Genomic DNA, 54,212 nt, shown 5'->3' with positions numbered 1-54,212 from the left:
ACCTCGGTCGGACGGGACGAGCCCCCGTAGCCCCGCTGGTTGGGGACGATGACGTGGTAGCCGGCATCGACGAGGGCGGGCACCTGGTGGCGCCAGGAGAACGCGTGCTCCGGCCAGCCGTGACAGAGCACGACGGGTCGTCCGGCGTGCTGTCCGCCTGCTTCGAAGACTTCGAGCTTCACGCCGTTGACGGAGATCATGGTCGGCTCGGGAAATGCGGTGGGACCGGACACGGCGACGTTCCTCTCGGTGGATGACCGATCGGCGGTGCCGCCTGATCGGTTGCGGCCACCGTAGGGAGCATTGCGGACAGGATCGGTCCTCGTTGGAGGGCAGACTGAGAGGATGCGGAAGGATCCCACCGGTCGTGCGCTGCAGCTGCTCTCGCTCCTGCAGACCCATCGGTTCTGGCGTGGAGCCGAGCTCGCCGAACGCCTCGAGATCACCGAGCGATCGGTGCGCCGTGACGTGGACCGGTTGCGCGACCTCGGCTATCCGGTCGATGCGACGTCGGGACGGTACGGGGGCTACCGACTTGCCACGGGGGCGCACGTACCGCCCCTGGTCCTCGACGACGAGGAGGCCGTCGCGGTAGCCGTCGGACTGCGCTACGCCGCGGAGGCCGCCATCAGCGGCATGGAGGAGACGTCGCTGCGCGCCCTGACGAAGATCGAACAGCTCCTGCCCGACCGGCTACGCCGACGGGTGTCGGCGCTGCACTCGAGCGTCACGTCGATGCGGTTCCCAGCCGACGGCGACGTCGTCGACCCCGAAGCGCTCAGTGTGCTCGCAGCGGCGTGCCGGGACCGCGAGGGCGTGCGTTTCGACTACCGACGACGCGATGGCACGGACAGCCGACGGCTCGTCGAGCCGCACCAGCTCGTCACCGCCGGCCGTCGCTGGTATCTCGTGGCATGGGACCACGGTCGCAGCGACTGGCGCACGTTCCGGCTGGACCGGCTCCGGGACCCCCGGCTGGCGGGCAGTCACTTCGCGCTCCGGCAGATCCCCGGTGGCGATGCGGCGAGCTTCGTCGCAGGCTCGATCGGCTCGATACCCCGTGAGCACGAGGCGACGATCGCCGTCGACGCCCCGTTCGCCGAGCTCGAGGGTGTGCTCCGCTGGGTGGACCACACCCTCGTCGAGACGCACGCGGGCTCGTGTCTCGTCCGGATCCGCAGCGAGGATCTCGGCCGGCTCGCCATGACGGTGGCCCGCCTCGCGCTCACCGCCCCGGTGGTCGTCATCGAACCGGCGGAGCTCGCCGACACCGTCGAGAGGCTCGCCGCTCACCTCACTGCACGCTAGCTCTCACGGGAGCACCCACGACGGTTGGCAGACGTAGCCGTCGATGGCAGTCCCCCCGTTCGCGCGGAACGTGAGCGCACCGAAGTACGAGTTGGCCCGGGTCTGGTTCGGGTTCCCGTTCTCCCACCGGTCCGTCCCGTAGACGAACGTCGTCGCGCCCGTCGCGCCCGTCACGGGCCACACCCCCGTGGGCTGTCCGGAGCACGACGTCGGGTTGAGGGTGCGCGGCGCGGACCACGCCCCCGACAACGGGTCGTTCGTGTTCCGCGGTCCGTTCACGACCCCCGTCCCCGTCACCATGTACGGGCGCGCCGGGTCCGAGTACGTCAGGTACCACGCGCTGTTCGGCCCGTAGAAGAGACCGGGCGACTCCACGAGGTCGGTGCCCGAGTAGATGTCGAGCACCTGGTGGCGCGCAGTCCCGACCGTCAGCGTCGGATCGAGCTCCTCGATCACGAGCGCGTGCGCGTTCGTCGCCGGGTCGATGACGGTGTAGGTCAGATACCCCCGACCGTCCGGCGCGATCGTCACGTCGTGGTCGCCCCATCGCAACCCCGAGCCCGGGTCGACGGCGAGCGTCGGCGTGATCCCGGTCGGGACGAACGGCCCCGCAGGCGAGTCCGCGACCATCGTCACGTAGCCGGGTCGCGAGTGGACGTTGAGCCACATCACGAAGCGGCCGTCCGCCGGCCTGCGCACCACGTGCGGCCGGAAGCACCCGAACGCGGGCGGCGCACACAGCGTCTGCCAGTCCGCGGACAGGTGGTCGAACGCGTACATCCCGCCGACGGCGCCCGCGGGCGTGAACGTTCGCAGGTCCCGCGTCGAGTAGATCCGGACGCCGCAGTAGGCGGAGCCGACGGCACCGAGCCGGAACCCGCACCCGTACGAGGTCCCGTAGAGGTACAGCGTCCCGTCCGGGCCCTGGAGTAGATCACCGTCGTGCGCATCGAGCCGTTGTCCGTAGACGTCATAGACGACGGTCGTGTTGTCGACGAAGGCGCCCGCCGCAGCGCTCGTGAGCCCGCCGAGCGTGATCGCGGCCAGCGTGAGGGCGACGGCCGTCCGCGTGAGCCTCGAGCCTCGAGCGGGACGGACGCGTCTCGGACGCCGCGGGGCCAGATGCCTGGCCCTCCCCTCGTGTTCCGCCTGATCAGCCACGGCCCAGTCTCCGATCACGCACGAACTCACGATGGGAGGCCGAGTCTCCCGCATCGCGGCGGTCGTTCGCGGCGGTTTGAGGCGGGATCCACCTGATCGCGGACGCGGTTGCTCCGGGACGCGGCCCGCCGGGGCGGCTAGAGCACCCTGGCCAGGTCCTCCAGCGCGGCCAGCGGGTCCGCTCCGACGGGCATGAGGACGGTCGTGGTGACGCCCGCGTCGTGCAGCTGCGCGATGCGGCGGCGTGTGTCGTCGACGGTGCCGACGACGGCGAGCTGGTCGACCCACGCGTCGGGCATCCTCGCGACGAACTCCGCACGGGTGCTCGACGCGGCCCGCAGCGCGCGGAACTCGTCGGCGAACGGCAGCGGAGCGATGTGCACGTCCCAGTCGGGCTCGCCGATCCACTCCAGCGCGGGCCGGGCGGCGTCGCGGGCCACGGTCGCGGAGTCGTCGACCACCGCGACGCAGTACGCCACGATCCGGTGCTCCCGCGTGGGCGCGATGTGCCGGAGCGCCTCGGCCACGTACTCGGGCGTGACCGGCTCCGCGAGGATCGTGCCGTCGGCGGACCGGCCCGCGAGTGCGAGCGACTTCGGCCCGCGCACCCCGGCCAGCACGCGAGGCACGCTGCTCGGCGGGGTGTTCAGGTCGATCCCGTCGAGGTTCACATAACGACCCTCGGCGTCCACGGACCCGCCGCGGAGCACCGCCCGCACCGCGTCCAGGTGCTCACCCAGCATCGTCAGCGGGCTCGCCGGCCACGCGCCGACCTGCGTCATCCAGCCGCGCATCCCGTGCCCGATGCCGACATCGATCCGCCCCGGGAACAGCTCCGCCAGCGTCGCGGCCTCCATCGCGGTGAACGCCGCGTTCCGCACCGCCGCCGGGAGGATGCCGATGCCGACCCGGATGCGCTCCGTCATCGCGAGCGCCGCGGCGGCCTGCGCGACGCCGCCGCGGAAGAAGCAGTCCTCCACCACCCAGAGCTCGTCGAACCCCAACGCCTCGGCCCGCTGCGCGTAGGCGCGGAACCGGTCGGCGGGCAGGTCCCGCGGGAGCATGACGCCGACGGCACGCTCGGTCATCAGATCTCCTTGATCACGCGCGCGGGGTTGCCTACCGCGACGACGTTGGCGGGCAGGTCCTTGGTGACGACCGCTCCCGCGCCGACCACCGTGTTGTCACCGATGGTCACGCCCGGGCACACGATGGCGCCGCCGCCGAGCCACACGTTGTTGCCGATGGTGATCGGCTTGGCGGCCTCGAGCTTGTTCCGTCGCGGCTCCGGGTCCACCGGATGGATCGGGGTGAGCAGCTGGACGTTCGGGCCGATCTGCACGTCGTCGCCGATGTGGATGGGCGCCACGTCGAGCGCGACCAGGCCGAAGTTGGCGAACGTCCGCGCGCCCACGTGCAGGTGCACGCCGTAGTCGACGTACAGCGGCGGGCGGATCCAGGTGTCGTCCCCGAGCGACCCGAGCAGCTCGCGCAGCCGGTCGACGGCGTCGTCGGCACCGTCCTTCACGGCCTGCGCGAACCGCTCGGCACGGGCCTGCGCAGCGCTGGTCAGCTCGTGGATCTGGGCGTCGGCCTCGTACCAGTCGCCGGCGACCATGCGCTCGTACTGGGTGCGGGTGTCCTCGGTGCTCATGGCTCCGACGCTCTCACAGCGCCAGGTGCTCCGACGATCACCCCTGCGCCGCCCGGAGGAACTGCTCCAGCAGCGGGCCCGCGGTGGTCGACCCGTACTCGCCGACGTCGACGAACACCGCGACCGCGAGGTCGCCCTGGATCGCGATCATCCACACGTGGTTCTGCAGGTTGCCGGCCTCACCGAACTGCGCGGTGCCGGTCTTGGCCGCCACCTCGTCACCGGGGACGTCCTGCAGGAACGTCGCGCCACCCTCGGTCACCACGCCGCGCATCAGCTGCTTCAGGGTGGCGGCCTCGTCGGCGGTCAGCGGGGCGGCGGGCGGGGCGGTCTCGCTCGGCTCCGCCGAGTCCTCCTCGCTCGGCGCCGGGGTCGTGACGCCCTCGGCGGGGACCACGAGCCGGGGCAGGACCGTCGACCCCTTCGCCACGGACGCGGCGACCGTGGCCATGCCGAGCGGCGACGCGAGCACGCGGCCCTGCCCGATCATCGACGCGGCGTGGTCGGTGCCGTCGGAGTCGGCGGGGACGTCCCCGAGGAACGCGGGGAAGCCGAGGGTCGCGTGCGGGTCCAGCCCGAGCGAGCCGGCGGCGTCGATGAGCGCGTCCTGGTTGGCCTGCTCGCGCGCCGAGATGAAGGCGGTGTTGCACGAGTGGGCGAAGGCGGTCCGCAGCGGGATGGTGCCCAGCTTGTCGGTGGGGTACTCGGGGAAGTTGGAGAACGAGCGCCCGTCCACGGAGACGGTGGCGGGGCAGGTCGTGTCGCTGTCCGCCGTGAGCCCCGACCGCAGCAGCGCGAGCGCGCTGACCACCTTGAACGTCGAGCCGGGGGCGAACTGGCCGAGCGTGGCGGTGGACATGCCCTCGCCGCCCACCCCGCTGGCGGCGGCGAGCACGTCGCCGGTCGACGGGCGGAGGGCGACGATCGCGTTCGCGGGCCCGACGGTGGCGACGACGGACTCCGCCGCCTCCTGCAGACGGACGTCGAGGGTGGTCGTCAGCGGGGTGCCCGGCGTCGCCTCGACGGCGTACAGCTGTCGCTTGGCCGCACCGTCGGCCTGCGCGGCGGTGATCGTCAGACCGGGCAGGCCGCGCAGCTGCGCGTCGTACTGGCGCTGCAGCCCGGACAGCCCCGCGAGGTCCCCGGCGGACACGGCACCGTCCGACTTCTCGATGATCTCGGCCGTCGCGGGTCCGACCGTCCCGAGGATCGGCCGGGCGAACTGCCGCGTCGGGGCGAGCGGCAACGTGTCCGGCACCTCGATCACGCCGGGAAGCCCCACGAGCACCGGGATGTCGTAGCCGGTGTCGCCGTCGCGGATGGTGATCGCCTCGACGAAGGCCTTCTCGCCCGCACCGACCACCTTCGCCGCGTAGGCGTCCGCGTCGACGCCCAGCTGCCGCGCCAGCTCGCGCGCCGCGGCGTCCTGCTCGGGGGCGGCGAGGCGCGTCTTGTCGATCCCGACCCGGTGCACGCGTCGCGGCTCGACGATCACGGCGCCGTTGGCGCCCAGCACGTTGGCGCGCTCGGCGCGGGAGCGTTCGACGCCGAGCACCTCTCCGGCGACCAGGTCCGGTGCGAGCAGCGCGGGCGACCACGTGACGTGCCAGACGTCCTCGTCGTCGCGGGCGAGCTTCGCGTGCGTCTCGTACGTCCAGTCGGAGTCGCTGTCGTCGACGTCCCACGTGAACCCCAGGGTCGCCGTCGCGACGTCCTCGTCCTGCTCGTCCACCGTCGTCGAGACGACCGTCACGGTGGGCTCCCACGGAGCGAGGCCCTCGTAGGCGCTGGTGCGGATGTCCGTGGCCGCCGTGACGTCGGCGGTCCCGCCGGCGAACGGTGCCTTCGTGAAGTCGCCGGACGTGAGGGCAGCAGCGAGCGCCTCGGTCGCGCTCGTCGGGTCGGGCGGCTCGGCCGAGCACCCGGTCAGACCGGCCGCCACGATGACGAGGGCGATCCCGCCGCCCACGAGCCGCCGACCGGCCACTGCGCGTTCACCTGCGAACGACATGCTGTCCCCTCGTCGCGCGGCATCGTGCCGCTTCCTGCTGTTGCACGCCAGGCCCACTCGTCCGCACGACGCTCCGAGAGCGTGTCACCACCGGGTCACCCGGCGGGCGGGAACGGTGCAGCCTTCACCACTCCTCCCCAGACGGGGTCACGCGAACACCCCCGCCGGGTCGTACGTCTGCCGCACCTGCACCAGTCGGTCGGCCACCGCCGGCTCCCAGACTGCCGTCCCGGTGCCGGAGAAGTTGGGGTTGACCTCGGCCGATGCCCACGGGCCCAACGCCTCCGTGATCGCGTCGGCGGCGGCCGGCAGCTCGGCGAACCGGCTCGGGTCGCCGCTCGCGACCGCCACGACGAAGGCCGACCCGCGCCCGGACACCGCCGACCCGCCCGGCACGTCGACCCCGGTGGCCCCGGCGACGTGCCGCAGCTCGGCGGCCATGAACGGCGTCGTCGCGTCGGCACCCACCAGCCCGAGCCACGCGTCGGCGAGCTCGTCGTCCGCGCGGTCGAGCAGCATCCCGCGCACCCAGCCAGGTCCCGGCTGGCCCGGGTCGTTGTGGATCTCGGCTGCCCGGGCGGCGGGCAGGACGCCGACCGTGTCCAGGAACGCCGGCGCGAGGGCGCGCAGGGGCGCGGCGGCCGCCGTTCCCGCCGCTTCGTCGCCCGGGCGGGCCACGCGCAGGAGCAGGACCGTGCGGCCACGCAGGAACTCCGGGATGACCTCGAGCGGTGGGAAACGCACGATCGCCGCGCTGGTGGTCGTCGCGGCGTCCGCGGTGGGCGTCCACGCCAGCCAGCCGCGCAGGGCGGCGTCGATGTGCTCGGCGCCGAAGAACAGCGTGCCGGCGTAGAGCTCGGGCATGGCGACCAGGCGCAGGCGGAGCTGCGTCACCACGCCGAGGCCGACCTTGCCGCCCCGGAGCGCCCAGAAGAGGTCCGGGTGCGCGTCGGCCGACGCCTCGACCACCTCACCCGTCCCGGTGACCACGGTGAGGGACTCGAGCAGGTCCGAGCTGTACCCGTGGCTGCGGGCGAACGGACCGAGCCCTCCGCCCAGGAGGTAGCCGGCCACGCCGACGTTGGCCGACGACCCCGCGATCGGCGTCAGCCCGTGGGCGTCGGCGACGGGAACGACGTCGGACCAGCGCACGCCGGCACCGATCGTCGCGACGCGGGTCTCCGGGTCCACCTCGACGCCACCGAGCCGGCGCGTGGTGAGCAGGACGCCCGAGGTCACCGGCGTGGTGGCGCCGTGGCCCGTGGCCAGCACGTGGAGGGGTACTCCCTGCTCGGCGGCCCAGCGCACGGTCTCGGCGACGTCCTGTGTGCTCGCGGCACCGACCGCGACGTCGGGCGCGTGCGCGATCGCACGGTTGTGGGGGGCGATCTCCTCGGCGAACCCCTCGTGGTCCGGGGTCAGCACGGGGCCGGTGACGCGGGAGGTGAGGGGGTGAGACATACCTGACTCCTTGCAGGTCGGTGGCGCGGGGTGTCTCTCGCGGGCAGAGTGCCACCCTTGCACCGACCTCCGACACTCCTTTGCGGGACGATCACGGGGTGACCGACGCGTTCACCTTCGTCACGCACGAGCCCACCGGCGGGCTCGGGCGGTACGTGGCGAGCATCTGGTACGCCCGCGGGCGGCTGCGCGCACCGGCCGAGCGGGTGGCGCCGACGGGCTCGGCCGTGCTGGGCCTCGTGCTCGGTCCCCCGATCGCGCAGGTCGCGCGCAACGGGACCGGCGACGTGCACCTGGCGCGGACCGGGTTCCTGCTGGGTCCCGACGACCAGCCGATGCTCAACCGGCCCCTCGGCGAGACGTGGTGCGTCGGCGTGGTCGCGACGCCGATCGGGTGCGCGACCGCGTTCGGCGTCGACCCGCGGGCGCTGCGGGGCCGGCTGCTCGGGGCGGAGGCGTGGTCGCCGCTGCGTCGGGAGCTGCTCGGGCTCGAGGACCCGGACGCGATGATCTCCGCGGTCGAGGCCGCGCTGGCGGAGTCGGTGGCCGAGCGGGAGCGCGCGCTGCCCCGCTGCACCGACGCGGTCGAGGCGGCGGTCGGCGCCCTCGTCGCGGAGCCGGGCCGGCCGGTGGCCGACGTGGCGCGGTCGGTGCACCTGTCCCACGCCCACCTGGACCGCGGGTTCCGGCGCGTCGTCGGGCTGAGCCCCGGCACGTTCGCGCGCGTGGCCCGGATGCGCGACCTGCTGGCCTCGCTCGACACCGGCCGTCCGGTCGGCTGGGGGCAGGTGGCCGCCGACCGCGGCTGGTACGACCAGGCGCACCTCATCCGCCACTTCCGGCGGCACACGGGCACGACGCCGGCCGCGTACCTCGCCGCGTACCGGGCGGTCTACGGGGACGCGCCCACCGAGCCGGGGTTCGCGCCGGTGGTCAATTCCGTCCAAGACGGCGTCGGCCCGAACGCCTAACGTCGCGCCATGACCATCGCGATCGACACCACGACGAGCATCGCCGCGCCGCCCGACGCGGTCTGGGCCGCGCTCACCGACTGGTCGCTGGCGCCGCGCTGGATGCCCGGCGTCTCCGCCATGACCGGGCCGGTGGCGCCCGGGTCGACGGTGACCTTCACCGTGCGCGGCAAGGAGCGGACCGCCCTCGTCGACGGTCTGGACGCGCCCCGGCGGCTGGCCCTGCTGTCGCGTTCCGGACCCGTGACGGCGGTGTACACCTACACGCTCACCCCGACCTCAGCCGGCACCGACCTCGGCCTGGTCGCGGATGTCGTCGTGCGCGGGCCCCTGACACTCCTCGCGGGGGTGATCCGTCGCTCGATCGCGAAGGAGGACGGGGTCCAGCCCGAGCGACTGCGCGCGGTGGTCGAGGCAGTCAGCCGACCAGCAGGCTGACCGCGCGGTGCAGGTCCGCCCGGGTCTGGTCCAGGTCCGGCCCGGGGGCGAGCGTCACGCCGTGCACCAGCCCGAGCACCTGGCCGAGAAGCCGGTCCGCGGCCCACTCGTCGTCGCCGCGCGCGGCGCGCAGGGCCGCCACCTTCCGCGCGTGCGACTCCACCGACTGCGGCAGCCGGGCGAGCACCGCCGGACGCTCCAGGTTGTGCCAGAGGAGCAGGCGCACCAGCGACGGGTGCTCCAGGTTGAAGTCGAGGATCCGCACCGCGTACCCGGGCAGGTCCGCCGCGTCGAACGGCACGGCGTCCAGCAGCTGCTCGATCCGGTCCTCGATCACCGCGTCGAACAGCTGGTCCTTGCTGCCGAAGTACGCGTAGATCCGCTGCTTGTTGGCGCCGGCCCGCTCGGCGATCCGGTCGACGCGCGCACCGGCCAGCCCGCGCTCGGCGAACTCGTCGGCCGCCGCGTCGAGGATCCGGCGCGGGGTGTCGGCGGCCATCACGCGGGCAGGGCCGTGCCCGTGAGGTCCTGCGCCACCGCCCAGAGCCGCGCGGCGGTGTCGTCGTCGCGCATGCGCCGGTTGAGGCGGGCGGGACCGGTGGGGCCGACGAGCCCGAACCGACCCGACGGGCCGTAGTAGCCGTCCTCCACCGCACTCGGGTCGGCCGCGGCGAACAGCATGGGCTCGGCGCCCTGCTCCGGCTGCTGCGACGGGACGAACGGCAGGTTGCCGATGGGCGAGCGGTGCACCGAGTCACGCCCGAGCGAGGCGCCGGCCGTCTGGAGGTTGGTCTGCGTGAACCCCGGGTGGGCGGCGTTGCTGCGCAGGATCCAGCCGCGCTGCATCGAGACACGCGCCAGCTGCCGGGCGAGCAGCAGGTCGGCCAGCTTCGACTGTGCGTACGACCGTGTGGGGCTGTAGCGGCGACGGGTCCACTGCAGGTCGTCGAACCGGATGCGACCCACGTTCGCCATGCCGCTGCTCATCGTGGTCACGCGGCCCTCGGGGGCGGCGAGCAGGAGCGGCAGGAGGAGGTTGGTCAGCGCGAGCGGGCCGAGGTAGTTGGTGCCCAGCTGCAGCTCGAAGCCGTCCTCGGTCTCGAAGCGGGTGGGCGGGGCCATGACGCCGGCGTTGTTGATCAGGGTGTCGAGGTGCGGGAGGTCGCGCGCGAGCGACTCGGCGAACGCACGCACCGAGGCCAGGGAGGCGAGGTCCAGCAGCCGCACCTCCGCGGAGGCGTCGGGGTGAGCCGCGACGATCTCCGCGAGCGCCTTCTCGCCCTTCTCGGCGTTGCGCACCGCGAGCACCACGTGCGCACCTGCGGCGGCCAGGCGCTCGGCGGCCTCCCGCCCGGTGCCGCTGTTGGCCCCGGTGACGACGACGGTGCGGCCGGACTGGTCGGGGACGACATACATCTGAAGCTCCTCGCAATGTGCAACCAACTGGTTAGTTGGTCACCATAACAGGCGATCGCGGCCCGCGCGGGGTCGAATGGAGACATGACCACCGTCCCGAACATCACCCTGAACACCGGCGTGCAGATCCCCCAGCTGGGCTTCGGCGTCTTCCAGATCGACCCCGCGGAGACCAAGGACGCGGTCCTGCAGGCCTTCGAGGTGGGCTACCGCCACATCGACACCGCGCAGATGTACGGCAACGAGAAGGGCGTCGGGGACGCCGTCGCCGCGTCCGGCCTGGACCGCAAGGACGTCTTCCTCACCAGCAAGCTGAACAACGACATGCACGACCCCGGGGACGCGGCGATCGCGTTCGACCTCACGCTCGAGGCGCTCGGCACGGACTACGTGGACCTCTTCCTCATCCACTGGCCGCTGGCGACGGTGAGCGACTTCGTCGAGACCTGGAAGGCCATGGAGGACTTCTACCGGTCCGGCCGCGCCAAGTCGATCGGCGTCTCCAACTTCCAGCCGCACCACCTGAACCGCCTCAAGGCGGAGGCCACCATCACCCCCGCGGTGAACCAGGTCGAGGTGCACCCGTACCTCACCCAGGCGGCGGTGCGCGCGTACGGCACCGAGCACGGCATCGCCACCGAGGCGTGGAGCCCGATCGCGCAGGGCAAGGTGCTGGACGACCCGACGATCGTGCGGATCGCCGAGGCCCTCGGCAAGACCCCCGCGCAGGTCACGCTGCGGTGGCACATCCAGCGCGGCGACATCGTGTTCCCCAAGTCGGTCACCCGCAGCCGCATCGAGGAGAACTTCGCGCTCTTCGACTTCGAGCTCGCCGACCTGGACGTGGCGGACATCTCGGCGCTCAACCGCGACGAGCGGACCGGCCCCGACCCGGACACGTTCGACTACGTTCCTTCGTAGCTGTCGATCCGGCTGCTCACCGTTCGTACAGGGGGTGAGCAGCCGGCGCAGGGCCGGCGGCCGCACATCGAGGAGGACGCCATGAGCCACTACCTGCTGAGCGTGATGGAGCCGGTCGGACCGCGGCCCGCGCCCGAGGTGCTCGAGCCGATCATGCAGGCGGTCGGCGACGTCGACCAGGCGATGCGGGAGGCCGGCGTCTGGGTCTACGCGGGTGGCCTGCACGACCCGAGCACCGCGACCGTACTGCGCGCCAAGGACGGCGACGTCATCCCCACCGACGGCCCGTTCATCGAGGCGCGGGAGCACCTGGGCGGGTTCACGATCATCGACGCCGACGACCTCGACGCGGCCCTCGACTGGGGCGGCAGGTTGGCCGTCGCCACGGGGCTGCCCATCGAGGTGCGGCCGTTCCGCTACTAGTGGGACCGGAGTCCGTCGCCGACGTCTTCCGCGCGGAGCACGGCCGCGCGGTCGCCGTCCTGACCCGCACCTTCGGCGACCTCGACGTCGCCGAGGAGGCGGTGCAGGAGGCGTTCGCCGCGGCCGTACAGCACTGGCCGGTGGACGGGCTCCCGCCCAGCCCGGCCGGCTGGATCATCACCACGGCCAAGCGCAAGGCGATCGACCGGCTGCGCCGCGAGGCGTCCCGCGACGACCGGCACGCCCAGGCCGCGCTGCTGCACGAGCGCGAGGAACCGGTGGAGGTGGGGCCCGTGCGCGACGATCGGCTCCGGCTGGTGTTCACCTGCTGCCACCCGGCCTTGTCCGTCGAGGCGCAGGTGGCGCTCACGCTCCGGCTGCTCGGCGGGCTGACCACCGAGGAGATCGCCCACGCGTTCCTGGTGCCCGAGCCGACGATGGCGCAGCGGCTGGTGCGCGCCAAGGGCAAGATCCGCGACGCCCGCATCCCGTACCGGGTGCCCCGCGACGCCGACCTGCCCGACCGCCTCCGGGCGGTGCTGGCGGTGGTCTACCTGGTGTTCACCACCGGCTCGGCCGCCCTCACCCGCGACGACCTCTGCGCCGAGGCGATCCGGCTGGGCCGGGTGCTGGTCGAGCTCATGCCCGACGAGCCCGAGGCCCTGGGCCTGCTCGCCCTGATGCTCCTCACCGACGCCCGCCGGGACGCCCGCGTCTCCGCGACCGGCGAGCTGGTGCTCCTGCGCGACCAGGACCGTGCGCTGTGGGACGCCGAGCAGCTCGACGAGGGCCGGGAGCTCGTGCGCCGGTGCCTGCGCCGCGACCACCTCGGTCCGTACCAGCTGCAGGCCGCGATGCAGGCGGTGCACAGCGAGCCGGCGGGGACCGACTGGCGGCAGATCGTGCTCCTGTACGACCAGCTGATGTCGATCGCGCCCAGCCCGGTGGTCGCGCTCAACCGGGCGGTCGCGGTGGCGGAGCTGGAGGGGCCCTCTGCCGGGCTCGCGCTGGTGGACGGGCTGCCGCTGGAGCGCTTCTACCTGTTCCACGCGGTCCGCGCCGACCTCCTGCGCCGCCTCGACCGGCCGACGGACGCGGCAGCCGCCTACGCCGCCGCGCTCGCCCTGACCGCCAACGAGGCGGAGCGTGAGTTCCTCACCCGCAGCCGCGACGCGCTCAGCCCAGCCGGCTGACCAGTCCCGCGCGGACCGCGAACCACTCCGCGGCGACGATCGAGAAGTAGGCCGTGTCCCGCAGGCCGCCGTCCGTGGCCACCGTGTGGACGCGCCGGACCCCCTCGAACGTGCCGCCGATCCGCTCGATGGCCGCGCGCGACGCTGCGTTGCGCGCGTCGGTCTTCAGGGTGACGCGCAGGGACTTCCACGTCTCGAACGCGTGCGTGAGCAGGAGCAGCTTGGTCTCGGTGTTCACCGCCGTGCGCTGCGCCGACTCCGCGTACCAGGTGCTCCCGATCTCGGCGACGGACGGGGGGTTCTCGTCGCTCGGCGCACCGCCGACGCCGATGCCCGGAGGCCACGGCGCCGGGTTCTCGAAGACCTCGAGGTCCAGGAACCGCGTGCTGCCCACGAGCGCCCCGTCCGGCAGCCGGCGCACGGCGAACGGCACCGAGCGGCCCCCGCCGGCGTGCTCGAGGGCGGCCTCGACGTACGTCCGAGTCTCCTCGGCCCCGTCGGGCACCCACGTGAACCCGTAGCTGCCGCGCTCCTCGGCGGCCGCAGCGGCGAGCGCGTCGACGTGCGCGAGGGCCAGCGGCTCGAGCTGGACGTGCCGGCCGGTCAGAGTGAAGGGCGCGATCATGCGGCCATCGTGCCCGACGTCCTCACGCCTCGGCGTGCGCGTTCGCGTCGCGGATCGCCCGCCGTCCGCCCGGGACCACCAGCGCCAGCGCGACCACGAGCAGCAGCGCGATCCCCGCCCAGATCAGCAGCGACTCCACCGAGAACCGGTCCGCGAGCGGCCCGAACACCGCCATCCCGAACGGCATCGACACGGCCATGACGATCCCGACGAACCCGAACACCCGCCCCTGCATCTCCGGCTCCACGGTCTCCTGCAGCACCGTGAACGAGGGCGTGGAGAACGCCGGCACGAACAGCCCGAGCAGGAACATGAAGCCGAGGAACACCCAGAGGTTGGTGGACAGTCCGAGCCCGACGGAGATGCCGCCGAACACCAGCGTGGAGCCCAGGATCATCCGGACCCGGTTCCACTTCCCCGCCCAGGCGGCCACCGCCGCGCCGCCGAGCACCATGCCGATGCTGAACGCCAGCTCGTTGGCGGTCAGCTTCCACACCTCGTCGCCGAACGTCCGCACGATCATCAGCGGCGTGAGGAACGAGGGCGCCACGATGAGCACGAACACCACGGCGTACAGGACCAGCACCCAGCGGACGAACGCGTGCGAGACGACGTACCTGACGCCGCCGACCAGGTCGTCGAAGTAGCCGAGGTGCTCGGTTTCCGCCGACCGCACCAGCCGCGGGACGGTGACCATCAGCAGCAGCCCGATCCCGATCACGGCGGTGACCACGTCGATGTAGAACACCGCGACGATCGACATGCTCGCGTAGACCGCGGCCGCGGCGGCCGGCGCGACGAGCATCATGGCCGACTGGATGGTGCCGTTGATCCCGTTGACGCGCATGAGCTTGTCCGCCGGGACGATCTGCGGGAGCAGCGCGGCGACCGCGGGCATCTGGATCCCGGCGCCCGCCGAGCGGATGGCGATCGCCACGAAGATGAGCCAGAGGTCGGTGGCGCCCGCGGCCATGAACATCGCCAGGGCGAGCGTCACGATCGCGATGGTCGCGTCGGCGCCGATGATCAGCTTCTTGCGGTCCAGCCGGTCCGCCCACACACCGCCGAAGATCGAGATCACGGCCTGCGGCAGGAAACCGAACACCGCGTACATGGCCATGACCCCGCCGGACTTGGTCTCCAGGGTCAGGTGCCACATCACGGCGTACTGGACGAGCATCGAGCCGAACAGGGAGACGGTCTGCCCCGTCAGGAAGATGGTGACGTCCCGGCGCCAACCGGGTCGCTCGGGCGCGGGGACGGCCACGTCCGTCTGCGTCGGTTCCGTCATGTCGCCCATGGTGTCAGCAGGCTCCGACATCGGGCACGGCCGCCGCCGCCCGTGCCATGAGCAGGCTCCGTTCGCGCTGGGTGGGCGCCAGGCCGGCCGCCCGCTCCAGCACCTCGGCCGCCTCGTCGGCCCGCCCGAGCCGGAGCAGCACGTCCCCGCGGACTGCGCCGTACAAGTGGTAGCGCGCCATGCGGGGGTCGCCGTGCACCGCGTCGAGCGCGTCGAGCGCCGCCTGCGGCCCGTCTGCGTGCAGCACCGCGACCGCCCGGTTGAGCTCGACCACCGGCGACGGGGCCAGCTGCGCCAGCGCGTCGTAGAGGGCGACGATCGCCTCCCAGTCGGTCTCGTCGAACGACCGCGCCCGGCTGTGGCACGCCGCGATGGCCGCCTGCACGGTGTACGGACCGAGCGGTCGGCGCAGCGAGATCGACCGGTCGAGCGCCCCGAGGCCGTGCTCGATCAGGGTCCGGTCCCATTGTCTGCGGTCCTGGTCCTGGAGCAGGACGCCGTCGCCGCGGGCGTCGAAGCGGGAGGCCTGGAGCTCCATGAGGGCGACCAGCCCGTGCACCTCCGGCTCGCGCGGGAGGAGCCCGGCGAGCACGCGGCCCAGGCGCATGGCCTCGTCGGCCAGGTCCCGGCGCACCCACCGGTCGCCGCTGGTGGACGCGTGGCCCTCGGTGAAGACCAGGTAGACCACCTCGAGCACCGAGCCCACCCGCGCCGGAAGTGCGTCAGCCTGCGGCACCTCGAACGGCACCTGTGCTTCGGCCAGCGTGCGCTTGGCGCGGGAGATCCGCTGCCCGATCGTCGGCGACGGGACCAGGTAGGCGCGGGCGATCTCGTCGGTGGTCAGGCCGCCGAACAGCCGGAGCGTCAGCGCGATCCGCGACTCCCGCGGCAGCACCGGGTGGCAGGTGAGGAACACCAGCGAGAGCAGGTCGTCGCCGATGGGCTCGTCGACGATCCGGTCCGCCCCCGCCTCGTCGGCCAGCGAGCGCGCGAGCACCGCGTACTTGGCGTCGCGGTTCTGCTCCCGGCGGACCAGGTCGATCGCCCGGTGCCGTGCCGTCACCATCAGCCACGCACCGGGCTTGTCCGGGACGCCCGTGACCGGCCACTGCTCCAGCGCGGTCACGAACGCGTCCTGCGCCAGCTCCTCGGCGAGCCCGACGTCCCGGACCAGCCGGGTGAGCGAGGCGATGAGCCGCGGCGACTCGATCCGCCAGATGACCTCGACGGTCCGCCGCGCGTCGGCCATCAGCCCTGCTGGGCCTTGAGCCGGTCGACGATCGCCTGCTCCCGCTCCAGAACCTCCGGCGAGACCACCTGCGCGAAGTCCTCCATCTCGAAGAACGGCCGGATCTCGAGCACCGACCGCATCTCCGCCGTGGATGGGCACCGCTTGGCCCACTCGACCGCCTCGTCCAGCGAGCTCACCTGCCAGATCCAGTAGCCCGCGATGATCTCCTTGGCCTCCGCGAACGGTCCGTCGACCACCGAGACCTCGCCGCTGGTGTCCCAGACCACCTTGGCGCCGGCCTTGCTCGGCTGCAGCCCCTCGCCGGCGAGCATGATCCCGGCGTTCACCAGCTGCTCGTTGTAGACGTTCATCTCCCGGAACATCTCGTCCGTGGGCGCGATCTTGTCCTCGTCGGCGCCGTCGCCCTTGATCATGACCAGGACCTTCATGGTGAACTCCTCCGCTCGGTGGCCACCTCGACGCTAGTGCCGGGGCCGGGCCTTCACCATGTCGTCGAACGGGACGCGGCTCCTTCGACAGCGGGGGCGGACGAGTTCTGACGGCGCGTGGGACGCTGGACCGGTGAAGCTCTTCGCGCGTCGGGGCGCGGTCCCCGCGGACGTCGGTGACGGGTTCGTCGCCGGGGAGGCGGTCGCGCTGCAGACCGCGTTCGCGGGGGCGCTGATCCCCGCCGAGCGCGCCGCGCAGGCACCCGTGCGCGTGGACCTGACGCTCGAGACGGAGGGCGGCGGACGCGTCGTGGTGGTGTGCCGCAACCACGTCGTGGGTTTCGTGCCGCCGTCGCGCGAGGAGTCCGCGCGTGCGCAGCTGGCCGCCGCGGGCAGGGCGCGGCTCGAGACCTCCGGGCAGGTGTTCCGCGACGCCGAGGGGTGGTGGCGCCTGTGGGTCGGTCCGCCCCGCACGGGTGCCTTCCCCGCCCCTGAGCCCGGGGCCGACACCCTCGGCGAAGCCCGGCGCAAGATCTTCGGGATCGCCCTCCCGGACGACCAGGGTTAAGGTAGGTGTACTAGTTCGTCTACCAAGGAGATCTCGTGGCCGCTCTGTACACCGCCATCGCCACCGCGACCGGGGAGGGGCGTGCCGGAGGGCGTGCCGTCAGTGACGACGGGACCCTCGACCTCACGCTCGCCGTCCCCGCCGCACTCGGCGGTCGCGGCGGTGGCACCAACCCGGAGCAGCTCTTCGCCGCCGGCTGGGCGTCGTGCTTCCACTCGGCCCTCAAGACCGTCGCGGCCGCGGAGAAGACCCCGCTCTCCGACTCCGCGGTCGTCGCGGAGATCGGCCTGGTGACCACCGGCTCGGGCGGCTTCACCATCGAGGCGGCGCTGCACACCGAGATCGCCGGGCTCGACCAGGCCACCGCCGAGCGTCTGGTGGCCCGCGCGCACGAGGTGTGCCCCTACTCCAACGCCACGCGCGGCAACATCGCCGTCCGCCTGACGACGACCACGGCATGAACGTCGGGCGCACGGCACGCGCGCTCGCCACGGTGCTCCGTGGCGACGTCGTCGCGGACCCGCCGAGCCGGCGCAGCGGCGTGCTCCGGACGGTCGGGCGTGTGTGGCTCGGCGCGACCCTCGCGCTCGCGGGGACCTCGCACCTGACGGTGGCGCGCGAGGAGTTCCAGGCGCAGGTGCCGACGTGGTTCCCGGCCGACCCGGACGCCGTCGTGCTCGCGTCCGGCGTGGTGGAGATCGCGCTCGGCTGCGCGCTGCTCGCGGCGCCCGGACGGCGGCGCCCGGCGGTCGGCTGGATCGCCGCCGGCTTCTTCGTGGCGATCTTCCCCGGCAACATCTCGCAGCTGGTCACCCGGACCGACGCGTTCGGGCTCGAGTCCGACACCGCCCGGGCCGTCCGCCTGCTCGGCCAGCCGGTGCTGGTGCTCTGGGCGCTGTGGTCGACGGGCGCCTGGCGGTCCCTGCGTGCCGCGCTGGCAGCGCAGCCCGCGGAGGCACTGCCGCGATGACGACGGCCCTGGCAGACGCCCCGATCGTCGGGCGGCCGACGCGCGACGGCGGGCAGTCCGACGTCGCCCGCCGGATCCTCGACGCGGCGGCGCCGCGGTTCTACCTCGAGGGGATCCGCGCGGTCAGCGCCGACGCGGTCATGGCGGAGGCCGGGGTCACCAAGGTGACCTTCTACCGGCACTTCCCGACGAAGGACCACCTCGTCGAGGCCTACCTCGAGACGGTCGCCGCGGCGGAGCGGCATGCCGTCACCACGTGGCGCGCCGAGCTCGCCGGCGACCCGACGGCGGTCCTGGCGGCCTACGCCGACCAGCTCGCCGCCCAGGTGTGCGGGAGCGCCTTCCGCGGGTGCCCGTTCCTCAACGCCGCCGCGGAGTACCCCGACGTCGCGCACCCGGTCCGCGCCGTGGCCGAGCGCCACCGCCAGTGGCTCCGTGACGTGGCCGAGGAGCTGGTCGCCGAGCTGGGCCACCCCGAGCCCCGCTCCGTCGCGGTGCAGCTCGTCATGCTCCGCGACGGGGCCATGGCCACCGGCGCGGGGGTCGAGCCCGCCGAGGTCGGCAGGGCGCTGCGCCGCGCGGGTCGGGCCGTCCTGCGATCCTGACGACGAAGGGCCCGACCGCGATGGTCGGGCCCTTCGCCGTTCTACCGGTCAGCTCAGGGGACCGGCCACTCCAGCACCGTGCTCGGGCCCGCGAAGGTCGGCGTCACGGGGTCGCCCGTATCGTTGACCACGTGGTCGATGGTGCCCGCCGCGTTCAGCGAGACCGTCAGCACGTTGTGCAGCTTCACGCCCGGCGTGACCGGCACCTCGTACGCCCGGCTGAGGTGCAGGGTCGGGTTCACGTTGGTGTAGATGTACGCGCCCATGCCCCAGCCCTCGTGCACCTTCACCTTGTCGCCCACCTTGTAGGCGGCCCAGCCGTTGACTCCGTCGTGCTGCCAGGACGCCTGGTCGGGCGCGTCGTAGGGCAGCTCGTTCTGGAACATGATCGTCTTGCCGCGCTCGCCGTTCCAGATGACGTTGTACTTCTGGTAGTGCTCGGAGAACAGGCCCGTCGCGGTGACGTCGTTGCCGTTGACCAGCACGCCGGTCTCGGCGGTGTTGATGTCCCAGCCGACGCCGGTGCCGTGGTCCGCCCGCCACGCCCACGTGTGGTCGATGATCGTCTGGTTGGTGTTGACCACCAGGCTCTGCGTGGCCTTGCCGACGTCCTCGCCACCGATCCGGAAGAACACGTCCTGCACCGCGGTCGGGTTGTTCGCACTGCTCAGCAGAGGCTTCTTGTGCTTGCCGTCGAGCGTCGAGAGCTTGGTGCCCAGCTGCAGGAGCGCCGGGGAGTTCTTGGTGCCGGCGTCGAACATGATCCCGGCGATGTCGATGCCGGGGACGTCGAGCGTCTGCATGGCGACCACACCGTTGTCCGGGATGATCGTCGCCAGCCCGAGGCCGAGCACCACCTGGTTGGGCCACAGGACGTTGAGCGTCTTGTTCACGTGGTAGACGCCCGGCGTGAACAGCACGTTCTTGCCCAGCGCCAGCGCGGTGTTGATCCTCGAGGCGCTGTCGCCCGGCTTGGCGACGAAGAACTTGCTCAGCGGCAGCGACTTGCCGGGCGTGCTGCCCGCGGCCCACGTGGCTCCGGCGGAGTTCTTCTGCGCCGCCGGGACGAACACCTGGTACTTGCCCGCGTCGTCCACGTAGAGGTACGGCTTCTCCTTGGAGGCCGGCGTGGTGTCGAGCGTCGTGTACTTGGGCTCGCCGACCACCGGACTGAAGTTCGTGGCGGGAGCACCCTGGACGCCCGCGAACACCTGGTTCCAGACGCTGTTGCTCCATCCGGCGACCGAGCCGTTGCGGACCAGGAACTGCTGCTGGCTGCCGCTGACCACGAAGGGCAGCGTCGAGTCGGCGATGAAGCCGCCCGAGGCGTACTGCGGGCCGGCCGTGCAGTAGTCCATGAGGCTGACGTTGGCGCCCGTGACGTTCACACGCCGCATCGGGGCGGCCTGCGAGACGGCCCAGAAGTTGGCCGAGCTGCGGCAGCCGTCGGCGTCGCCGGCCGCGTACTGGATGGTCAGGTTGGACAGCGAACGCCAGAAGTTCACCAGCGCGATGCAGTTGGGGTCCGCGCCCTCGGGCACGGGGAGGCACTGGTTGTAGACCTCGATGGCACCGTTGATGACCACGTCGCCGGGGTCCTGGCCCAGACCGGCGACCTCGGTGAAGTAGCCGACCTCGAACCGCAGCGGCTGCTCCGGCGTCCCGTACGTGCCCGGCTTGAACAGCAGTGCGTACCGGCCCTGCCCGAAGTGCGCGGGGACCTGCTGGGTCGCGATGGCGTCGACCGTCGCCTGGATCTGCTCGATCGGCTGGCTGGGGTCGAAGACGATCGTGTTCGGGCCGAGGTCGACCGGAGCGGCCGCCTGGGCGGGGGCGGCGATCAGGGGGACCAGGGCGACGGCGAGCGCGGTGGCCAGCACCGTCGCGGTCCGTCGGCGTCGGGGACGCGAGGGGCTCTGCCTACGAAGGAGCATGAGGGACCTTTCTCCGCACAGGGGACGTCGCAAGACGGCTCCCCGCGCGCGAGGAGGCACCGCCGTTGGCGCCGGTGACCGGACATTCGGTGCCGGTCAGGACGAAACGTACTCAGTTAGTGACTCGTGTCAACCCTGACAGGTCGGTAAGTGTTTGCCCGATCGGGTGACATCCCCGCTGGTCAGTGGCGGACGTCGCTCGTCTGGGCCAGCCGCGCGATCCACGACGGCGTGGGCCGCCCACGCCCGCGGTCGGTGACCACGCGCAGCCGCGCGGCCGCGACCTCGGACCGCGACACCCGCACCACCGGCCGGGCCGTGGACGGTCGCACCGGCGTCCGGTCGTCGTCGACGGGCACGAAGTCCGCGTCGTCGCCGGCCCCCCGCTCCTCGGCGGCGTCGAGGACGTCGAGCGACAGGCCCGCCAGGAACGCGTCGTCGTCGGGGCCGGCCAGCGGCGAGGACGCGAGCAGCACGAGGGCGTCCAGACCGATCGCCCGCCTGCTCTCGTCCGCGGAGAACGCCAGGTCCACCGCCCACTGCACGCGCGCCCACCACTGCGACCGCGAGTCGGCGGCCGTGCGCTGCCGCACCGTGAGGATCCCGACGATCAGCGCGCCGATCGCGCCGATGGCCGCCACCAGCGGTCCGAGGGTCGCGACGACCACGTACCAGGGCTCGTCCGACACTGCGCTCACCAGTCCTGCAGCCACCAGCCCGCTCATCCAGCCTCCTGCGTCGATGCCGGTCGCGAGCGTATCGGGCGCTTCGGACACTGCGCAGGACCGCCCGCCGGGTCGATAGTGGACCGACACGCTTCGCGACGTCCGAGGGAGAGACCGATGGCCGGCACGGGAACCCAGGACGACCCCTGGCAGCTCACCACGGCACCCGGCTCGTCGGAGTACACGATGTACCGCGACGAGTCCGCCGACCCGCCCGCGCTCGTCTGCCAGGTGGGCTCGACGACGCTGAGGTACCACCTGAGCGCCGTCGACGACCTGCACGTGTGGCTGCTGGCGCAGGGCGGCGCCGTGCCCCTCGGCGCCGCGGACGAGCAGAAGCCGGCTGCACCCGGGACCGTCGAGGCGTGGGGTCGCGACGAGGCCAACCCGGTGGGCGGCTGGTACGGGCTGCGCAAGGGCTACCGCGGACGGTTCGGCATGTACCTGCCGCCGCTGCTCGAGGCGCTCGGCCTGGCGGAGCTGACCCACGACGCCCGCAACAACACGGTCCGGGCGCTCCCGCGCTGAGAGCCCGCTGAGGGGTCGGGGCGCCCGTACCCGGCTCCCCCTAGCGTGACTGCCATGACGATCGCGACGGCGTGGGGCGTGACCGGGTCCGAGCAGCGGCGCTCGTACCCGTGCGACGACCTCGTCCCCGCACCCGCGCGACGACTGTTCCGCGGGGTGGACGTCGCGGCGCCCCCCGACGTGGTGTTCCGGTGGGTGTGCCAGTTCCGCGTGGCGCCCTACAGCTACGACTGGATCGACAACGGCGGCCGACGCAGCCCGCGCGTGCCTGTGCCGTGGACGTGGGACCTGGAGGTCGGCCAGACGTTCTCGCGGATCTTCACGCTCGCCTCGTTCGCCCCTGGCGAGCACCTGACCGTGCGGATGAACGCGGCCGGCACGCGGGTGTTCGGGGACGTCGCCGTCACCTACGCGGTGCTCCCGGCGGGCCCGGCGCGCACCCGGCTGGTGGCGGTGCTCCGGAGCCCGGAGCCGACCACCCGGCTGGGAGCGGTCGGCGCCTGGCTGCTCGCGTGGGGCGACCTCGTGATGATGCGCAAGCAGCTCCTGACGTTCGCGCGGCTCTCGGCCGCGGAGCACGACGCTCAGCCCAGCGTGTAGTCGAACCTCATCCGGTGCGTGCCGTCCGCGTCCACCACCAGCGCGCCCCCGCCCGCGATCCCGGCGAGCTCGCCGGTGCCGCTCGACGGGACGACCGCGAAGTGCTCGTCGTACCGGTCCGTGCCGTGCGTCGACGCCGCGTGGACGAAGTTGAAGGTGCCGGCGCGTCCGTCGAGGGTGCCCTCGAACGACTCCATCGCCACGTACGTCCCGACGCCGTGCTCCGGGTCGAACGCCGACGTGAACAGGGTGGTGGACCGCCCCTCGACGCCGCCCGCGTACTGCTTGACCATCGTCGCGAACCCGACAGCGAGCGCCGTGCTGACCGGCTCGGCGTCCTGCTCGACCGGCACGCCCGTGAACCCGCTGACCGTGAACGTTCCCTCGGAGATCATGCGCGGCACGCTAGCGAGGACCACCGACATCCTCGTACAGCCCGACCAGCTCCGTGCCCAGGACCGCCAGCTCGGCCCGGACGGAGGCGGGCTCCAGCACCTCGACGGCCGCCCCGAACCCCGCCAGGTGCTCGGCCACCGACCGCGCGGTGTGCGACCCCACCTCGAGCCGCACCCGGCCGTCGGCGTCGGTCCCGAGGACGGTGACGTGCCGCCCGAACTGGCTGCGCAGCACGCGCACGAGGAACGGTGTCGTCAGCACGGTCGCGGTCACCCGCGAGCGGCGCTCCTCGACCTCGTCGACCACCGACTCCCAGATCCCGGCCACGTCCAGGTCGTCGGGCCGCGCCGCCGCGGCGTCGAGCACGGCAAGGCTGATGATCCGGTCCAGCCGGAACGTCCGCCGGCCCGCGGGCGTCCCGGCCACGAGGTACCAGTGCTCGCCCTTGTCGACGAGCGCCCACGGGTCGACCGTCCGCTCGGACTCGCCGGCGCGCCCGCTGTACACGAGCGTCACCTGCCGCCGACGCACGACCGCCCCCTGCAGCTCCTCCACCCAGGGCTGCCGCGCGCGGGCGGAGGATCCCCACCCGACCGGGTCCACCAGCACCGCCCGCCCGGCGGCCTCGGCCTCCGCCCGGAACGTCGCCGGCAGCGCCCGGACGAGCTTGCGCAGGGCGGAGGTCGCGTCGGCGGACCGGTCGGACGACGAGCCGACCAGCAGGAACAGGGCCTGCGCCTCGGACGCGGTCAGCCCGGTGAGGTCCGTGCGCGCACCGCCGACGAGCGACCAGCCGCCTCCGCGCCCCGGTTGCGGGTAGACCGGGATGCCCGCCGTGGACAGCGCCTCGAGGTCGCGCCGGGCGGTGGCCACGGACACCTCGAGCTCGTCCGCGACGTCCGCGGCGGTCACCCGGCCGCGCGCCTGCATCAGCAGGAGGGTGGCCACCAACCGGTCTGCGCGCATGGTCAAGAGTCGCAAGCAAAGTGCTCAGAAGGTGAGCACTTAGCCGAGGATCCTGGACTCATGACAACAACGACGAACACCTTCCGTGGCCTCGCCAACGTCTCCTTCTTCGCCGACGACCTCGACGCCGCCCGCACCTGGTACGCCGAGCTGTTCGGCGTCGAGCCGTACTTCGTCCGCGACGGGTACGTCGAGTTCCGGATCGGCGACCACCTCGACGAGCTCGGCATCATCGACCGCCGCTACGTCCCCGGCGCCGGTGGCCCCAGCGGGGCCGTCGTCTCCTGGCACGTCGACGACCTCGAGGGCACCCTCGCGCGGCTCCTCCAGCTGGGCGCCACGCAGCACGAGGGGATCGTGGAGCGCGGCGCCGGGTTCGTCACCGCCTCGGTGGTCGACCCGTTCGGCAACCTCCTGGGCATCATGACCAACCCGCACTGGCTGGAGATCGTCAGCTGACCCGCTGCTTCGCCTGCATGTAGTGCGTCCGGACCTCGGAGTCCAGCCGCTCCAGCGAGTACCGCAGGGTGGTCCGGGGCATCGTCGCGGCGTGCGCGTCGAGGTAGGCCAGGAGCCGCGCCTCGTCCTTCTTGCCGGCCTCGCGCAGCATCCACCCGATCGCCTTGTGCATGAGGTCGTGCCGGTCCGGTTCCAGCAGCGCGGCCAGCGCGAACGTGTGGTCCAGGGACCCGGCACGGATGAGCGGGAACGTCCCGACGATCGCGATGCGCCGCTCCCACAGGAGGTCCGAGGCGGCCAGGCGGTAGAGCACGTCGGCCGGCAGGCCGGCCAGTACCGCGCGACCGAGCACGTCCGGCGCGCTGGCGTCGACCAGGTCCCAGTTGTTCACGCGGTCGGTGCGCCGCAGGTACAGGTCGAGCAGCTCGCGCCGCCGCTCCGACGAGGTCCGCTTCGCCGCGCACTCGATCGCCATGATCTTCAGCGCCAGCAGCCGCACCTCGTGGCGGTCGTCCTCGAGCAGCTCCTCCACGGCGGCGACCGGCAGGCCGAGGTGCTCCCTGGCGACCGCGGTCACCTGCGGGACGGTCAGCCCGAGGAACTGGTCGCCCTCGCCGTACCCCCCGGGTCCGGTCTTGAAGAACGCCGCCATCCCCGCCGCACGCTCCGGGTCGGCCAGCGCCACGAGACGAGCGACGGCGGTGCTCATCCGAGGGTGACCGTCAGGACGGCGACGTCGTCGCGCCGGAGGGTCGACGGAGCCAGGGCCTCGATCAGCGCCCACGGGTCTCCCGGGACCACGGTCTGCACCGTGGCGACCAGCCGGGCCAGGCCCGCGCGGAGGTTCTCCCGCCGGCGCTCCACCAGGCCGTCCGTGTAGAGCACGAGCACGTCGCCGGGGTACAGGACCACCGTGTGGTCCCGGCGGACAGCCCCCGACCGGAACCCCAGGAGCAGGTCGGGCGTGCCCTCCAGCTCGGCGGCCGCACCGTCGCTGCGGAGCACCACGGGAGGGGGGTGCCCGGCGCTGGACCAGCGCAGCTCGCGCCCGCCGTCGGCGCCCACCGGGTCCAGGTGCGCCAGCACGGCCGAGCCCGTCGCCCGCAGCCCCACGCCCAGGTTCGCGTCGTCCAGCCGCCGCAGGATGGCGCCGGGCGGCTCCTGGAACGTCCAGGTCAGCCCGCGCAGCATCGACCTGAGCTGCCCCATGAGCGCGGCGGCGCCCATGTCGTGCCCGGTCACGTCGCCGATCATCAGCGCCGTCGACCCGTCGGGCAGCGCGATGGCGTCGTACCAGTCCCCGCCGACGTCCTCGCCTGTCGAGGCCGGGGCGTACGCCGCGCTGATCGTGAGGCCGTCGACCGTCGGCAGGTCGGTCAGCATCGCGGCCTGCAGCACGTGCGCGACCTCGCGCCGCTCCTCCAGCAGCTGCGCACGGTCGAGCGCCAGGGCGGCGTACGCGGCCAGCGCGCTCAGGACGGACCGCAGCTCGCCGTCCATCCCGCGCGGCAGCTGCCAGCGCAGCAGGACGGCGCCGAGCACCCCGGTGGCCGCAGTCAGCGGCAGGATCGCGAGCGCCCCGTCACCACCCAGTCCGGCGGTCGACGGGAAGGCGGCCGCCATCGCCGCGCCGTCCTCGAAGATCTGCGGCCCGTCGCCGGTCACCGCCGCCACGGACGGCCACCGCGTGTCGGACAGCGGCACGTCTCCCCAGAGAGCCGCGGGCACGCCGTCGACCTGCTCGTACCGCACCCAGCGGAGGACCTGCTCGTGCACCACGGCCACGGCGGTCCGCCGCGAGCCGGCCGCCGTCACCGCCACGCGCTGGATCGTGTCCAGCACGTCGTCCACCGACACCGCGTCCGCGAACGCCTCCGACATGAGGAGCATCAGGCGGGCGTGCCGGTCGCTCTGCGTGGCCGAGCGCTGCGCCCGGCGCGCCCGATCGCCGAGCGCCCGCAGCTGGACCTCCGACGAGCACGCCTGCGCGAGGTCGGAGAGCACCGCGAGCTCCTCCGGCGTCCACTCCCGCGGCTGGTCGTCGATCGCGCACAGAGAACCGACCGCCCGTCCGTCCAGGTCGTGCAGCGGGAAGCCGGCATAGGCGATCGCGCTCAGGTCCGGGATCGCGAGGTTGTCGCGCAGGAAGTCGACGTCGCGCGCGTCGGCGACCACGAGCGGCGCGTCCGAGCTCACCACGTACTGGCAGAACGAGTGGGACAGCTCGGTCCCGCGCCGCGACATCCAGGGCTCGGGCAGCCCGAGGGCACCGGGGAACACCTGACCGACGTCGTCGACGAACGACACGAGCGACACGGGTGCGCCGACGAAGGCCTGGGCGAGGCGCGCGAACCGCTGGTACGTCGGGTCGGCCTGCCCCTCGGGCCCGGCGTACGCATCGGTCACGGGCTGATCATGCCCCCCACCCGCGAGATGCCCCAGTCCGGCAGCCCTACGGCAGGGTCCCGACGACCACCGTGGCCCCGGCGTCCTCGTCGACCACCACCCGCGGCACCAGCCCCGCGCGCGTGAACGCCTCGACCGCGGCCGGGACCTGCCCCTCGCTGGTCTCCACCAGCAGGTGACCACCCGGCACCAGCCACCGCGGCGCCACCGACGCCACCCGGCGCAGCACCTCGAGCCCGTCGGACCCGCCGTCCAGCGTGACCCGCGGCTCGTGCAGCCGCGCCTCGGGCGGCATCAGCCCGATCGCGTCGGTCGGCACGTACGGCACGTTGGCGACCAGCAGCTGCACCCGACCGCGCAACGACGCCGGCAGCGGCTGGTCCAGGTCCCCCTCGAACACCTGCCCCCCGACCGCGCCCACGTTCCGGCGCGCGCAGCGGACCGCCGCGGGCTCCACGTCGGCCGCGTACAGCTCCACCCCACCCAGCAGGTGCGCGAGCGCCACCCCGAGCGCCCCGGAGCCGCAGCAGAGGTCCAGCACCACGATCGGCTCGGCGGTCCGCGGGGCCAGCCGCGCGGCCTCCCGGACCAGGAGCTCGGTGCGGCGGCGCGGCACGAACACCCCGGGGTCGATCCCGATCCGCAGCCCGCAGAACTCCGCCCACCCGACGATGACCTCGAGCGGCTCCCCGGCGACGCGTCGGGCCACCAGCCCTTCGAGGTCGTCGGACCCCGTCTCGAGCAGGAGCGTCGCCTCGTCCTCGGCGAACACGCAGCCGGCAGCACGCAGGGTCGCGGTGATCTCCGCGTGGCTCAGGGGCACGGCGGGCAGGCTACGCCCGCGCTCAGTCGCGCGTGATGCGCAGGATCACCCGGTTGTCGTCGCCCTTGCGGCCCAGCTTCTCGATCCCCATCATCACGCGGTACTCGAGGCCGTACTTCTCGACCATCACGTCGTTGCACCGCTCGCGCGCCGCGTCGTCGTCGAGGATCTGGCCGACGCCGGTCACCGTCGGGGCGTCGTCGTCGACGTTCCCGAACCGGCTGCTCGGGGACATCTCCACGCGGGGGTCGCGGCCGAGCCGCTTGACCTTCCCGCTGCCCCGCGGCGTGGTGACGAGCAAGGAGTCGCCGTCGCGCCCCACCCACACGGTCGTCGGGACTCCCACCCCGGACTTGCGGAAGGTGGTCAGGGAGATGAACCCCTCGTCGGCGAGGGCGTCGAAAGTCGTCATGCGCGATGGTCACCCACGCACGAGGCGGCCGCACCCCGTGGGGGTACGGCCGCCTCTCGCAGAGCTGTGTCAGGCGGTGGCGTAGCCGACCGGCTGAGCCGCGTCCGCGCCCCGGTAGGGGTTGGAGTCGTAGCCGAGGACGTACAGGAAGATGATCGGCAGGAACACCAGCCCGACCGTGAAGCCTGCCCCGTGGCCGAACGAGAGCGACAGGGCGTGGTAGACGAGGACCAGGATCACGATGTTCACGATCGGGATGAGGAACAGGACGATCCACCAGAGCGGCTTGCCCGCGACCTTGAGCAGGACGATCGTGTTCCAGATCGGGACGAACGCCTGCCAGGTGGGCTCGCCTGCCTTCTTGAAGATCCCGAACAGCGCGAACGCGCCGATCAGGTAGCCGACGAGCCCGCCGATGACGCCGGGGACGGGGCTCACGCTGGTGGTCGTGGTGGCCACCTCGGTGGCGAGTGTTGTGATGATCATGCGCGGACAGTAGCGACAATCCCGTGCCCGTGTGCCCGAAATCGCGCAGCGTCTCAGCGCGTGTTCTGGGAGTCGGCAGTGTGGTACCTGTACGCGTCCACCAGCCTTGCCGCCGGTCCCTCCTGCTCCTACGGTTGCGGGACACACGGCGACGGCCCGGGCAGGTGGGCCCCCTCAGAGAGGCCCGCCCATGACGGTTCCGCAGGTGTCCCTCAGGTCGCAGATCTGGCGCAAGAAGCCGATCACCACCGCGAGCGCGAAGTCCAGCGAGGGCCTGGAGCGCTCGCTCGGCACGTTCACCCTGATGATGTTCGGCGTCGGTGCCACCGTCGGCACCGGCGTCTTCTTCGTCATGCACGAGGCGGTTCCCGACGCGGGTCCCGCCGTGGTGATCTCGTTCCTCCTGGCCGGCCTGGCGGCCGGGCTGTCCGCGCTGTCCTACGCGGAGATGGCGTCGGCCGTGCCCGTCTCCGGGTCGACCTACTCCTACGCGTACGCGACTCTCGGCGAGGTGGTCGCGATGGGGGTCGCGGCCTGCCTGCTCCTCGAGTACGGCGTCTCCACCGCAGCCGTCGCGGTCGGGTGGAGCGGTTACCTGAACCAGCTCCTGAACAACCTGATCGGCTGGGAGATCCCGACGGCGCTGTCCTCCGCGCCGTGGGACGCCGACCCGGGCCTGATCAACCTGCCGGCGCTGGTCCTCGTCGCCCTGTGCGCGGTCCTGCTGATCCGGGGTGCGTCGGAGTCCGCCAAGGTCAACGCCGCGATGGTCATCATCAAGCTCGCGGTGCTGGTGCTCTTCGTGGCGGTCGCCTTCACGGGGTTCAACGCCGACAACTTCGCGGACTTCGCCCCCATGGGGGTCACCGGGATCACGGCGGCCGCCGGCACGATCTTCTTCACGTTCATCGGGCTCGACGCCATCTCCACGGCGGGCGACGAGGTGCGCGACCCGCAGAAGACCATGCCGCGCGCGATCCTCGGCGCGCTGGCGATCGTCACCACGATCTACGTGCTGGTCGCCGTGTCGGCCCTGGGCACGCAGCCGTGGGAGGCGTTCAGCGACACCGAGCAGGGCGAGGCCGGCCTGGCCAAGATCCTCGAGGACGTGGTCGGCGCCACCTGGCCGGGCACCATCCTGTCCGCCGGTGCGGTCATCTCGATCTTCTCGGTGACCCTGGTGACGATGTACGGGCAGACGCGCATCCTGTTCGCCATCGGTCGCGACGGCCTGCTGCCGAAGTCGTTCGCCCGGGTCAACCCGCGCACGCACACGCCGGTGAACAACACCGTCATCGTGGCGAGCGTGGTCGGGGTGCTGGCCGCGTTCGTCCCGCTCGACTACCTCTGGGACCTGGTGTCCATCGGGACGCTCATCGCGTTCATCGTGGTCTCGGTCGGCGTGGTCATCCTCCGTCGCACCCGTCCGGACCTGCCCCGCGGGTTCAAGGTCCCCGGCTACCCGGTCACCCCGGCGCTCGCCGTGCTGGCCTGCCTCTACATCCTGTCCGGCCTGCACTGGTACACGTACGCCTGGTTCCTGCTCTGGCTCTCCGTGGTGCTCGCGTTCTACTTCCTCTGGGGGCGCAAGCACTCGGTGCTGCAACGCGCGGCGGAGGCCGGGATCCTGCAGGACGAGGACGTGCGATGACGATCGTCGTCGGCGCCAACCCGTTCGGCGACTCCCACGGTGCCATCGACCTCGGCGTCACGCTGGCCCGCACGCTGCCGGAGGCGACCGGCCCGGACGTGCTCGTCATCGCGACCGTCGTCCCGCCCGGCTGGACGGTGCCGTCGATGGCGCGGGTCGACGGGGAGATGCAGGAGTGGGTCCAGGCCCGGGCCGACGAGGCGGAGGCCGCCGTGCTCGACGCCCTCGGCGGGCGCGCCGACGACCTGACCATCGAGTTCGTCCGGCTGCACGACCGCTCGACGCCGCGGGCGCTGGCCGTCCTCGCCGAGGAGCGGGACGCGACCGCCCTGGTGCTGGGCTCGTCGCCCACCGGCACCCCGGGTCGGGTGGTGATCGGGTCCACCGCCGACTACCTGCTGCACTCGTCGCCGGTCCCGCTCGCCATCGCGCCGCACTCCTACCGGTGCCCGCCAGGCCCGGCGGCCGACGTGGTCGCGCACCGTCTCACCTGCTCGTTCAGCGGCACCGACCTCGCGTCCGCCGCCGTCCGGTGGGCCGCACGGCTGACCCGCGAGATCGACGTCGGGCTGCGCATCGCCACGTTCGGCGTGCGGTCGCCCACCATGTACCCCCCCGAGATCGGCACCGACATCGAGGCGGAGGTCAACGAGCAGTGGCGCGCCCAGATGGTCGACGCGCAGCACGCCCTGCAGGCCCGGCTCGGCAGCGACCTCGACGACGACGTGGAGCTCGTCGTCGCGTCCGGCAGCAGCTGGTGGGAGGCGCTCACGTCCGTCGACTGGCTGCCGAACGAGCTGCTCATCCTCGGCTCGTCGAGCGCCGGCGCGCTGCGGCGCGTCTTCCTGGGCACCAACGCGACGCGGATCATCCGGCACTCACCGGTCCCCGTGCTGGTGGTGCCGCACGACGAGCTGTGATCAGTCCTGGGCCGGTGCGCCCTCGGTGAGGTCCTCGGACGTGTCCGGCTGGTAGACGCACACCCACAGGGTGTCCGGGCGGACCGTCACGTCGAGCGTGGTCGACGGGTCGATGACGTCGCCGTCCAGCTGGCGGGGCTGCGGGCGGTCGCTGGTGATGGTGATCCGCGACCCGCGCAGCACCTCCATGTTGGGCACCTTGTTGCGGCCCGGGCGCAGGACGCCGAACGCGGTCTGGATCCAGTGGCCCAGGTTCTTCGGCGCCAGCACCGCGACGTCCATCTGGCCGTTGTCGGGCTCGGCGTCGGGCAGCAGGTTGACCCCGCCCTGCAGGCGTCCGACGTTGCCGACGAGCACCGTGCGCGCGCGGCGGCGCAGCACGGGGTAGTCGTCGACCTGGACCTCGACCTTCATCTCGGCGTCGTTCAGGTGCTTGAGCGCCGAGTAGACGTACGCCACGGAGCCGATGACGGCCTTGAGCTTGGTGGGGGCGTCGTCGACCATCGCCGCGTCGAGACCCATGCCGGCCATGACGGCGAACGTCTGCCCCTCGACCTCGCCGAGGTCGACCAGCCGGCGGCCGCGGTCCAGGGCCAGCTGCACGCCCTCGATCGTGTCGGTGGGGATGCCGAGGTTCGTGGCCAGCAGGTTGCCGGTGCCGCCCGGCAGGATCGCGAGCGCCGCCTCGGTGCCGGCCAGCCCGTCGATGCACGCGCGCACCGTCCCGTCGCCGCCGGCGACGAACACCACGTCGGCGCCGTCGGCAACCGCCTGCTTCGCCTGGCCGGTGCCGGGGTCCTCCGCGGTCGTCTCCAGCCAGGCCGGCTCGGGCCAGCCGGCCTCGGCCAGCTGCTCCCGGATGCCGGCGCGGAGCTCGTCGAGACCTTCGACCCGGTTGGGGTTGACGATGACCGCCGACCGCAGCGGGGCATGGTCGAGGCGTTGCTCGGCGGGCGTCTCGTGGGGGATCGTCACGTCGGCGAGTATGAGCCCGGCTCTGCCGACCGGCCACTCGGAACGGGCACCGTACGCTGCCGCGGTGATCACCGACGTGCTCGACGCCTGGACCCCCCACGACCCCGCCCAGGCCGGTCTGCTGGCGGAGTACCGCGCGTTCGTCGCCGCGTCAGGGCCGGCCGCGACCGACCGGTCGCTAGGCCCCGAGCACCTCACGGCCAGCTGCTTCGTCCTCACACCGGACCTGTCGAGCGTGCTGCTCTGCTTCCACCGCAAGGGGCAGTTCTGGGTGCAGCTGGGTGGCCATCTGGAGACCGGTGACACCTCGCTGGCCGACGCCGCCTACCGGGAGGCCCGTGAGGAGGGCGGCATCGTCGACCTGCTCCCCGGCGGTCCTCTGCCCGCCGACGTGCACCGCCACGAACTGTCCGCCGCCTTCGGTCGGTGCCGCGTGCACTGGGACCTCGGGTTCGTCGCCTACGCGCCCGCCGGCGCGGTGCCCGTGGTCAGCGACGAGAGCGAGCACGTGGCGTGGTTCGACGTGGACGACCTCCCGGCGGGCACGCCCGACGACTTCGCGGTCCGCCTGCGGACCGTGCTCGACGAAGTCCTGGCCACCCGGTAGCACGCGGGGCAGACTGCTGGCCATGACCGTGGCCTTCCTGCTGACCACCCTGGTCATCGTCGCGACCCCGGGCACGGGCGTCATCTACACGGTGAGCGCCGGCCTCTCGCGCGGCACCCGCGCCAGCTTGGTCGCGGCCTTCGGCTGCACGCTCGGCATCGTGCCGCACGTCGTCGCCGCGATGACCGGGCTCGCCGCGGTGCTCAACACCAGCGCGGTCGCGTTCCAGACGCTCAAGCTCCTGGGCGTCGCGTACCTGCTCTACATGGCGGTCCGCATGTGGCGGGACCGGTCGGAGATCATCGTCAGCGGGCAGACCGAGCCGCTGTCCGCGGGCCGCGTCATCTGGTCCGCGGTGCTGCTCAACGTGCTCAACCCCAAGCTGACCCTCTTCTTCTTCGCCTTCCTGCCGCAGTTCGTGCGTCCCGACGAGCCCGGCGCGCTGCTGCACATGGTCGCGCTGAGCGGGGTGTTCATGGCGATGACGTTCGTCGTGTTCGGCATCTACGGCGCGTGCGCGGCCGCCGTCCGGTCGCAGGTGGTGTCGCGGCCCCGCGTGGTCCTGTGGATGCGGCGGACCTTCGCGGGTGCGTTCGTCGCCCTCGGCGCGAAGCTGGCCCTGACCGACCGGTGACGGGCTAGGCGTCCACCGGCTCGACGGTCCCGACCTGGACGCTCCCGCCGGTCATCGCGTCGGAGAGGCAGTCGAGCACGCGCTGCACGTCCGCCTCGGTGGCTCCCGTCGCGAACACGGCCGTCACGGTCGACTGCCAGGTCGTCGGGCTGGTCAGCGCGGGATCGTCGAGGCACGAGGCCCAGTCGCCCTCCGGCTCGGTGAGCTGGACCGCCCACGGTCCGTCGTCGGGGATCCCGGTCGGTCGCGTCCCGAGCCCGGCCAGGACGGACAGCGCCAGCGCCACCGCGAGCACCAGGGCCGCGACGACGCCGACCTTCCCTCTGATCGCTCGCACCCCACGATCCTACGGCCCGTCATTGCACCGATCGGTTCAGTGTCGTATGGTGAACCACATGGTTCAGCATGACACCCTCGACCGGATCTACTCGGCGCTCGCCGACTCGACCCGGCGCGACATCCTCACGCGACTCGGAGACGGCCCCGCCAGCATCGGGGAGCTCGCCGAGCCGCACGGCATGACCCTCACGGGGATGACTAAGCACGTGCGGGTCCTGGAGGACGCGGGCCTCGTCCGCACCGAGAAGGTCGGCCGGTCCCGGCAGTGCCGGCTCGGCGAGGAGCGACTGGACGACGCCATGGCATGGATCTCGTTCTACCAGCGGCTCTGGGAGCGTCGGCTCGACGGTCTCGAGGCCTACTTCACTCTCCAGAAGGGCACGGACTGATGACGACCACCGACACGCTCGAGCTGCGTATGACGCGCGTCCTCCCCGCCACCCCGGAGCAGGTGTTCGACGCCTACACCGACGCGGAGAAGCAGAAGATCTGGTTCTCGATCCTCGACGAGACGCCCGGGATCGTGGAGATCACCGTCGACCTCCGCGTCGGCGGCCAGCAGACCGCCGTCTGGGGACCGGACCGCGACACCCTCTTCCACGAGACCCAGACGTTCCTGGTCATCGACCGCCCGCACCGGCTGGTCACCGAGTCGTCCGGGGGCGGCCCGGACGGCTCGTCCATGACCACGCACGTCGACATCACGTTCGAGGCGGTCGACGGCGGCACCCTCATGACCATCGTGCAGAGCGGATTCCCGGCCGTCGAGGTGCGCGACTTCTTCTCGCAGCAGGTCTGGGTGGGGGCGCTCGACCGCATCGAGGCGTTCCTGGTCCGGCAGTGACCGCCACCGCCACGCGGGTGCGCACGCGGCCCGCCGCGGTCGTCGTGGTCGGCGCGGTCCTCGTCGCCGTCGTCGTGAACCTGGCGATCTACGGGATCGGGCGGGCGGCGGGGGCGGACTACGAGTTCACGGCGGCCGGCGGGTCGCCGTCGACCGTCGACGCCCTGACCGTCGCGGGGTTCACCGCGGTGCCGCTGCTCGTGGGCCTCACCGTGGCCGCACTGCTCCGGCGATGGTCCTGGGCGATCCCCACCGCGCTCGTCGTCGCCCCCGTGCTCGCGGTCGCGACGATCCTCGTGATGACCGTCCCGGCGGACTTCGACACAGCGAGCACCGTCACGCTGGCCTGCTGCCACCTGGCGCTCGTGCCCATCTCGGTGCTCGCCCTGCGCGCCCTGCGGCATTGACGTTGCCGCGCCGCGGTGACGGGCACGAGGCTGGCCCGATGGTCGACCTCGTGCACGTCCCCGCGGACCCCGCCCACCCCGACGCCTGGACGGTCGAGGGGACGGTGTACGTCGGTGATGCCGTCGACCTGGCCATCCACGGCTCGACGGACTTCTCCCTCGACGTGCCGACCACCCGCGCCACGCTCAGCGAGCCGCACCGCAAGGTCCACCGGCTCGTCGCGGTCCCCCGCGGCTCGCGCGAGCCGCGGGCCGTCGTCGGACGGGCGATGATCGGCCTCCCCCTGGTCGGCAACGCGCACGTCGCCGTCGTCTACGTCGCCGTGCACCCGGACTGGCGACGACGCGGCATCGGCTCGGCGCTCTGGGACGCAGGGATCGAGATCGCCCGCGACGCCGGTCGCCGCGTCGTCATCTCCGACTCCAGCTACGCACCCGAGCCCCCACCGGGGCCGGACGCCCTCGAGTCTCCGACCGGCAGCGGACGCATCCCGCTCCACGACGACGCCACCCGGTTCGCCCTCGCCCGCGGGTTCACGCTCGAGCAGGTGGTCCGGCACTCGGTGCTCGACCTCCCGGTCGCCGAGTCGGTGCTGGGCCCGCTGCGGCGCGATCCCGCACCCGACTATCGCGTCCACACCATGCGGGACGAGTATGCCGCCGAGTGGCTCGACGAGCTGGCCGTGCTGAAGACCCGGATGAGCACCGACGCCCCGTCGGCCGGCCTCGACCTGGTCGAGGACCCGTGGGACGCCGACCGTGTCGTCGCGAACGCCGCCGACATGCGCTCGCGCGGGCAGGGGTTCCTCGTGGCGGTCGTCGAGCACGTGCCCACCCGGACGCTCGCGGCGTTCTCGATGGTCGAGTACCCGCTGGACAAGCCGGCCGTGGTGTTCCAGGGCGACACCCTGGTGCTGCGCGAGCACCGTGGGAACGGCCTCGGGATGGTCGCGAAGATCGCCGTCCTCGACGCGCTCCCCGGCGTCCGGCCCGCCGCCGAGCGCATCCACACCTGGAACGCGCAGGAGAACTCGCACATGCTCGCGATCAACGTGGCGCTCGGGTTCCGGCAGGCGAGCGTCGACGCGGAGTGGCAGCGGGCGCTGTGAGCCTGTCGGGGGTGCGTGCGAGCATGCGCCGGTGACCGGGACCGAGCAGAGCACGTGGCGCCCTGGGTCGGTCGGCGAGGCGGCCGGCGGCCTCGGCGCCCTCACGCTGGCGACCTTCGTGGCGATCACCACGGAGCTCGTACCCGTCGGGCTGCTCCCCCAGATCAGCTCCGACCTGGACGTGACCGAGTCGATCGCCGGGCTGCTGGTCACCGTGTACGCGTTCATGGTCGCCGCGCTGGCGATCCCGCTGACCCTGGGCACCCGCCGCCTGCCGCGCAAGGGGCTGCTCCTGTGCACGCTCGTCGCCTACACGGTCAGCAACGCGCTCGTCGGGATCGCACCCTCGTTCGGGCTGGTCGCCGCCGGGCGCGCGGTCGGCGGGATCGCGCACGCGCTGTTCTTCTCGCTGAGCATCGGGTATGCGTCGCGGCTCGTCCTGCCGCACGTCACCGGTCGTGCGCTCGCCCTGGTCACCGCGGGGGCGTCCGCCGGGCTCGTGCTCGGCGTCCCGCTGTCCACCGCGCTGGGCACCGCCGTCGGCTGGCGCAACGGGTTCCTCGTCCTCGCCGGGGTGTGCGCGCTGGCGACCCTGCTGGTGGCCCTGCTCCTCCCGGCCGTCTCCGCCGACGACGACGCCCCGCACCCCGCCCACACCCGCACCGACCGGCGGACCCGGCTCGGGGCGGTGTCCGCGGCGAACACGCTCACCTACCTCGCGCAGTACACCGTCTACACGTACGTGTCGGTGATCCTGCTGGCGACCGGGCTGAGCGAGACCGCCGTCGGTCCGGTGCTGCTCGGGCTCGGCGCCGTGGGGCTGGTCGGCACCGCCTACGCCGCGCTGTCCCTCGACCGGAACCCACGGCGCGGGACCCTGGTGGTGCACGCCGTCATGGCGCTCGCCCTGCTGACGCTCGGGCTCGTGTTCCCGTCACGCGTCGGCGTGCTCGTCGCGGCCGCCGTGTGGTCCGGCGCGTTCGGCGCGATGGCGTCCGTGTTCCAGGCCGCCGCGATCCGCACGCGTGGGGGCTCCCCTGATGTCATCGGCGCCCTCGTGAACGCGACCGCGAACATCGGCATCGGCGGCGGTGCGGCGCTCGGGGCGCTGGTGCTCGTCGGCCCGGGCCTGGGCGCCCTGCCCTATGCCGGTGCCGGCCTGGTAGCGGTCAGCCTGGTGGTGATCGCGGTGGCGCGACGCGCGTTCCCGGCGCGGATCGAGAGCGTGGAGTAGTCAGCTCGCAGCCGGCTCGTCCACGTCGGCCTCGGCGTCCGGCGCGGGAGCCGGCGGCAGCTCCTTCGCCTTCGGCAGGTCCTCCCCGGACAGCCACGAGTACCACGCCGTCGCCGGCCCGCCCTGCAGCAGCACCGCGCGCGTCAGCAGGGTCAGCGGCACCGCGAGGATCGCACCGAGCGGCCCGATCACGAAGGTCCAGAAGATGACCGACACGAAGCTGAGCGTGAGCGTGATGTTCACGGCGTCGGAGACGAACTTCGGCTGCACCAGCACCTGCAGCACCACGTTGACCACGCTGTAGACGGCGACCACGGCGAGCGCGAGCGGCCACCCACCGACGACGAGGGCGAGCAGCGTGGGCGGGACGACGCCGATGACGAAACCGACGTTCGGGATGAAGTTGGTGACGAACGCGAGGATCGCCCACACCGCGGGGGCGGGGACACCGAGCGCCCAGAGGGCGAGCCCGTCGATGATCGCGACGACCGCACCGAACGAGGCACTGACCACGAAGTAGCGGCGGACCCCGATGTTGAAGGTCGTGGCGCGGCCGAGCACGTTGCCCTGCGTCGCTCCGAAGTGGTCGTCGGCGCCGTCGTACCGCGCGGCGTCGACCGAGATGAAGATGACGTAGGTGACCACGACGAAGAGGGTCGTGAGGATGCCCATGACCGCGCCGCCCAGCGACGCGGCGACGCCCACCAGCTGCGACGGCTGCAGGGCGTCCCGGATCGAGTCGATCGAGCTCTGGTCCACCCCGATCGACGCGAGCCACGCGGTGATGTCGGCGATCGACGACTGCAGCTCGTTCAGGTAGTCCTGGACCAGCCCGCCGAACTGGATGCCGGCGAACGTCAGCATCGCGATCAGGGCGAGCAGGATCAGGTAGACGACGAGGATGACGACGGTGGTCGCGGCCGCGCGCGGCCATCCCCGGCGCTCCAGGGGGTGCCGGAGCGGGTGCACGATGATCACGAGCACCGCCGCGAGGAACAGTGGGGCGAGCACCTCGCGCGCGGCGTGCATCCCGGCGAGCACCACGACGGCGGCCGAGAGGAACAGCAGTGTGCGGGTCGAGGGCGCGAGGCCCTGGGGCGATGCCATGGGCGCGTGCTCCTTCGAGGGTCTCACCGAGCAGGTGCTCGCAAGATACAAGGCATCGAGCCGTCAGGCAGGGACGACGACGTCACCGGACCGGTGCAGCTTGTGCCAGGGCAGCCGCGCACCGGCGACCGCGCTGGCGATGGACTGGATGACGACCAGGTAGATGAGCTGCCGGTAGAACACCTGCTGGAGCGGCAGGCTCCACAGCGGCCGGAGGCTCTCGCCGTCCAGGTGCAGGGCGTACGCGGTCACCGCCGTCTGGAGCACCGCGAAGGCGAGCCAGATCGTGAGCACCGACTGCGCGTTGCCCGTGAACAGGCCGTAGAGCGCGAACAGGTCGATGGCCGGAGCCAGCAGCGGCAGCAGCACCTGGAACAGGAGCATGTACGGGATGCCGATCAGCCCGAGCCGGCGCCCGCTGCCTCCCCGGTCGAGGACCGCGTGGCGGTGCTTCCAGAGGCACTGCATCGTGCCGTAGCTCCACCGGTACCGCTGGCGCCAGAGGTCGTTGACACTGCTCGGCGCCTCGGTCCACGCCCGGGCCCGCTCCTCGTGCACCACCCGGTAGCCCGCCCGCAGCACCCCCATCGTGATGTCGGTGTCCTCGGCGAGCGTCTCGGAGCTCAGGCCACCCGCCGCCTCGACGGCCTGCCGCCGGAACGCCCCGGCCGCGCCGGGCACGGTGGTGATGCACCCCCACAGGTCCTGCAGGCGACGGTCCAGGTTGAACCCGCTGACGTACTCCAGGTGCTGCCAGCGCCCGAGCAGACCGCGGCGGTTGCCCACCTTCGTGTTGCCGCTGACGGCGCCGACGCCCGGGTCCCGCAGGGGCTGGACGAGCATCCGGATGGTGTCCGGCTCGAACACGGTGTCGCCGTCGAGCATCACCAGCACGTCGTGCGACGCCGCCCGCGTGCCGGTGCGCAGCGCGGCGGCCTTGCCCCCGTTGGCCTGGCGCACGAGCCGCACCCCCGGCAGCCCGAGGCGCTCGACCACGTCGGCGGTGCCGTCGGTCGACCCGTCGTCGATGACCACGACCTCGAGGTCCGGGTAGTCGCTCGCGACGAGGGACCGGACCGCGCGCTCGATGCCGACCGCCTCGTTGTACGCGGGCACGAGCACGCTCACGGGCGGCAGCCACGGCTCGCCGGACACCCGCCGCGCCGACACCCGGACGTGGTGCGGGGCGAGCGCGACGACGAGCACGGTCCGCAGGAGCGACAGCAGGCCGAACCCGAGCACCGCCCAGCTCACGGCGGTGACCAGCCACGACGACGCCCGGACGGCGAACCCCAGGACCTGCCCCTGGAACGCGGGGACGGCCTCGGCCGGCCGGGACGCGCCACCCGTCAGACCGATCCCCTCGGACACCGTGGTGAACCGGTAGCCGGCGGCCCGGTAGCTCTCGATCAGCGCGGGCAGGGCGGCGATCGTCTCCGACCGGTCACCCCCGCCGTCGTGCAGGAGGACGATGTGCCCCTCGGTGCCGGTCGGTCCGCCGTTCGCGACGATCTGCTCGACCCCGGGGCTGCTCCAGTCCTTGGTGTCCCGGTCGGCGAGCACCACCAGGTAGCCGGCGTCGGTGGCACTCGTCGCGGCCGCGAGCTCGGCGGCATCGAGCGTGCCGGGCGACGACGAGTACGGCGGACGCAGCAGCGACGTGCTCAGACCGGCGCTGCCGGCCAGGCCGAGCTGGCCGAGCGAGAGCTCGAGGTTCCGCCGCCAGGCCGGGACGGCCGACAGGTCGGCGTGCGACCACGTGTGCTCCCCGACCTCGTGCCCGTCGGCCAGCACCTCACGCACGAGCGCGGGGTCCTCGACGGCCCGGGCGCCCACGACGAAGAAGGTCGCCGGGACGTCCTCCCTGGCCAGCACCTCGAGCACCTGCGGCGTCCACCGCGCGTCGGGACCGTCGTCGAACGTGAGCGCGACCGTCCGGTCCTGCATCGGCACACCCACCAGCCGGCCACCGTCCTGCACCAGGACGGGACCCCCGGTCGGCGCGGCGACGGCGACGCGCTCCCGCGGTTCGGCGGTCCCGGCGCCACCGACGCCGGACGAGAGCGTCTGCAGCCCGAGCGCCAGGAGCAGTGCGGAGAGCACGGCGACGAGCAGGACCCAGTGCGCCAGGGCGGGGCGCCGGGCGACGTACTCCACGTGTGCGCCGCGCCGCCGTGCGGGCGCAGCAGCCATGCCGACCATCTCGTCCAGCACGGTGCTCAGCCCTTGGTCGGGCGCGGGGTCGGGACGGCCGCGTGCGTGGACGCCGGCACGGGCTTGGCGGTCGGGTCGTTGCCCGGCGCGTCGGCGGACTGCCCGGGCGCCTCCGCGGAGCGGCCCGGCGCGGTCGACGGGGTGGGCGTCGCGACGGGGACCGGGACGGCCGCGGGCGTCGGAGCGGTGGTCACTGCCGGCGCGGCCGCCTGCGTCGGTGACACTCGCGGCGCGGGCGTGGTGGTCGGCGTGGTCGAGGGAGTGGCCGACGGGGTGGTCAGGGGCGCGAGGGGTGCGCTGTCCGAGCCGGGGTCCGCGAGCGCGGGAGCCACGGGCCCGGGGAGCAGCGGACCCAGGCCGGGGACGGCGAGCCTGCTCATGCCGACCGGGAGCACGAGAGCCACGACGACGAGCGCGCAGTAGAGCCCGACGAGAAGACCGAGGGTCCACATGACCCTCCGCACCGTGCGGCCCCGGCGTCCGGAGGGGTCGACGAAGACCGCTCGCGGGGTGCCCGACAGACCACTCATCCTCGTCCTCTCGTCGTGGGACAACGGACGATCCTCCCACGGGGCCCCACGAACGGAGGATTCGCCCAGGTCAGACCGCCCCCCCGGACGCCGCGAGCCGCCACTCCCGCGGGGTCGCCCCGAACGCGTCCCGGAACACCCGGCCGAAGTGCGAGGCGTCGGTGAACCCCCAGCGAGCCCCGACGGTCGCGGCGGTGAGGTGCGCGGAGGCGGGGTCCCGGAGGTCCCGTCGGCACGCCTCGAGGCGGGCCGCACGGATCCAGTCCCCCAGCCGGATCCCGGCACGCGCCAGCTCGGCATAGAGGTGGCGGACGGAGACGTGGTGCGCCGCGGCGATCGTCGCCGCGGACAGTCCCCGGTCGGCCAGGTGCGCGCGGACGTACTCCTGGACGCGCAGGACGAGCGACCCGTGCAGCGGTGCGGCGGCGAGCTCGCGGTCGGCGACGTGGGTGGCGATGAGCGCGCGGAGCAGGTCGATGCTCGGCCCGGCGACGAGGGCGGCCGCCGTCGGGTCGTCGAGGACGTCGGTGCTCCCGAGCGAGTCGAAGTACGGGGCCACGACGGCGGCGAGCGCGTTGTTGTCCGGACCGATCCGCAGCCCGGTCACGGCGGCGAGCGTCCCCTCCGCGAGTGCGAGCGCGCTGCGGGGCACCTGGAAGTAGTGCAGCTCCGTGCGGTCGGTGTTGAGCACCGTGTACGGGCGGGTGCTCTCGTAGACCACCATGTCGCCCGCGCGCAGCACGGCCTGGTGCTCGCCCTGCGCGACCATCGTCGTGCCCGAGACCTGCACCGCGAGGAAGACCGTCGGGTCGTGGTCCTGCCGCGCCAGGGCGGGGGTCCGCCGCAGCATCGTCGGTGTCGACCGGGCGGACGAGAAGTTCACCGGCCCCGCCTGCGCGACCTTGCAGCGCACCTCGATCTGCGGTCCCGGCCGGTCGTAGTCGATCTCGACCGGCAGCACCCCGGCCCAGATGGCGTCGTGGATGATCTCGATGCGGTCGTCGGGCGGCAGGTCGTCGGAGCGCAGGACCAGGCTCATACCGGAACCTCACAAGTCGGGCGTCTCGGTTGTGAGCAACCGTACGGTCGCCGACCCGCCTCTGGCACCTGCCGTCTCACGACGGATCGTGCACAGCCGGACCAGATTCGTGCACGCAGGGGCCACCGACCGAGGCACGCCCGTCCGGAGACTGAGCCTCACCCGCAGTCGCCCGAGAGGAACCGACCATGAGCCCCACCGTCGTCCTGATCCACGGAGCATTCGCCGACGCCTCCGGCTGGGGAGGTGTCATCAGCCGCCTGAGCGCCGCCGGGATCACCACGTACGCGCCCTCCAACCCCCTGCGCAGCGTGTCCGCCGACTCCGCCTACGTCCGGGCGTTCGTGTCGACCATCGACGGCCCGGTCGTCCTCGTCGGCCACTCCTACGGCGGCGCGGTCATCACCAACGCGGCCGTGGGAGCGGACAACGTGAAAGGCCTGGTCTACATCGCGGCGTTCGCGCTCGACGAGGGCGAGCCGGTCGGCGCCGCGACCGCCCTCGGCGCCGACGGCCCGCCGCCGGACCTCACGCAGGTGATCACGGTGCGCCCGTTCCCGGACGCGGGCGAGGGCAACGGCGACGCCTACCTGAACGTCGACATCTTCCCGCAGACGTTCTGCCAGGACCTGCCCCCGGAGGTGGGTGCCGTCATGGCCGTCTCCCAGCGGCCCGCCGCGCTCGCGACGCTCGGAGAGCCGTCCGGGCCGCCCGCGTGGAAGACGCTCCCGTCCTGGTACCTGGTCGCGTCGTCGGACCGGGTCATCCCGCCGGCGGCCGAGCGGGCGATGGCGGCCCGGGCGGGGTCGACGACCGTCGAGATCGACAGCTCGCACGTCGCGATGATCAGCCACCCCGACGAGGTCGCGGACCTCATCCAGCAGGCGGTCGCCGGGGTGGGGTGACCAGCGGGGCGGGGAACCGGGGCATGACCGGCGTGCCGTGCAGCCACGCGGTGAGCCGGTCGGCCTCGGCGTCCAGGGCGGCCCGCGCGTCGGCACCGACGTCCTCGAGCAGGACCAGGTCGACGGCGCCGTCCTTCGTCGACCAGCCGCCGACGATCCGCCCGTCCACCCAGACGGTCGCGCCCCCGTTGCCCACCGAGTCGAACACCTGCGCCCGGTACGGCCCGAGGTACCAGTCGCGCTCGGACCACCCCATCGTCGTCGGGTCGAGGGCGGGCAGCAGGGCGACCCAGGGCGCGACCGGGCCTACGGGGTCGACGTCGTCGGGCATGACCCAGCCGGTCCCGTCGTGGAGCGCGACCTCGACCGCGCCGACATCCCGGAGCGCCTGCCGCACCGCGGTGAGCGTCGAGCCCAGCCACCACTTCACGTCGAGCGTGGTCCCCGGCCCGAACCGGCGCAGCCACCGTTCGACCAGCTGCGCCCGGGCCACGTCCTCCGGGAGCGCGGGAATCTCCGCGCCCAGCCAGTCGCTCGCGAGCGCCCAGGTGGGCCGCGAGCTGGTCCAGGAGCCGAGGTTGCCCGCGCGCACGATCGTCCCGGCGGCCTGCAGGCAGGTCATCACGCGCGACACCACCGCGAACGAGCCGGCCCACGACTTCCCGTGCCCGTACGCGATGGAGCCCTCGAGCACCGGCTCGCGGTCGCGGAGCTGCGCCGCGGTCAGCGGCCCGTCGGCGAGGCCGGCGACGGCGGCGGCCGTGACCTCGTCGAACCACCGCTCCGCGTCCTCGACCAGCCCCGCCTCGCGGACCTCCTTCTCGAGCCGGCGCCGCTCGACGCCCGCCACGCGGTCGCTCGACGCCGCCTGCACGACCGGGAGCAGGTCGCGCGTGACCGCGAACAGGGTGCGCCGCATCGCCAGGTGCTTGACCAGCGTGCGGTCGTCGTAGAGCGCTCGGTCGAGGTCCGGCACCGTGAAGCCGTCCGTCCGCGCCCACGCGGACAGGTACAGCCCCGCCGGGTCGGTGCCGTGCAGGCAGACCATGGCCTCGGCGGCAGCCTCGACGGAGTCCACCCGGAACGGCGGCGCCACCGCGTGCCGACGAGCGAGCCGTGCCCGACGCTCGGCGACGTCCATGTGGATCACGTGCCGATGGTGTCGGGCGCCGGGCGGCGAGCACAACCGCACGTCCCTAGGCTCGACCGGTGACCGCCCCCACCCTGGTCGAGCTGCCCGACGGCCGCACGCTGCGCGCCTACGACGTCGCCGTCGACGAGCCACGACTCACCGTCGTCTGGCACCACGGCACCCCGAACGTGGGCACGCCCCCGGAGCCGCTGCTGCCGCTGAGCACGGCCGTCCGCTGGGTCTCCTACGACCGGCCAGGCTACGGCGGCTCCACCCCGCACCCCGGCCGGGACATCGCCTCGGCGGCCACCGACGTGGAGGCGATCGCGGACGCCCTCGGCATCGACCGGTTCGCGGTCCTCGGCCACTCGGGCGGCGGTCCGCACGCGCTCGCCTGCGCGGCCCTCCTGGGTGACCGGGTGGTCGCGGCGGTGAGCGGATCGGGCCTCGCGCCCTACCCGGCGGACGGCCTCGACTGGTTCGCCGGCATCAACCCCACCGGTACCGCCGAGCTCCGCGCTGCCGTCGACGGCCGCGACGCCCTCGAGCACGAGCTGACCACCGGCGAGTACGACCCGGAGATGTTCACGCCCTCCGACCACGCGGCCCTCGACGGCGTCTGGGGCTGGCTCGCGCGGATCGCCGGCGAGGCGCAGAAGGGCGGCATCGGCGGGATGGTCGACGACGACCTGGCCTACGTCGCGCCCTGGGGCTTCGACCCCGCGGACATCACCGCCCCCGTGCTCCTCCTGCACGGTGACGCCGACCGCGTGGTGCCGGCGGCGCACAGCCGATGGCTGGCCCACCGGATCCCGTCCGCGGAGCTGTGGCTGCGCCCCGGTGACGGGCACGTGTCGGTGCTGGGTGCGGCCCCCGACGCGCTGGACTGGCTGCTGACGCGCGTGTGAATCGCTTCGGCGCCTGGTCACCCCGGCCCGGTGTCGTGAGGGTGGACGGACGCCCCCGTCGCCCCGTCAGCGACACGGTTGCTGGCGAGGGCGCTTCCGGGGGGTCAACGACGACGTCTTCGAGAAGGGGTACCCATGTCTGTCCGAGCACGACCTCGCACTCTGGCCACCGCGCTCCTCGCGGTGGTCCTGGCGCTGGGTGCAGCGGTCATCACCTCGCAGCCTGCGTCCGCCCACGGGTCGGTCACCGACCCGCCCACCCGCAACTACGGCTGTTGGGAGCGCTGGGGCAGCAACCACCTGGACCCCACCATGGAGCAGAAGGACCCCATGTGCTGGCAGGCCTGGAAGGCCGACCCGAACGCCATGTGGAACTGGAACGGGCTGTACCGCGAGAACGTGGGCGGCAACCACCAGGCGGTCATCCCGAACGGCCAGCTGTGCTCGGGCGGCCGCACGCAGTCGCCCCGCTACGACGCACTCGACGCGGTCGGCCCCTGGGTGGCCAAGGGCGTCCCGACGTCGTTCACCCTGACCCTGACCGACGGTGCCAAGCACGGTGCCGACTACCTGCGCATCTACGTCTCGAAGGCGGGCTTCGACCCGACCACCGAGGCGCTCGGCTGGGACGACCTCGACCTGGTCAAGGAGACCGGTCGCTACGGCACCACGGGGCTGTACCAGACCGACGTGAACCTGTCCGGCCGCAGCGGCCGCGCGGTCCTGTACACCATCTGGCAGGCCAGCCACCTGGACCAGCCGTACTACCTGTGCAGCGACATCAACATCGGCGGGGGCACGACGACCCCGACGCCCACGCCGACCCCCACGGTCACCCCGACCCCGACGCCCACCCCCACGGTGACGCCCACCCCGACGCCGACGCCGACGGTCACGCCCACCCCCACGCCGACTCCCACCGGCGGGACCGGCGCGTGCACGGCGACGGTCAAGGTGGTCAACTCCTGGCCCGGCGCCTTCGTCGGTGAGGTCACGATCACGGCCGGCTCGACCGCGCTGACCGGCTGGCACACGTCGGTCGCGGGCGCGAGCCTGACCCAGGCGTGGAACGGCTCCCTGGCGGGTGCCAACACCATCACCAGCGCTGCGTGGAACAGCGCAGTTCCCGCCGGCGGGACCGCCACCGCCGGCTTCATCGCCAACGGCAGCGGCACCGGCCTGACGGCCACCTGCGGCACGCACTGATCGACCGGGCGCCCGCCCGTCCCCTGCCGGGGGGCGGGCGGGCGCCGCCTCGGGTGCGGTCTACTGACCGCATGGCATCCGAGCCCGTCGCGACCATCGAGCGGCACGCCACCTGGAAGGAGCTGTTCTTCGACCTGGTGGTCGTCGCCGGCGTCGGCCAGCTGGCCCACCTGCTGCACGAGGACACCGAGCCCACCACCCTCGGCCTGTACGCCGTCCTCTACCTGGCGTTCTGGATCTCCTGGGCCGGCTTCGCGGTGTACGGGAACATCGCGGGCGACGACGCGCGCACCGGCGTCCTGATCACCGCGATGCTCGGCCTCGCCGTGATGGCGGCGTCGGTGCCGGGCATCCACGGGTCACGGTCCAACGCGTTCGTCATCGCGTACGTCGCGCTGCGCTGGTTCTCCGGTGCGGTCATCGCGCGGGGGAAGGTGCTGCTCGACTGGCCGCTGGCGCAGTACGGGCTCGGGGCGGTGCCGTGGCTCGTCTCCCTGTGGGTGGACGCGCCGCTGAAGTACTGGCTGTGGGTGGTCGGGATCGCCATCGACCTCGTCGTGCTGCTTCTTGCCTCGGCCACGCGCACGATGCAGAACGCCGAGGAGCGCCTGGAGCGCGGGCAGGGCGGACGGCGGGGCGGTCCCGGGGGTGGCCGGCCCTTCGTGCTCCAGGGCACCCACACCGACGAGGAGCACCTCGCGGAGCGCCTCGGCCTGTTCGTCATCATCGTGCTGGGCGAGGGCCTCATCCAGATCATCGACGCCGCCGCCGACTCCGAGACCTGGAACCAGGACCCGGCTCTGGTCGCGCTCGGTGCGTTCGCCCTGCTGGCTGCGGTGTGGACCGCGGGGCTGCTGCACGGGACCGCGGGCATCCCCCAGCTCAGGCCGCACACGGTCGCGCCGCGGATCGTCATGCTCCTGCACGCGCTGCTGACCGGGGCGCTCGCGGCACTGGCCGCCGCCCTCGGGGTCGCCGTCGAGCACGCCCACGAGCCTCTGCCCGACGAGTACCGGACGCTGCTGTGCGGCGCGGTCGCGGCCTACTGCGCGATCGGTGTGGTCACCGCCCTGCTGGTGGGCAAGAACCGCCGCTGGATCCTCGCCCGTGGAGTGCCGAGCATCCTGGTTCCTGTGGCGCTGGTCTTCCTGTGGCCGGACCTGTCGGTCGGCGTGCTCGTGTGGCTGCTCGTGGCCGTCGTGGTGTGGCTCGTGCTGGAGAAGCCGGCGGACGGACGACCACGGCGGGAGCGCCGGCGGCCCGGCGTCAGCTGATCGACGAACGCCGACGCTCGCGCGCCCGGACCACCAGCACGACCGCGGTCCAGAGCAGGGCGACCGACGCGAAGAACGTGGTCACGGCGATCAGGGTGCCCGGGAACTGCTCTCGGAGCACCCCGCTGCAGTGCTCGGCGACGGTCGTGCCCGGGGCCAGCTCCATCGAGAAGCTGTCCTCGACGCAGTTCTTGTCGATGGCGTAGGCGCCGAGCGCCAGGAACAGACCCCACGGGATCAGGAGGACGAGCAGCCAGCGCAGCTCCTCCCCGAGCGACATCGGCCGCCGACCCCACAGCCGGCGCTCGGCCTGGGCACACCGCCGCAGCGCTCGCACGCCCAGCACGACCCCCACGGGGAGCAGCACCCAGCAGGTGATCACGAACAGCACCGCCCCACCTCCGCGTCGACGGTAGAGCGACGCGGACCGGGCGGCGCCCGAACGACGCGGCCGTCACCCGGACGGCTCACGGCAGGGTGACAGGCAACCCCCACGCCTCGAAGTGCTCCGGGCCGATGAACGCGGTCAGCTCAGCCACTTGGTCCCCGCGGAACGTGAGCACGTCGATCGACCACGCCCGATGGACGTGCTCGCCCGGCCCTCGCAGGTAGGACGCGACCGCCGGCTGGCCGTCCGCGCTCGTCGGCTCGTGCCGCCACGAGCCGCACACGAACGCGATGGTGGTCGCGAAGTCGCCGACGGCGGAACGCCCCAGGTACCAGTGCGGCAGCGGCGGCATGGACCAGGTGACGTCGTCGGTCACCAGGGACAGCAGGAGGTCCACGTCCCCGCGCTCGAGGGCCGACGAGTACGCCGCCACGACCTCCCGGACGCGGGCGTCAGCCGGCGGCTGGTGGTCCCGCGCAGGCACCTTCTCCGCGACCGTGGCCCGCGCGCGCTGCAGGGCGCTGTTCACGGACGCAGTGGTCGTGTCCATCCACATGGCGATCTCGGCGGCGGAGAAGCCGAGCACCTCGAACAGCAGGAGCGCGGCCCGCTGGTTGCCGGGCAGGTGCTGCAGCGCGGCGACGAACGCGAGCTCGACCGACTCCCGCTGCTCGTACCGCGCATCCGGGTAGGGACCGAGCCAGGCAACCTCCGTCAGGGGCGCGTCCCCGACGACGGCCTGGTCGCTCGACGGGCCGAGGTCCACAGGCAGTGCCCGACGACCGCGCTGGGCGATCGCGTCGAGGCAGGCGTTGGTGGCGATGCGGTAGAGCCACGAGCGCAGAGAACTCCGACCCTCGAACCCGTCGATGGCCCGCCAGGCCCGCAGCAGCGCGTCCTGCAGGGCGTCGTCGGCGTCGTGGACCGAGCCGAGCATCCGGTAGCAGTGCGCGTGCAGCTCACCGCGCAGCGGCGCGACGAGCTCGGAGAAGTCCTGGGCGCGGATCTCGGACACGTCCGTCATGACCGATGATTCTGCCCCGCGCCGCAAGTCCTAGAGCCATGACCACACTCACCACCGCCACCACCCTCGACGTCCCCGGCGCCCGACTGCACTACGAGCTGCGCGGCACCGGCCCCCTGATCGTCCTCGCCGGCGCCCCGATGGACGCCACCTCGTTCGCGCCGCTGGCCGACCTGCTGGCCACCGACCACACCGTCCTCACCACCGACCCGCGCGGCATCAACCGCAGCCCGGTCGACCACCCGGACCAGGACTCGACTCCCGTCGACCGGGCCGCGGACCTGGCCGCCCTGATCCGGCACGTCGACGCCGGACCCGCCACGGTGCTCGGCTCCAGCGGCGGAGCGGTCAGCCTGCTCGCGCTGGTCGAGCGGGACCCGGAGCTGGTGCGCACGGCGATCGTGCACGAGCCGCCCCTGGACGAGCTGCTCCCCGACCACGCCGACCTGTACGAGAAGACCGAGCGGATGATCGCCACCTACCTGACGGGCGACACCCGGTCGGCGTGGCAGCAGTTCATGGTGATCGGGAACCTCCAGATGCCCGACGAGGTGTTCGAGATGTTCTTCGGGTCCCCCCGCGAGGGGCAGGCCGCGGCCGACGAGCACTTCCAGTTCGCGCACATGATCCGGCACACCGTGCGCTTCCGGCCGAACATCGACGCCCTCACGGCGGCGCCGACACGGCTGGTCATCGGCATCGGCGCGGAGTCCACCGGGCAGCTCTGCGATCGGACCTCCCGGGCGCTCGCGGACCTGCTCGGCCTCGAGCCCACCCTGTTCCCCGGCGACCACATCGGGTTCGCCGAGCAGCCGGAGGCGTTCGGGGTGCGGCTCCGCGAGATGCTGGGCGCATGACGATCGACGCCACCTTCACCGCGCCCATCCGGAAGGACGGTGCCTTCGCCACCTACCTGGAGCTCGACGGCTCCGCCGAGCTGCTGGGCACCCGCAAGGCGGTCAAGGTCACCGGAACGCTCGACGGGCACGAGTTCGCCGCGACCCTGATGCCGTCGGGCACCGGGCCGCACTGGCTCCCCCTGCGCAAGGCGCTGTGCACCACGATCGGCAAGAGCGCGGCGGGCGAGCTGGTGGAGGTGCACCTGCGGGAGCGGCTCTCCTGAACCGCCGCTAGCGTCCGGGGGATGACTCCCGTCGTCGGACACCTCACGATCGACAGCGCCGATCCCGGCGCCCTCGCCGCCTGGTGGAGCCGGGTGCTCGGGTGGCAGGAGGTCTGGCGGTCCGACGACGGCACCGAGGTGGCGATCGGGTCGCCGATCGGTGGGTCGACGAACTGGTTGTTCACCCGGGTAGCCGACACCAAGACGGTGAAGAACCGCCTGCACGTCGACCTCCGGCCCCCGGAGGACCACGGCACCGAGCTCGCGCGACTGCTCGAGCTCGGTGCCGTCCGGGTCGACATCGGCCAGGGTGACGCGCCCTGGGCGGTCCTCGCCGACCCGGAGGGCAACGAGTTCTGCCTGCTGGTGAACACCCCGGCTGAGATCGAGACGTACCTGAGGGCCCCCGGCTGACCGAGGGCCCTCAGGCGCGTGCTCAGCTGCCGGTGATCGTGAACTGCGACCCGGGCTGCCGGACCACGTCCCCGTCGGCGTTCCCGGCGAACGTCACGTTGGACAGGATCGCGTTGCCGCTCACGCCGCTCATCGCCAGGATGCCCGCACCGTTGCGCGAGTTGGTGATCCGCACGTTCGTGATCCGGACGTCGGGCATGGCCCCGCCGCCGTTCTTGAACTGGATGCCGTCGTAGGTCGAGTCGTCGATGTCGGTGTCCCGGATGGTGACGCCGGTGATCGGCAGGGTGGACGGGAACAGGGTGATGGCCCCGAACTCCTGGTCCTCGTTCCAGAACGCCCCACCGGTCCGGTATAGGCCGTTGTTGGCGATCAACGTGGTCCCGCCGAACGGCAGGGGGCTGTGGTCGGTCGCCAGCATGATGCCCGGGTAGTTCATGGTGTCGTAGACGAGGTTGTTCTCGATCGACTGGTTGGAGCCGCCGTAGATGGCGATCCCGTTGGCGCGCCACGGCAGCTGGATCGTGTTGTTCACGAAGTGGTTGTCGCGGGCGTTGTCGAGGTTCCGGTCCTTGACGTACGGGTTGGCCCAGATGGCCAGCGCGTCGTCGCCGGTGGTCCGGAACGAGGAGTTGAACACCCGCGAGTTCCGAGTGCCGTTGGAGAAGTTGATCCCGTCGGCATAGGTGTTCCGGATGCGCATGCCCGTGAACTGGAGCCCGTCGGCGGGGCCCCAGAGCTCGGGCACGTTGTCGTAGTCGCGGCCCACCCAGGCGCCCACGTTGGCGTGCTCGATCCACACGTTGCTGATCGCGGTGCCGGCACCGAACCGGCCGTTGAGGCCGACGCCGCCCTCATCGTTCCCGTCGCCGCCGCGGATCCGGCCGGAGCCGAAGATGGCGATGTCGGAGATCTGGGTGTTCTTGTCGATGTCGAACCCGAAGTTCCCCTCGTGCGGGTGGTTGAGGGTGTTCGCGTCCTGCGGCTCGATCAGCGAGTACAGCTGCGAGCGCCACATGCCCGCCCCGCGGATCGTCACGTCGGAGATGCCCACCTGGTTGTACGTCCCGCGGTTCAGCGGGTCGTCGGTGAGGATCTTCTTCTCCTGGCGCCACTGGCCCTCGGGGATCCACACGCAGCTGATCTGACCGTTCTGGTCCGCGGTCACCGCTGCCTGGATCGCGGTGGTGTCGTCGAGACCGTCGTTCGGCACCGCGCCGTAGGCCGTGATCGAGGTGCACTCCGCGGGCTTGGGCAGCGCGGGCGCCACCAGCTCGAGGTCGATCAGGTCGAGGACGTAGAACGCCGCGGTGTCGCCGGCGTCGCGCTGGAGCCGGAACACCGTGCCCGCCGGGTAGGACTGGGCGAGCAGCGCGTGGGACTCGTCGAACAGCCGTCGGGCGTCGCCTCCCGGGGTGTTGGTGAGGCCCTCGGGCTGGTCGGTGGTCCCGTACAGCCAGCTGTGCCGGCTGGAGAGCGTGACCTTCTGCACGAAGGTCCCGTTGGCGTACAGGCTGATCGTCGCCTCCTGGCCGCCGCCGCCCGCCGCGTCCGGGATCGAGTTCCGGATCACGATCGAGTTGGTGGCGTTGGTGGACGTGAGCTGCACGTACTGCCCCTGGCTGGTCAGGCGCACCGACCTGCGGCCCGAGGACTCGGTCCCGAAGTTGGTGTGCCCGAACGTCCTCAGCGCGTCGGCCTCGACCAGGGTGCCGGTGTAGGTGCCGGCCTCGGCCTCGTAGGACGTGTACGGCACGGCCGCCCCGCGTCCGACGACGATCGACTGGGCGAGCGTGTTGTTGTTCTCGTTGGTCTCGGCGACGGCGTTCGTCGCGTCGGCCGTGGCGGTCAGCGTGGCCCCGCCGGTGACGGCGGTCCACGTGCCACCCAGAGCGACCGTGGCGGTGGCCTGGGAGGCGAGCGCAGCGGTCGCGCCGTTCAGGGTCGTGGTGCCGACCACCAGCCGCGTGGTGGAGGCGGCAGCGGCCGACGAGCCGCGGTTCTTGACCGTGACCGTGAAGGACACCGACGAGCCGACCGCGGGGTTGGCCGGGTTGGAGGCGATGGCGAGGACCTGCAGGTCAGGGCCGGGCGCCTCGGTGACGACCACCTTGGTCGGGTTGGTGAACGCGTTGTTGGCGTCGTTCTGCTCGACGACCGTGTTGGCGGGGTCGACGACCGCGCCGATCGTGTACGAGCCGGCGGGGCGGGTGCCGATGCCCCGGGAGACGGTCGTGGACTGGCCGGCCGCGAGCGCGGGCACGGCGACCGTGTCCACGCGAGCTCCGTCGACCGTCAGGTCCACGGTGGTGGCGGCCGACGCGAGGTTGCCGCCGTTCCGGACGGTCGCCGCAAGCGTGATGGCGGCGGTCTCGACGGGTGCGGCCGGGCTGGCCGTGACCGCGGTGACCGTGAGGTCCGGGTTCGGCGCCGGGACGCCGACCACCTGGAGCACGGAGACCTGCCCGTTGCCCGCACCCGTGTTCGCGCTGAAGACCAGGCGGACGTCGGTGGCCGAACCGCTGACCGGGATCGTCACCTTGTTGCCCGACCCCGGCGCGAACGCGTACGCGGCGGACGCCTTGAGCGTGCTCCACGCCCCGGAGCCGACGCGGCCCTCGATCGAGAACGTCTGCGTCCGGGCGCCCCAGGCGGCGACCGGCGGCACGCCGACGACCACCTGCTGGAGCGTCGACTGTGACGCCAGGTTCACCGCGAGCCAGCTCGGGTACGCGCCGCCCGCGCCCTCCCAGTAGGTGCTCGGGTCGGCGTCGACCGCGTGGGCGGCGACGAACGTGAACTCGGTCGACGACGCCGTCGCGGGCCGGCCGGCGGCGAGGTCGGACCCGTCCCCGGTGGGCGGTGCGGTGACGATCACCGAGCCGCTGGCGGCGTTGTTGGTCTCGTTCGACTCGGCGACGGTGTTGCCCGGGTCCACCGTGACCGTGAGCGGGTAGGAGCCGGCGGCGCGGGTGCCCGCGTTCACCGTGATCGTGGTCTGCGCGCCCGCGGCGAGCGCCGGGACGGTCGCGGTGCCGACGCTCTGGCCGCCGAGCGCGACGGCGGCCGTCGTCGCCGCCGATGCACCCGCGCCGGCGTTGCGGACCGTGGCGCCCACGGAGATCGGTGTGGTCGGCGAGACCTCGATCGGGTTCGTCGTCAGCGCCACCTGGAGGTCCGGGCCCACGGGTGGCGGCGTGCCGGTGCCGAACACCTGCAGCTCCGCGACCTGCGCGTTGGAGGAGCCGGTGTTCGCGGTGAACACGAGCCGCACGTCGGTCGCCTCACCGGAGACCGGGATCGTGACCGTGTTGCCGCTCGACGGGCTGAACGCGTAGGCCGCCGACGCCGTGAGGTCGGTGAAGCTGCCGGTGCCGGTGCGGCCCTGGATCGCGAACGTCTGCGCCCGGTTGCCCCACGCCGGGTCCGGGTTGAGCCTGACGACGACGCCCGTGAGAGCGGACCGGGCCGCGAGCGACACCGTCAGGTTCGACGGATAGGCGCCGGGCGCACCCTCCCAGTACGTGCTGGCCGAGCCGTCCACCGCGTTCGTCGCGACGTAGCTCTGCTGCACGGAGGTCGCCGTGATCGGGCGGCCCTGCGCCAGGTCGGTGCCGGCCGGCGGGTCCACCGGGGGCGTCGAGGAGGTCCCGTAGACCTCCACCTCGGACAGCTGCGCGGCCGGCCAGCCGGTGTTCGCGCTGACGGACGCGCGCACGTACCGGACGCTCGTGTCGGTGACGTCGATCGCGACGGTGTTGCCGCCGGTGAACGCGTAGGACGCCGAC

The 54,212-nt window shown here is 72.8% G+C and carries 60 protein-coding genes (2 of these 60 only partly in view); 29 read left to right on the top strand and 31 right to left on the bottom strand.

Annotation, left to right across the window (positions count from 1 at the left end; translation table 11 throughout):
* A protein-coding gene (locus tag ASD18_RS03455) for an alpha/beta fold hydrolase (RefSeq protein WP_235522245.1) crosses the window boundary here: on the bottom strand, positions 1 to 233 show its 5' portion. It extends 721 nt beyond the left edge of the window; 233 of the gene's 954 nt are visible here — the first part of the coding sequence; the start codon lies at positions 231 to 233; its stop codon lies beyond the left edge, outside the window.
* A 112-nt stretch (positions 234 to 345) separates the two neighbouring features.
* Here ASD18_RS03455 and ASD18_RS03450 point away from each other — a divergent pair, with 112 nt between their 5' ends.
* Positions 346 to 1,308: a YafY family protein gene (locus ASD18_RS03450; RefSeq protein WP_056086673.1), complete on the top strand. Its 963-nt coding sequence runs from the start codon at positions 346 to 348 to the stop codon at positions 1,306 to 1,308.
* 3 nt (positions 1,309 to 1,311) lie between these two features.
* On the opposite strand, the gene ASD18_RS03445 is transcribed toward ASD18_RS03450, so the two are convergent.
* From ASD18_RS03445 to ASD18_RS03425, 5 genes are all read right to left on the bottom strand, one after another.
* The gene (locus ASD18_RS03445; RefSeq protein WP_156387871.1) at positions 1,312 to 2,469 is read right to left on the bottom strand and encodes a family 43 glycosylhydrolase; all 1,158 of its coding nucleotides are present in this window, start codon (positions 2,467 to 2,469) and stop codon (positions 1,312 to 1,314) included.
* Between the two features lie 137 nt (positions 2,470 to 2,606).
* A complete protein-coding gene (locus tag ASD18_RS03440; RefSeq protein ID WP_056086666.1) occupies positions 2,607 to 3,557 on the bottom strand; it encodes an LLM class flavin-dependent oxidoreductase in 951 nt (316 codons plus the stop codon).
* Positions 3,557 to 4,123 carry a sugar O-acetyltransferase gene (locus ASD18_RS03435; RefSeq protein ID WP_056086663.1) on the bottom strand — a complete coding sequence of 189 codons (567 nt, stop codon included), beginning with the start codon at positions 4,121 to 4,123 and terminating at the stop codon, positions 3,557 to 3,559. Before ASD18_RS03435 ends, ASD18_RS03440 begins: the two co-directional genes overlap by 1 nt.
* Positions 4,124 to 4,160: 37 nt before the next feature.
* The gene (locus tag ASD18_RS03430; RefSeq protein WP_056086660.1) at positions 4,161 to 6,134 is read right to left on the bottom strand and encodes a penicillin-binding transpeptidase domain-containing protein; all 1,974 of its coding nucleotides are present in this window, start codon (positions 6,132 to 6,134) and stop codon (positions 4,161 to 4,163) included.
* A gap of 147 nt (positions 6,135 to 6,281) precedes the next feature.
* Positions 6,282 to 7,595 (bottom strand): FAD-binding oxidoreductase, encoded by a 1,314-nt coding sequence (locus tag ASD18_RS03425; RefSeq protein ID WP_056086658.1) that lies wholly within the window; start codon positions 7,593 to 7,595, stop codon positions 6,282 to 6,284.
* A 98-nt stretch (positions 7,596 to 7,693) separates the two neighbouring features.
* Between ASD18_RS03425 and ASD18_RS03420 the strand changes: the two genes are divergently transcribed.
* Complete coding sequence (locus ASD18_RS03420) at positions 7,694 to 8,566, top strand: AraC family transcriptional regulator (protein ID WP_056086656.1); 873 nt, start codon at positions 7,694 to 7,696, stop codon at positions 8,564 to 8,566.
* 9 nt (positions 8,567 to 8,575) lie between these two features.
* Positions 8,576 to 9,004, top strand: coding sequence for an SRPBCC family protein (locus ASD18_RS03415; protein WP_056086653.1), 429 nt, complete (start codon positions 8,576 to 8,578; stop codon positions 9,002 to 9,004).
* On the opposite strand, the gene ASD18_RS03410 is transcribed toward ASD18_RS03415, so the two are convergent.
* Positions 8,985 to 9,503 carry a TetR/AcrR family transcriptional regulator gene (locus tag ASD18_RS03410; RefSeq protein ID WP_056086651.1) on the bottom strand — a complete coding sequence of 173 codons (519 nt, stop codon included), beginning with the start codon at positions 9,501 to 9,503 and terminating at the stop codon, positions 8,985 to 8,987. The two genes, ASD18_RS03415 and ASD18_RS03410, sit on opposite strands and share 20 nt — an antisense overlap.
* Positions 9,503 to 10,420 carry an SDR family oxidoreductase gene (locus ASD18_RS03405; protein ID WP_056086648.1) on the bottom strand — a complete coding sequence of 306 codons (918 nt, stop codon included), beginning with the start codon at positions 10,418 to 10,420 and terminating at the stop codon, positions 9,503 to 9,505. Before ASD18_RS03405 ends, ASD18_RS03410 begins: the two co-directional genes overlap by 1 nt.
* An 84-nt stretch (positions 10,421 to 10,504) precedes the next feature.
* Between ASD18_RS03405 and ASD18_RS03400 the strand changes: the two genes are divergently transcribed.
* The 3 genes from ASD18_RS03400 to ASD18_RS03390 all read left to right on the top strand — a co-directional run bounded on the left by ASD18_RS03400 (position 10,505) and on the right by ASD18_RS03390 (position 12,957).
* Positions 10,505 to 11,341, top strand: a complete 837-nt coding sequence (locus ASD18_RS03400) for an aldo/keto reductase (protein ID WP_056086645.1) — start codon at positions 10,505 to 10,507, stop codon at positions 11,339 to 11,341.
* 81 nt (positions 11,342 to 11,422) lie between these two features.
* On the top strand, positions 11,423 to 11,764 hold the full coding sequence (locus ASD18_RS03395; RefSeq protein ID WP_056086642.1) for a YciI family protein: 342 nt from the start codon (positions 11,423 to 11,425) through the stop codon (positions 11,762 to 11,764).
* Entirely contained in the window at positions 11,764 to 12,957 is a 1,194-nt protein-coding gene (locus tag ASD18_RS03390) for an RNA polymerase sigma factor (RefSeq protein WP_056086639.1), read from the top strand. The genes ASD18_RS03395 and ASD18_RS03390 overlap by 1 nt, the downstream gene beginning before the upstream one ends.
* Here the strand turns inward: ASD18_RS03390 and ASD18_RS03385 are convergent.
* The 4 genes from ASD18_RS03385 to ASD18_RS03370 are packed head-to-tail and all read right to left on the bottom strand — an operon-like array spanning position 12,941 to position 16,562.
* Positions 12,941 to 13,582 carry a GNAT family N-acetyltransferase gene (locus tag ASD18_RS03385; RefSeq protein WP_056086636.1) on the bottom strand — a complete coding sequence of 214 codons (642 nt, stop codon included), beginning with the start codon at positions 13,580 to 13,582 and terminating at the stop codon, positions 12,941 to 12,943. The genes ASD18_RS03390 and ASD18_RS03385 overlap by 17 nt on opposite strands.
* 22 nt (positions 13,583 to 13,604) lie before the next feature.
* Complete coding sequence (locus tag ASD18_RS03380; protein WP_056091480.1) at positions 13,605 to 14,873, bottom strand: MFS transporter; 1,269 nt, start codon at positions 14,871 to 14,873, stop codon at positions 13,605 to 13,607.
* Positions 14,874 to 14,886: 13 nt separating this feature from the next.
* Positions 14,887 to 16,131 (bottom strand): RNA polymerase sigma factor, encoded by a 1,245-nt coding sequence (locus tag ASD18_RS03375; RefSeq protein ID WP_056086633.1) that lies wholly within the window; start codon positions 16,129 to 16,131, stop codon positions 14,887 to 14,889.
* The gene (locus ASD18_RS03370; protein ID WP_056086631.1) at positions 16,131 to 16,562 is read right to left on the bottom strand and encodes a YciI family protein; all 432 of its coding nucleotides are present in this window, start codon (positions 16,560 to 16,562) and stop codon (positions 16,131 to 16,133) included. Before ASD18_RS03370 ends, ASD18_RS03375 begins: the two co-directional genes overlap by 1 nt.
* A 133-nt stretch (positions 16,563 to 16,695) precedes the next feature.
* On the opposite strand from ASD18_RS03370, the gene ASD18_RS03365 reads away from it, so the two are divergent.
* From ASD18_RS03365 to ASD18_RS03350, 4 genes are read left to right on the top strand one after another with little or no spacing between them, the layout of a single operon-like run.
* Positions 16,696 to 17,130 (top strand): hypothetical protein, encoded by a 435-nt coding sequence (locus ASD18_RS03365; RefSeq protein ID WP_056086629.1) that lies wholly within the window; start codon positions 16,696 to 16,698, stop codon positions 17,128 to 17,130.
* A gap of 35 nt (positions 17,131 to 17,165) precedes the next feature.
* Positions 17,166 to 17,591, top strand: a complete 426-nt coding sequence (locus tag ASD18_RS03360) for an organic hydroperoxide resistance protein (RefSeq protein WP_056086625.1) — start codon at positions 17,166 to 17,168, stop codon at positions 17,589 to 17,591.
* Entirely contained in the window at positions 17,588 to 18,100 is a 513-nt protein-coding gene (locus ASD18_RS03355) for a hypothetical protein (protein ID WP_056086622.1), read from the top strand. The genes ASD18_RS03360 and ASD18_RS03355 overlap by 4 nt, the downstream gene beginning before the upstream one ends.
* Positions 18,097 to 18,705 (top strand): TetR/AcrR family transcriptional regulator, encoded by a 609-nt coding sequence (locus ASD18_RS03350; protein ID WP_056086619.1) that lies wholly within the window; start codon positions 18,097 to 18,099, stop codon positions 18,703 to 18,705. The genes ASD18_RS03355 and ASD18_RS03350 overlap by 4 nt, the downstream gene beginning before the upstream one ends.
* 53 nt (positions 18,706 to 18,758) lie before the next feature.
* Here ASD18_RS03350 and ASD18_RS03345 read toward each other — a convergent pair whose 3' ends face one another.
* Together ASD18_RS03345 and ASD18_RS03340 are read right to left on the bottom strand one after the other, a co-directional pair.
* A complete protein-coding gene (locus tag ASD18_RS03345; RefSeq protein WP_056086616.1) occupies positions 18,759 to 20,639 on the bottom strand; it encodes a hypothetical protein in 1,881 nt (626 codons plus the stop codon).
* Between the two features lie 182 nt (positions 20,640 to 20,821).
* Positions 20,822 to 21,364, bottom strand: coding sequence for a hypothetical protein (locus ASD18_RS03340; RefSeq protein WP_156387869.1), 543 nt, complete (start codon positions 21,362 to 21,364; stop codon positions 20,822 to 20,824).
* Positions 21,365 to 21,481: 117 nt separating this feature from the next.
* On the opposite strand from ASD18_RS03340, the gene ASD18_RS03335 reads away from it, so the two are divergent.
* Entirely contained in the window at positions 21,482 to 21,892 is a 411-nt protein-coding gene (locus ASD18_RS03335; RefSeq protein WP_056086610.1) for a DUF6855 family protein, read from the top strand.
* 54 nt (positions 21,893 to 21,946) lie between these two features.
* On the top strand, positions 21,947 to 22,492 hold the full coding sequence (locus ASD18_RS03330) for a hypothetical protein (protein WP_056086607.1): 546 nt from the start codon (positions 21,947 to 21,949) through the stop codon (positions 22,490 to 22,492).
* Here ASD18_RS03330 and ASD18_RS03325 read toward each other — a convergent pair.
* Both ASD18_RS03325 and ASD18_RS03320 read right to left on the bottom strand, forming a co-directional pair.
* The gene (locus ASD18_RS03325; protein WP_056091477.1) at positions 22,477 to 22,887 is read right to left on the bottom strand and encodes a DUF3224 domain-containing protein; all 411 of its coding nucleotides are present in this window, start codon (positions 22,885 to 22,887) and stop codon (positions 22,477 to 22,479) included. The two genes, ASD18_RS03330 and ASD18_RS03325, sit on opposite strands and share 16 nt — an antisense overlap.
* A gap of 10 nt (positions 22,888 to 22,897) precedes the next feature.
* Entirely contained in the window at positions 22,898 to 23,836 is a 939-nt protein-coding gene (locus ASD18_RS03320; protein WP_235522244.1) for a YafY family protein, read from the bottom strand.
* 78 nt (positions 23,837 to 23,914) lie between these two features.
* Between ASD18_RS03320 and ASD18_RS03315 the strand changes: the two genes are divergently transcribed.
* The gene (locus ASD18_RS03315; RefSeq protein ID WP_056086600.1) at positions 23,915 to 24,313 is read left to right on the top strand and encodes a VOC family protein; all 399 of its coding nucleotides are present in this window, start codon (positions 23,915 to 23,917) and stop codon (positions 24,311 to 24,313) included.
* On the opposite strand, the gene ASD18_RS03310 is transcribed toward ASD18_RS03315, so the two are convergent.
* The 5 genes from ASD18_RS03310 to ASD18_RS03290 all read right to left on the bottom strand — a co-directional run bounded on the left by ASD18_RS03310 (position 24,306) and on the right by ASD18_RS03290 (position 28,440).
* A complete protein-coding gene (locus ASD18_RS03310) occupies positions 24,306 to 25,022 on the bottom strand; it encodes a DNA alkylation repair protein (RefSeq protein WP_056086598.1) in 717 nt (238 codons plus the stop codon). The genes ASD18_RS03315 and ASD18_RS03310 overlap by 8 nt on opposite strands.
* The gene (locus ASD18_RS03305; protein ID WP_056086596.1) at positions 25,019 to 26,719 is read right to left on the bottom strand and encodes a GAF domain-containing SpoIIE family protein phosphatase; all 1,701 of its coding nucleotides are present in this window, start codon (positions 26,717 to 26,719) and stop codon (positions 25,019 to 25,021) included. Before ASD18_RS03305 ends, ASD18_RS03310 begins: the two co-directional genes overlap by 4 nt.
* Before the next feature lie 46 nt (positions 26,720 to 26,765).
* Positions 26,766 to 27,542, bottom strand: coding sequence for a putative protein N(5)-glutamine methyltransferase (locus tag ASD18_RS03300; RefSeq protein WP_082573491.1), 777 nt, complete (start codon positions 27,540 to 27,542; stop codon positions 26,766 to 26,768).
* Between the two features lie 22 nt (positions 27,543 to 27,564).
* Entirely contained in the window at positions 27,565 to 27,954 is a 390-nt protein-coding gene (locus tag ASD18_RS03295) for a PPOX class F420-dependent oxidoreductase (RefSeq protein WP_056086582.1), read from the bottom strand.
* Between the two features lie 69 nt (positions 27,955 to 28,023).
* Entirely contained in the window at positions 28,024 to 28,440 is a 417-nt protein-coding gene (locus tag ASD18_RS03290; RefSeq protein WP_056086580.1) for a DUF5684 domain-containing protein, read from the bottom strand.
* Between the two features lie 190 nt (positions 28,441 to 28,630).
* Between ASD18_RS03290 and ASD18_RS03285 the strand changes: the two genes are divergently transcribed.
* Positions 28,631 to 30,091 (top strand): APC family permease, encoded by a 1,461-nt coding sequence (locus ASD18_RS03285; protein WP_056086576.1) that lies wholly within the window; start codon positions 28,631 to 28,633, stop codon positions 30,089 to 30,091.
* Positions 30,088 to 31,011, top strand: coding sequence for a universal stress protein (locus ASD18_RS03280; RefSeq protein ID WP_056086574.1), 924 nt, complete (start codon positions 30,088 to 30,090; stop codon positions 31,009 to 31,011). The genes ASD18_RS03285 and ASD18_RS03280 overlap by 4 nt, the downstream gene beginning before the upstream one ends.
* Here the strand turns inward: ASD18_RS03280 and ASD18_RS03275 are convergent, their stop codons facing one another.
* The gene (locus tag ASD18_RS03275) at positions 31,012 to 31,986 is read right to left on the bottom strand and encodes a diacylglycerol kinase family protein (RefSeq protein ID WP_056091474.1); all 975 of its coding nucleotides are present in this window, start codon (positions 31,984 to 31,986) and stop codon (positions 31,012 to 31,014) included.
* 64 nt (positions 31,987 to 32,050) lie between these two features.
* On the opposite strand from ASD18_RS03275, the gene ASD18_RS03270 reads away from it, so the two are divergent.
* Positions 32,051 to 32,593, top strand: coding sequence for an NUDIX hydrolase (locus ASD18_RS03270; protein ID WP_235522243.1), 543 nt, complete (start codon positions 32,051 to 32,053; stop codon positions 32,591 to 32,593).
* A gap of 22 nt (positions 32,594 to 32,615) precedes the next feature.
* Positions 32,616 to 33,227 (top strand): LysE family translocator, encoded by a 612-nt coding sequence (locus ASD18_RS03265; RefSeq protein WP_056086567.1) that lies wholly within the window; start codon positions 32,616 to 32,618, stop codon positions 33,225 to 33,227.
* 4 nt (positions 33,228 to 33,231) lie between these two features.
* Here ASD18_RS03265 and ASD18_RS03260 read toward each other — a convergent pair whose 3' ends face one another.
* The gene (locus ASD18_RS03260) at positions 33,232 to 33,564 is read right to left on the bottom strand and encodes a hypothetical protein (RefSeq protein ID WP_056086564.1); all 333 of its coding nucleotides are present in this window, start codon (positions 33,562 to 33,564) and stop codon (positions 33,232 to 33,234) included.
* A 58-nt stretch (positions 33,565 to 33,622) separates the two neighbouring features.
* Between ASD18_RS03260 and ASD18_RS03255 the strand changes: the two genes are divergently transcribed.
* The 5 genes from ASD18_RS03255 to ASD18_RS03235 are packed head-to-tail and all read left to right on the top strand — an operon-like array spanning position 33,623 to position 37,160.
* Positions 33,623 to 33,955, top strand: a complete 333-nt coding sequence (locus ASD18_RS03255; protein ID WP_056091471.1) for a helix-turn-helix transcriptional regulator — start codon at positions 33,623 to 33,625, stop codon at positions 33,953 to 33,955.
* Complete coding sequence (locus ASD18_RS03250; RefSeq protein WP_056086561.1) at positions 33,955 to 34,410, top strand: SRPBCC domain-containing protein; 456 nt, start codon at positions 33,955 to 33,957, stop codon at positions 34,408 to 34,410. Before ASD18_RS03255 ends, ASD18_RS03250 begins: the two co-directional genes overlap by 1 nt.
* Complete coding sequence (locus tag ASD18_RS03245) at positions 34,407 to 34,817, top strand: DUF6069 family protein (protein WP_200938453.1); 411 nt, start codon at positions 34,407 to 34,409, stop codon at positions 34,815 to 34,817. The genes ASD18_RS03250 and ASD18_RS03245 overlap by 4 nt, the downstream gene beginning before the upstream one ends.
* Before the next feature lie 38 nt (positions 34,818 to 34,855).
* Positions 34,856 to 35,926, top strand: coding sequence for a GNAT family N-acetyltransferase (locus ASD18_RS03240; RefSeq protein ID WP_056086559.1), 1,071 nt, complete (start codon positions 34,856 to 34,858; stop codon positions 35,924 to 35,926).
* A 31-nt stretch (positions 35,927 to 35,957) separates the two neighbouring features.
* Entirely contained in the window at positions 35,958 to 37,160 is a 1,203-nt protein-coding gene (locus ASD18_RS03235) for an MFS transporter (RefSeq protein WP_056086556.1), read from the top strand.
* Here ASD18_RS03235 and ASD18_RS03230 read toward each other — a convergent pair whose 3' ends face one another.
* The 4 genes from ASD18_RS03230 to ASD18_RS03215 form a co-directional block, all read right to left on the bottom strand.
* Entirely contained in the window at positions 37,161 to 38,267 is a 1,107-nt protein-coding gene (locus ASD18_RS03230; RefSeq protein ID WP_056086554.1) for an AI-2E family transporter, read from the bottom strand. It abuts the gene before it with no gap.
* Positions 38,268 to 38,330: 63 nt separating this feature from the next.
* Positions 38,331 to 40,460 (bottom strand): bifunctional polysaccharide deacetylase/glycosyltransferase family 2 protein, encoded by a 2,130-nt coding sequence (locus ASD18_RS03225; RefSeq protein WP_156387868.1) that lies wholly within the window; start codon positions 40,458 to 40,460, stop codon positions 38,331 to 38,333.
* Between the two features lie 26 nt (positions 40,461 to 40,486).
* On the bottom strand, positions 40,487 to 41,011 hold the full coding sequence (locus tag ASD18_RS03220; protein ID WP_056086551.1) for a hypothetical protein: 525 nt from the start codon (positions 41,009 to 41,011) through the stop codon (positions 40,487 to 40,489).
* A gap of 70 nt (positions 41,012 to 41,081) precedes the next feature.
* A complete protein-coding gene (locus tag ASD18_RS03215; protein ID WP_056086548.1) occupies positions 41,082 to 42,050 on the bottom strand; it encodes a helix-turn-helix domain-containing protein in 969 nt (322 codons plus the stop codon).
* A 188-nt stretch (positions 42,051 to 42,238) separates the two neighbouring features.
* Here ASD18_RS03215 and ASD18_RS03210 point away from each other — a divergent pair, with 188 nt between their 5' ends.
* Positions 42,239 to 42,955: an alpha/beta hydrolase gene (locus ASD18_RS03210; RefSeq protein WP_056086545.1), complete on the top strand. Its 717-nt coding sequence runs from the start codon at positions 42,239 to 42,241 to the stop codon at positions 42,953 to 42,955.
* Here ASD18_RS03210 and ASD18_RS03205 read toward each other — a convergent pair.
* On the bottom strand, positions 42,924 to 44,096 hold the full coding sequence (locus ASD18_RS03205; RefSeq protein WP_056086542.1) for a winged helix DNA-binding domain-containing protein: 1,173 nt from the start codon (positions 44,094 to 44,096) through the stop codon (positions 42,924 to 42,926). The two genes, ASD18_RS03210 and ASD18_RS03205, sit on opposite strands and share 32 nt — an antisense overlap.
* Positions 44,097 to 44,164: 68 nt before the next feature.
* On the opposite strand from ASD18_RS03205, the gene ASD18_RS03200 reads away from it, so the two are divergent.
* The 3 genes from ASD18_RS03200 to ASD18_RS03190 all read left to right on the top strand — a co-directional run bounded on the left by ASD18_RS03200 (position 44,165) and on the right by ASD18_RS03190 (position 47,475).
* Positions 44,165 to 44,995 (top strand): alpha/beta fold hydrolase, encoded by an 831-nt coding sequence (locus ASD18_RS03200; RefSeq protein WP_056086539.1) that lies wholly within the window; start codon positions 44,165 to 44,167, stop codon positions 44,993 to 44,995.
* Positions 44,996 to 45,130: 135 nt separating this feature from the next.
* On the top strand, positions 45,131 to 46,201 hold the full coding sequence (locus tag ASD18_RS03195; protein WP_056086537.1) for a lytic polysaccharide monooxygenase: 1,071 nt from the start codon (positions 45,131 to 45,133) through the stop codon (positions 46,199 to 46,201).
* 71 nt (positions 46,202 to 46,272) lie between these two features.
* Complete coding sequence (locus ASD18_RS03190) at positions 46,273 to 47,475, top strand: low temperature requirement protein A (protein WP_156387867.1); 1,203 nt, start codon at positions 46,273 to 46,275, stop codon at positions 47,473 to 47,475.
* On the opposite strand, the gene ASD18_RS03185 is transcribed toward ASD18_RS03190, so the two are convergent.
* The gene (locus tag ASD18_RS03185) at positions 47,468 to 47,866 is read right to left on the bottom strand and encodes a hypothetical protein (RefSeq protein WP_056086530.1); all 399 of its coding nucleotides are present in this window, start codon (positions 47,864 to 47,866) and stop codon (positions 47,468 to 47,470) included. The genes ASD18_RS03190 and ASD18_RS03185 overlap by 8 nt on opposite strands.
* A 76-nt stretch (positions 47,867 to 47,942) precedes the next feature.
* Entirely contained in the window at positions 47,943 to 48,887 is a 945-nt protein-coding gene (locus tag ASD18_RS03180; protein ID WP_056086527.1) for a sigma-70 family RNA polymerase sigma factor, read from the bottom strand.
* 38 nt (positions 48,888 to 48,925) lie between these two features.
* Here ASD18_RS03180 and ASD18_RS03175 point away from each other — a divergent pair, with 38 nt between their 5' ends.
* The 3 genes from ASD18_RS03175 to ASD18_RS03165 are packed head-to-tail and all read left to right on the top strand — an operon-like array spanning position 48,926 to position 50,424.
* Complete coding sequence (locus tag ASD18_RS03175) at positions 48,926 to 49,744, top strand: alpha/beta fold hydrolase (protein WP_056086526.1); 819 nt, start codon at positions 48,926 to 48,928, stop codon at positions 49,742 to 49,744.
* Entirely contained in the window at positions 49,741 to 50,010 is a 270-nt protein-coding gene (locus ASD18_RS03170) for a DUF1905 domain-containing protein (protein ID WP_056086523.1), read from the top strand. Before ASD18_RS03175 ends, ASD18_RS03170 begins: the two co-directional genes overlap by 4 nt.
* Before the next feature lie 21 nt (positions 50,011 to 50,031).
* Complete coding sequence (locus ASD18_RS03165; RefSeq protein WP_056086521.1) at positions 50,032 to 50,424, top strand: VOC family protein; 393 nt, start codon at positions 50,032 to 50,034, stop codon at positions 50,422 to 50,424.
* A gap of 22 nt (positions 50,425 to 50,446) precedes the next feature.
* On the opposite strand, the gene ASD18_RS03160 is transcribed toward ASD18_RS03165, so the two are convergent.
* Positions 50,447 to 54,212 carry the 3' portion of a CARDB domain-containing protein gene (locus ASD18_RS03160; protein ID WP_082573489.1) on the bottom strand. The gene runs 362 nt beyond the window's last position, so only the last 3,766 of its 4,128 coding nucleotides appear in the window; its start codon lies beyond the right edge, outside the window — the gene reads right to left on this strand; its stop codon occupies positions 50,447 to 50,449.

The organism is Cellulomonas sp. Root137, assembly GCF_001426725.1.
In the GTDB taxonomy this organism is placed as follows: Bacteria; Actinomycetota; Actinomycetes; order Actinomycetales; family Cellulomonadaceae; genus Cellulomonas.
This window is presented reverse-complemented; position numbering and strand designations above follow the sequence as displayed.

Bases quoted from the DNA above. Each gene is read 5' to 3' on its own strand.
- ASD18_RS03450 (WP_056086673.1), top strand. From the start codon at position 346: ATGCGGAAGGATCCCACCGGTCGTGCGCTGCAGCTGCTCTCGCTCCTG.
- ASD18_RS03440 (WP_056086666.1), bottom strand. From the start codon at position 3,557: ATGACCGAGCGTGCCGTCGGCGTCATGCTCCCGCGGGACCTGCCCGCC.
- ASD18_RS03435 (WP_056086663.1), bottom strand. From the start codon at position 4,123: ATGAGCACCGAGGACACCCGCACCCAGTACGAGCGCATGGTCGCCGGC.
- ASD18_RS03430 (WP_056086660.1), bottom strand. From the start codon at position 6,134: ATGTCGTTCGCAGGTGAACGCGCAGTGGCCGGTCGGCGGCTCGTGGGC.
- ASD18_RS03425 (WP_056086658.1), bottom strand. From the start codon at position 7,595: ATGTCTCACCCCCTCACCTCCCGCGTCACCGGCCCCGTGCTGACCCCG.
- ASD18_RS03415 (WP_056086653.1), top strand. From the start codon at position 8,576: ATGACCATCGCGATCGACACCACGACGAGCATCGCCGCGCCGCCCGAC.
- ASD18_RS03410 (WP_056086651.1), bottom strand. From the start codon at position 9,503: ATGGCCGCCGACACCCCGCGCCGGATCCTCGACGCGGCGGCCGACGAG.
- ASD18_RS03405 (WP_056086648.1), bottom strand. From the start codon at position 10,420: ATGTATGTCGTCCCCGACCAGTCCGGCCGCACCGTCGTCGTCACCGGG.
- ASD18_RS03400 (WP_056086645.1), top strand. From the start codon at position 10,505: ATGACCACCGTCCCGAACATCACCCTGAACACCGGCGTGCAGATCCCC.
- ASD18_RS03395 (WP_056086642.1), top strand. From the start codon at position 11,423: ATGAGCCACTACCTGCTGAGCGTGATGGAGCCGGTCGGACCGCGGCCC.
- ASD18_RS03385 (WP_056086636.1), bottom strand. From the start codon at position 13,582: ATGATCGCGCCCTTCACTCTGACCGGCCGGCACGTCCAGCTCGAGCCG.
- ASD18_RS03380 (WP_056091480.1), bottom strand. From the start codon at position 14,873: ATGACGGAACCGACGCAGACGGACGTGGCCGTCCCCGCGCCCGAGCGA.
- ASD18_RS03375 (WP_056086633.1), bottom strand. From the start codon at position 16,131: ATGGCCGACGCGCGGCGGACCGTCGAGGTCATCTGGCGGATCGAGTCG.
- ASD18_RS03370 (WP_056086631.1), bottom strand. From the start codon at position 16,562: ATGAAGGTCCTGGTCATGATCAAGGGCGACGGCGCCGACGAGGACAAG.
- ASD18_RS03355 (WP_056086622.1), top strand. From the start codon at position 17,588: ATGAACGTCGGGCGCACGGCACGCGCGCTCGCCACGGTGCTCCGTGGC.
- ASD18_RS03350 (WP_056086619.1), top strand. From the start codon at position 18,097: ATGACGACGGCCCTGGCAGACGCCCCGATCGTCGGGCGGCCGACGCGC.
- ASD18_RS03345 (WP_056086616.1), bottom strand. From the start codon at position 20,639: ATGCTCCTTCGTAGGCAGAGCCCCTCGCGTCCCCGACGCCGACGGACC.
- ASD18_RS03340 (WP_156387869.1), bottom strand. From the start codon at position 21,364: ATGAGCGGGCTGGTGGCTGCAGGACTGGTGAGCGCAGTGTCGGACGAG.
- ASD18_RS03335 (WP_056086610.1), top strand. From the start codon at position 21,482: ATGGCCGGCACGGGAACCCAGGACGACCCCTGGCAGCTCACCACGGCA.
- ASD18_RS03330 (WP_056086607.1), top strand. From the start codon at position 21,947: ATGACGATCGCGACGGCGTGGGGCGTGACCGGGTCCGAGCAGCGGCGC.
- ASD18_RS03325 (WP_056091477.1), bottom strand. From the start codon at position 22,887: ATGATCTCCGAGGGAACGTTCACGGTCAGCGGGTTCACGGGCGTGCCG.
- ASD18_RS03315 (WP_056086600.1), top strand. From the start codon at position 23,915: ATGACAACAACGACGAACACCTTCCGTGGCCTCGCCAACGTCTCCTTC.
- ASD18_RS03310 (WP_056086598.1), bottom strand. From the start codon at position 25,022: ATGAGCACCGCCGTCGCTCGTCTCGTGGCGCTGGCCGACCCGGAGCGT.
- ASD18_RS03295 (WP_056086582.1), bottom strand. From the start codon at position 27,954: ATGACGACTTTCGACGCCCTCGCCGACGAGGGGTTCATCTCCCTGACC.
- ASD18_RS03290 (WP_056086580.1), bottom strand. From the start codon at position 28,440: ATGATCATCACAACACTCGCCACCGAGGTGGCCACCACGACCACCAGC.
- ASD18_RS03285 (WP_056086576.1), top strand. From the start codon at position 28,631: ATGACGGTTCCGCAGGTGTCCCTCAGGTCGCAGATCTGGCGCAAGAAG.
- ASD18_RS03280 (WP_056086574.1), top strand. From the start codon at position 30,088: ATGACGATCGTCGTCGGCGCCAACCCGTTCGGCGACTCCCACGGTGCC.
- ASD18_RS03265 (WP_056086567.1), top strand. From the start codon at position 32,616: ATGACCGTGGCCTTCCTGCTGACCACCCTGGTCATCGTCGCGACCCCG.
- ASD18_RS03255 (WP_056091471.1), top strand. From the start codon at position 33,623: ATGGTTCAGCATGACACCCTCGACCGGATCTACTCGGCGCTCGCCGAC.
- ASD18_RS03250 (WP_056086561.1), top strand. From the start codon at position 33,955: ATGACGACCACCGACACGCTCGAGCTGCGTATGACGCGCGTCCTCCCC.
- ASD18_RS03240 (WP_056086559.1), top strand. From the start codon at position 34,856: ATGGTCGACCTCGTGCACGTCCCCGCGGACCCCGCCCACCCCGACGCC.
- ASD18_RS03230 (WP_056086554.1), bottom strand. From the start codon at position 38,267: ATGGCATCGCCCCAGGGCCTCGCGCCCTCGACCCGCACACTGCTGTTC.
- ASD18_RS03225 (WP_156387868.1), bottom strand. From the start codon at position 40,460: ATGGCTGCTGCGCCCGCACGGCGGCGCGGCGCACACGTGGAGTACGTC.
- ASD18_RS03220 (WP_056086551.1), bottom strand. From the start codon at position 41,011: ATGAGTGGTCTGTCGGGCACCCCGCGAGCGGTCTTCGTCGACCCCTCC.
- ASD18_RS03215 (WP_056086548.1), bottom strand. From the start codon at position 42,050: ATGAGCCTGGTCCTGCGCTCCGACGACCTGCCGCCCGACGACCGCATC.
- ASD18_RS03210 (WP_056086545.1), top strand. From the start codon at position 42,239: ATGAGCCCCACCGTCGTCCTGATCCACGGAGCATTCGCCGACGCCTCC.
- ASD18_RS03205 (WP_056086542.1), bottom strand. From the start codon at position 44,096: ATGGACGTCGCCGAGCGTCGGGCACGGCTCGCTCGTCGGCACGCGGTG.
- ASD18_RS03195 (WP_056086537.1), top strand. From the start codon at position 45,131: ATGTCTGTCCGAGCACGACCTCGCACTCTGGCCACCGCGCTCCTCGCG.
- ASD18_RS03190 (WP_156387867.1), top strand. From the start codon at position 46,273: ATGGCATCCGAGCCCGTCGCGACCATCGAGCGGCACGCCACCTGGAAG.
- ASD18_RS03180 (WP_056086527.1), bottom strand. From the start codon at position 48,887: ATGACGGACGTGTCCGAGATCCGCGCCCAGGACTTCTCCGAGCTCGTC.
- ASD18_RS03175 (WP_056086526.1), top strand. From the start codon at position 48,926: ATGACCACACTCACCACCGCCACCACCCTCGACGTCCCCGGCGCCCGA.
- ASD18_RS03170 (WP_056086523.1), top strand. From the start codon at position 49,741: ATGACGATCGACGCCACCTTCACCGCGCCCATCCGGAAGGACGGTGCC.
- ASD18_RS03165 (WP_056086521.1), top strand. From the start codon at position 50,032: ATGACTCCCGTCGTCGGACACCTCACGATCGACAGCGCCGATCCCGGC.